The sequence below is a fragment of the Lentimicrobium sp. L6 genome (assembly GCF_013166655.1).
Classification (GTDB): domain Bacteria; phylum Bacteroidota; class Bacteroidia; order Bacteroidales; family UBA12170; genus UBA12170.
The window spans coordinates 1-57,671 of sequence record NZ_JABKCA010000002.1; the positions used below are offsets into that span (position 1 = coordinate 1).

Below are 57,671 nucleotides of genomic sequence, written 5' to 3' on the forward strand. Positions count from 1 at the left end.
AGTATAACGATATTGGCATAGGGTAGTACTTCATTGGTGTTTTTATCAATGATGGTTCCTCGAATCACATGGCTTTCGTCATTTTGTCCTTGAGAAAACAGGGATATGAGAAGAAAGAAGCTTAGTATAATGGTATTTGTTTTCATAAGTCTATGACTGTTCAGCTATTGAATAAGTTACATTCGTTGCTTATTTTTATGTAAAATTAATTGAAAACAACTATACATGGATGTTTTTAAATATTGTTAAGATTTGGGCAAGCAAAAAAATAGCCGCAGAATCCCACGGCTATTTCTCTTAGATTATTAAGTAGTTTATATAGTGCTTGAACTTACGTGTTTGATTCATAAAGTTTAAATTCGAGCCTACCTGACGGCTAGGCAGGGCTTGCGAAGTCCTAGACTTGGGAGTTTACTTTTGTAAATGACCAATTTTAGGACAAGCCTAACGAAGAAGTCGGACTTTATGGGCAAACACTATTTGCTTCTCTTCTTACTAGGAGTAGCCTTATGTTCCCTATTCATTTCAAATATATCGGTACTAATGGAATAATCTCCAATGAGATGACGGCAGAAATAATCTGCTTTGCGCCAGAAGAAATAATCACCATGTCCACCAAAACCATGTCGCTGACCAGTCATAATAAACAGGTCGAAACGTTTATTGGCTTTTATTAAGGCATTGGCCATTCTCAAAGTATTTCCAGGATGTACATTATTATCAATATCACCAGTAACCAGCATTAAGTGACCTTTTAAATTCTTTGCTAAATCACTATTTTTCTCAATTTGATATACAAAAGTGGTATCACCATCATCTGATACTTTTTCTTCAACTCCATGATGACGCTCACTCCACCAACGGTTGTAGATATTGTTTTCATGATTACCTGCAGAAGAAACAGCAACTTTATAAAAATCAGGATACTGTAATAAAGCTGCTGTCGACATAAAACCACCACCTGAATGACCAGAGATACCCACTTTATCGATGTCGATAAAATCAAAGCGATCAGCTAGTTGTTCCACTACATATTTCTTGTCTGCTAAACCATAGTCACGTAAGTCTCCGTAACCATAAGTGTGATACCACTGTGATCTATTTGGAGAGCCTCCTCTATTTCCTAATGAAATAACAACGAAACCCAATTGAGCCATTCTGTCATTTCTATCCATACGAGGAGAGAATTTGAAACTCATGGCTTCGGTTTGAGGCCCAGGGTACACATATTCTAAAATTGGATAAGTCTTAGTAGAATCCATTTTGAATGGTTTATACATCACTCCATAAATATCAGTAATACCATCGGCAGCTTTAGCTTTAAATGGTTCTGGGAATTTATAACCGGCAGCAAATAATGAAGATAAATCGGCAGTTTCTAATTCCATGACTAGATTTCCTGAGCGGTCTCTAATCTCCGATTTAGGCGTTGTATTCACTCTTGAATAGTTATTGATGAAATAATGATAAGAGTCGCTTAATTTGGAGCTATGATAGTAATTTCCTGTATTGAGTAGTTTAATATCGCCACCTTTTAATGAAACACTATACTGGTGGGTGTAATATGGGTTTTCATTGGCTTCTTTACCTTGAGCAGTAAAGAATAAAGTATTTGTTTTTTCATCTACTTTAGCAGAATATTCGTCTGTTTTCCATGGTCCAGAAGTCAATTGACGAACCAAAGTTCCATCAATATCATAAAGATAGAAATGCCCCCATCCTGTACGTTCCGACCAATGGATAAATTGCTTCTCATTATTGAAAAGGATTGGAGTTCTAGTATCCAGATAAGTATTCATACTTTCTTCAAGAATAACAGAAACTTCACCTGAATTTAAATCAGCAACACAAAATTCAAATTTCTTTAAATCACGACTGCTCCTGGTAAAGTAAAGTTTATCAGAGGATTCTGAAATCCATTGTGAAGCCAAGTGATCAGCTAGCTTTTCTTTATTGGTGAAAGATTTGCTGGAAACATTAACCCATTGGTTTTTGAATTTATTAGTTTGAATTTTTATATGTTCTTTGGTTTCTGCATCAAAAACCAAGAGTTCCACTTCTGTGGTGTCTTTTTCGCCTGGCATTTGGTATTTATAGGTTTCCAATTTGGGGCGTGGATTCTTCAATACATCAATCACCCATAATTCATTTAAGTGACGATCGTCGGAACGAATTAATGAGAACTTTTTAGAATCTTGGGACCAAGTTACCCAAGCACTTCTTCTTTTCTTCATTTCTTCTTTAATCTCTTTCTCTGTATCGTTATTCTGAGCAGTGTATCCACCACCATAGCCATAGTTCTTCACTCCATCATTTGTGATTTGGTACTCAACAATAGTAGAGTCTTTATGATCCTCATCATCTTTTTGTTTGTCTTCCTCTTCTTTTGCTTTCAAGTAGTTGGCATAATCCATCCAATACAAATTATAATCTCTAGCAAAAATGATAATGCTATCGTTTGGTGAAATATTAGCCCAGTCTGGATCTTTTATTTCTTTTTTCCAGTCTTCTATTTCTTTAAGCTCACCAGTTTCGATGTTATATTCTAGGTGAAAGACTTTTTTCTTGGGTTTGTCTTTTTTAGCTTTCTTTTTCTTATCAATCTCTCCGTCTTTTTCCTTTTCGTCGTCTCTTTTATCTTCCTCTTCTATTTCTATCACTTTTTCTTCTTCTTTTTTGACTGATGTAGAATCAGTAACATCCTCTTTCTTTTTTTCTTCAAACTGGGTGCTAGTTACATCAAAACGAAAGGTTTTATCTCCTTTTTCGAAGTCAGGTTTAATATCTGGAAGATGTTGTAAATCATAAGGATCCTTAGTAATTAATGTTAACTGAGTAGCCATGTGGTGATTATCGAAAAGTGGTTTTTTGCTTTTCTTTTCCAAATCAACTAAATAATAGAAAGTACCTTCAGTGGTTTTGTAGGTATACCAAAACTTATCTCCTGATTCTAACCATTTGGGTCTGACATCGAGACTAAAAACCATGTTTTTGATTTTTGTGGGACTAAAGCGCTCAGCCATTCTGTAATCTGCTTTGTCGATGGGTGTCTTTTGAGCAAAACTTTGAAAAATAAATGTACTCAATAGCATTGTCAATACAATACTTTTGTAGAATTGTAAGTTCATGTTTGATAATTTAATTTGTAATATCTTATTGGTGGCTTCGCAAAAATCTCGATGTAAATCTATCAAAAAAAGAGAAAGGATGAAGAAATATTTTGAATAATATTTTTTCAAGGTCACAAAAAAACCTATCAGCTACAAAACGGATAGGTTTGATTTATTTATTCTTGTGGAGGCTATTGTATAAGCAATCTTTGTGCTTGATATTCGCCATTTGAATTACTCACTTTTACCACATAGACACCACTTAAGTATCTTGAGATATTTAATTTTAGGTCTTTTTGGTTTTCAATGAGTTGAATAGACTGAATGAGTTCGCCAGACATATTATATACTTCTAAATAATCTGCTTTATTTTCCAAAAGAGAAATATTAACCCAAGTTTTAGCAGGGTTTGGGCTGAGTGTGAATTCAGGAAGTTTATTTATGGATTCGATGCCTGTACAGATATCTACTGTGAGTACCATAGCATCTGTTGCTGTAGTACTACCCTCTGCGGCAATACTTAAGTTAACTTCGCCATTGGCTATATCATTTGTTCCAGGTGTATATATGGTTTCGGAGCTGTTTGTATTACTAAAGCTTCCATCTCCATCGCTTGTCCAGCTCAGTGTTGAATAATTGGCAGCAAAAGCATTTAGTTTTGCAGTTTCATTGGTGCAAATAATTTGGTCGGGACCCGCATTTACCATGGTGGTTAAAACTGGAGGGATTTCTATATAGTCTACCCATGCTTTATCTAACCCGCCAATAGCACCTCCATCTTTTGTATATTTCCATTCTAATTCATGATTACCTTCATCAAGTTGGAATACTACTTGAGTCCAGCCAGTTTCTCCACTCCAGCTTCCTAGTGTTGCACCATCAACTAAAAAGTGAAGAAAATCATACCCTGACTCACTACTAACTTTTGTATAGAAGCTCACGATACCTGAAGCTCTGTCTTCTATTTCCAATGTCATTATTGAACTTTGGTTGTTACCGATTGCTCCTGAAACAACTGAGTAGTTATTATCCCAAGAGTTGTTTCCATCGATAGTCCAAGGATTTGATGACATACTAAATTCTTCGCCAATCTCTCCACTTTCAAAACTGATGGCTTGAGCAGGTAATAAAACGAAGTTGATTATATAATGGTCTTCATTAATATCTTGTTCTATAAAGAATGGAGCATAACCTTCCCTAGAAACTCTAATTCTATTGTTGCTGAAACTCACATCATTTATATTATAAACACCATTTGCATCAGTATAAGTTGCCGGAATTGGAGAGTTTAAAATGCTAATTTCAGCGCCTTCAATATTTTCACCTGTTACACCATCAATCACGCTGCCATATATAGGGCCACTTTCAGCTCGCTCTAAATAAACATCTTGAATAGTGATTTCATTTGCTGTGATTTCTAATGCAGAGAAGGTCTGTGGAATATATCCATAAGCAGAAAAAGTTACATTAAATTCGCCTTCTAGCAACAAACGGTAGTAGGCACCAAATTCAGTATTGCTCATATATGGTTCTCTGTAATCTCCTTGATCATCAAGTCCTTCTATAAATACCTCAGCAACTACTGCTTCATTAGTTTCTGCATCGTATACATGGCCTCTTAATGTTTGGTGGTTTGCTCTGTTTAAAACTAGCAGAGCAGATTCAATATTGTCTTCCACAATTTGTGGAACCTGACTTGCTGGTGGAATAAACTCTTGACCTAGTTCTACGGTAAAACAGAATATTCCATGCTTTCCATAGGCCCAATCGTCTGTAATTCCTGCAGCTGGGTATAGCTCATTGGATTGTTCTGGAATATAATGACCTGAACCCACTATGTTAGGAATGGTCTCGGCCATATTTATTGCCAATTCTTCCATGGCATAATGGTCGGGAGCTTGGGTAGTAGCAGAGTAAGCATAAGGAAATAGGACTAATTCGCTATAACTGTGGAATGAAATACCAGTAGTAAAGTGATGACTGGCCAATAGTTCCTTCATTGTATATGCTTCTGGTTCAGAAAATGCACCAGGGCCATGAAAAAGATCGCTTGAAGGAGTGCCAGAAGCACCAGAACCACCAAATTCCCACCCATAGTTTCTATTTAGATCTACACCGTCAGGGCCCTCACTCATGCTGGTGAATATTTCATCGTTATTATTATCCGCTGCATTTTTTCTCCACCATGTATTTATTTGGTCTAGTACTACTTCGTGACCATCAGGATTTACTATTGGTACGATATAGATTTCAGATGCATTTACCATATTGGTAATATCACTGTCAGTCCCATAATTATCTAATAAGTGATTGACAATTCCCATCACCACTTCGGTGGAAATTGGTTCGCGAGCATGGTGCGCACCCATATAGTAAACCGCTGGCTCATCTTCGTTTTCATTCACATTGTCAGATATTTTCAACATCCAAATATCATGTTGATAATCTTCGTAATTCGTCATCCCACTATTAAAATATTCTTTTCCATGACTGTCTCCAATGTCAGTTAATGTGCATATTTCAGGATAGTCAATTGCTAGTTGTTGTAATTCGGCTAATACTTCATCATAAGTTCTGTAACCATCGATACCTTTTTGCTGACTCAAATGAGCTTTATTTTTTTTAGCTGTTTGTGTGATTCTTAGTTGGAAATCCTCATCAATCAATTCCTGATACTTTTCTTGACTAATTAAAGCATCAAGATATGCACCTTCTTTATAGGCAGTAATTTCTAATTTCTTTTGTTTGAATGTTTTTAATTCGTTTTGTCCTGCATTATCAAGCCTAACCACCATCTGGTCTTGCGCTTGAATTTGAATAGTTATAATTAAACTAATAAATAGAAGAAATATGTTTTTCATTTGATGTAAATTATATTATGATTATAAGACCAATAACATGGTTATGAGTTGCCAAATATATTCATAATTTTTCCTTTTACCACATTAGAATGCTTTTTTTGTACTTTCGCCAAATGAATCATGTAAGACCCAAAAAGCAACTCGGACAGCATTTTTTAAATGACAAGAGTATTGCTGCAGATATTGTGAATGCCTTGAGGGAAGATACTCAGAATCTTTTAGAAATTGGACCAGGAACTGGAGTCTTAACAGATTTTCTCTTGGAGAAACCCATTGGTAATTTTCAAATCATTGAAATTGACAGGGAATCAGTAGCTTATTTATTGGAAGTGCATCCTGATTTAAAAAGCCAATTGATTTTAGGAGACTTTCTTCGATTAAATTTAGAGGAGGTTTTTCCCGAGAAATATAGCATAGTTGGTAATTTTCCCTATAATATCAGTACTCAGATTTTGTTTAAAGTGTGGGACGATCGGCATAAGGTGGAAGAAGTAGTTGGGATGTTTCAGAAAGAAGTAGCTGAACGAGTAGCTGCTGGTCCAGGTTCAAAAACTTATGGTATTCTAAGTGTATTGTTACAAGCTTTCTACCATATTGAATATCTTTTTACTGTGGAACCTGAGGTTTTTAATCCCCCTCCGAAGGTAAAGTCTGGAGTTATAAGGTTGCGTAGAAATGGTGTGAAAGAATTAGATTGCAATGAGAAGATCTTTAAGACAGTGATTAAAACAGCATTTGGTCAAAGGAGAAAAACCATTTCAAACTCTCTTAAAACCATGGGTTTTAAAGATCACCTTGAAGAACTTGGACATTTAGCCATCAAAAGACCAGAACAATTAGGAGTAGCCGAATTTATTGAAATCACAAAAGTGCTTTCTTAAGAGTTTAGAATAGTTTTGGTTTTGTGCGAATAGCCAAAAAGGCATTGAAAAGTAAAATGTTATAGCCATTTCGAAAAGCTCAATGGCTATAAAGCCAGATATTTTTTTATAGTGCTAAAAGTTAAAAGCAGCAGTGGGTAGCTATTAAAAAGCAAAATGGATGCCACCCATAAATCCAATACTTTGCACAGGATATTCATACCAAATATGATATTGGTCAGAGAAGATATTCGTAACCTTCAAGAAGAAGCCCAAGTCTTTGCTTAAATGATAATCGGCCATTAAGCTGAAATCCATCCAGGGTTCAACTGTTTTTTCTCCCTGATAAAGATTATACATTTTCGATTGTCCCAATAGTAAACCTGTTACTTTCAAGTTTTCTAGAACATAATATCCTACTTTCAATTTATAAGTAAAGGATGGCTTTTGCCATGCTCTAGTAGCGGTATCCATGGTGAAAGATTGGTATTTTCCCATGAGTTCTACATTCCATCTTTCAGTTTTAAAGAGGAATTCCATTCCGGCACCTAATTGCTGGCCTCCATCATAAATCACTGTGAAAGTATTGTTATAGGGTGAAGTTACATCTGTCACATACATAGGCATATTCTCAAATGCGGATGTTTCTACGAATGCATGATAGTCGAGAAAGCTTAAATAGTGACCTTTTAGACCAACTTTTACTTGGTATTTATTCTCAGTATACATCAATGGAATCACAGGGCTTATAAAGTTGTTTTCTGTACTTAATCCAAATACGCTATTATTATAGATTCCACCATTAACATGGGCGTATAGTAGGAGTTGGTCACCCAATAAACCGACTTCTAATTTTATACGTGGAGCTATTCGAACATTGGTATTGCTATCTAAACCCATGCTTAATTTGGCTCCCAATTCTAAAGTTAAGTTTTCGTGCTTAATCTGGTAATAAGGAGCTATGTCGTATAAACCATGGAAATAGCTTTCGGAGCTATCAATAGAAGGGGTGAGGCCTGAAAAGTTAAACTTAGTGCTGTAAGTTTGAGTATTGAAAGCAACTCCAATATGCTGCTGATCCACATTAATCCAGTCTACTGGATGCTCGTAATAGGCATCAATATCAATTAGATGTTCAGAGGTTTTAAATATATCCCAGAAATATTTATATCCCAATTGAATTTTCCAATCTCGGAATTTAGTATCAAAATTCCCCAAGATATCCCCATTGAAACCAATATGGGAAAAAACTTGATTAATATCGTTTTTTAAAGCTTCAGCACTTGAGCTAGGAAAGCTAAGAATAGGATAATCTTCTAATCTGAAGCCATATTGATGGATTTGATTTCTTTTATAATCAACAGAAAGACTTGTGGTTTGCTTTCTTCTTACACTTTTAGTCCATACCTTTGCAGTAGTTAAAGAACTTCCTGAATAGGCAAATTTATCAATTCCACCATTGGTAGAATAGTGACGAACATGAACACCCACCTGAGAAGTTTTGCTCATTTCGCTATTCACAAATAGTTCACCGTAAATGCTATTATATAAACCATAACCTGCTTTGGCAAAGTTTTGTGCATATTTCGGATTTTTTCTGTCTACAAATTTTGCAGCAGTCAATTTCTCCAGAGAATAATTGGTCTCGAATAGTTGAGGCGTTGTTAGATAGTCAATTTTGAGTTTTTGTGCCCTATTGGTATCTGCTTGAGGTTGAAAATTGAGTTTTTGTGCCTTACTGATGCTTGGATTAAATGGTGCAATAACCATTACTTCCTCATCGGTATCCATTTCTTCAACCTGCGCTACACTCAATAGTGGAAACCAAACTAGGAAGGCTAAAATGAACTTAAAGCCTATTTTAATACTGTTGATATATTGATGATGATTTACTTTCATAATTATGAATCTTAAAAATTAAGGCTATTGTTGTTCTGGATCTAATGTTACGCTGTCAGTTTCTGCTGGCGTATTTAGTTCTCGTTCTTCTATGGCTTCTAATTCTTCCACCACTTTCTTTTTCTTTAGGGCCATATTAACAAGTACAGAATCCTCTTGATTATCTATAATACTTTGCAGTGTTTGCAAGGCTTGGAATGTATTGTCATATTTTACATAGATATCTGCCAATAAGATAAAACCCTTAGTAATCCATTCGTCATATGAGCCATATTCGTTGATAAGCTCAAAAACTATTTTCTCTGAGTCTTTATAATTGGTTAATTTATACTGAATGAGCGCTTGGTAATATTTAGCCTCTGCAGCACTTTCTCCTTGCATGAGGTTAGATACTATGGTGTATTCTCTATTAGCCAAACTTAAATCTCCAGTTTTTAGAGCTGCATGTGCCATATATGAATGGGCCTTTTTCATGGTAGGTTCAGAAACTACTTTCGATGTTAAAATGGTTTTACCAATGACCAATATGCTATCGTTTTGCCCCATTTGCTGAAAGCATTCTAATTGTCCATCGAGACTTTCTGAGAGATATATCTCGCTAGAAGCAATATTAAACAGTTGTTGATAGTTTCTAAGAGCCATTACATAGTTTTTGTTGTATCTATATATTCGTGCCGATTTAAGAAGAGAGGATTCTCTAAAGGCGGCTTTTGAGTTAGTCAATACAAACTGATAGTCGAGTAGGGCTAGATCGTATTCACTGGTTTTAAGCAAGCATTCGCCTCTATAAAAGTGAGCGTTAATACTAAAAGCACCTTGTGGATATTTCTCTAAATAATGATTAAAACCAGGTACTGCTTCTCGGCAATTCCCGTTCATATATACATTTTCTGTGGCCATATAGGTGATACTATCTTGCTCATTATTACTAATATTTACGAACGGAATATTCTTTACATAAACAAAGAAATCATCAGCTGCATTCGATTCTACGTATATATTTCGGATACTTACTAGTGCTTCCTTTGATTCTTTAGTACCAGAATAATTTTGAACTACTTGCTTCAATACTTGTAAAGCCTCTTGCTTTTTGTCCATGTTATAATAGGTTAACCCAATTTTTAAAAGGGCTTGTCTTTTAAAAGGGCTGTTAGGATAATCTTTCACCAAGTTATTGAAGCTATTGATGGCTTTTTGACTTTGTTCGAAGATCAGATAGGTTGTCCCTAGTTCATATAAGGCATCATCCCCTAAATCTGATTTCGGATATTGGGAATAGAAGTAATTTAACTCCTCCGTCTTTTGTTGAAGGTTACCATCAGCACCATGGGCTAATGCTCTTTGGTAGAGGGCATAGTCGGCGTTGGATTGTTTTAAATCGAAAGCTGATCCATAATAGGTAATGGCATTTCTATAATCTTTAAGAAGATAGTAACAGTCTCCACTTCTTAAATAGGCATCCGCTATTAATTTCTCAGGTGATTTTCTGTCATTGATTACTTTTGAATACCATTCTATAGCATTTGAATAATCATCTAATCTATAATAAGAAAAAGCAATATTATAATTAAGTTTATTGGCTTCATTAATTTGATGGATCTTATAATCGCTTGCAAGTTCTTTCCATGCTTTAATGGCTTTATAATAGCTTTTCATTTGATATTGACAATCGGCAGCCCAGAATTTTGCTTGCAGACTCATCTTTTTGTCGGATGGATACTTGCGCGATTTTTCAAAAAGGTCAAAAGCATCCGTATATCTGGATTCTTGATAGAGTTCTGTAGCTCTATTGAAGGCAATTCTTTGATAGGCTTTATTGAGGTTTTCACTTCTATTGGGGATGCTTTCAATAGCGGATAAGGCTCCTTTATAATTCTTAGAGGAGAGAAATAAATTGACCAAATAGCCATATGCTTCGTTTTTCCGAGGTGAATTGGGATAGTTTTTGATGTAAGTGTCTATAGCTGTAATGGCTCGATTATAAGGGTCGTTGCTCAGTTCAAAAGATATCTTAGCAAAGTTAAACATGGCATCTTCTTGTATGGTCTTATCAAAATCCATTTGATAGGCCGCATAAAAAGTTTTTCCAGCAAACTCTTTTTGATTGGTTTTTAGATAGCAATTGCCAAGATTATATAAGGCATTTTGTGAAATAGCTGCGTTTTTGTTCCCTACTTTCTCGAAGTACTTAATGGCTTTTTCATAATTATCAACTTTCATATAGGCAAAAGCCAACTGGTAATAATCCGATTTTTCATATCCAGAATTGCTATTAGACTTGTAGAACTCTAAATACTCTATGGCTTTATCATACTTTTCTTGTTTGAAATAGGCATCGCCCACTAATTTGGCAATTTCATTTTTCCTTGGACCTCTGGCCTCCTCAAAAAGGGCAGGAGCTGTTTCTAAAAGTTTATCATAATTTTCTTCTTGGTAGAATATTTGGCAAATGTAATAAGGGACAATAGATTTAAAAGTTGAATTATCCCGAAGACTTTCAAATCCTTTTAATGCTGAAGGGAAATTCTTCTCATCATAGTTGATATGTGCATAATAGTAGGTGGCAGAATGTGCATAAGAAGATTTGCTGTCTTTTACTTTATAGAAATTAGTCTTGGCTTTTTTGGGCTTGTCGTTCATGAAGTAGCTATAAGCCAATTTGAAGAAATAGGTGTTTCTATCCTCTGGTTCCAGATTTGCTGGGCGTACTTGTTCGTATTCAACTACCGAGTTTTTGAATTTCTTATGCTTAAAATAGTAGTCTCCTCTTTCTTTTTTCAAAGTTTCGAGTTTACTATAATGGGGATAGTCATTTTCAAATTTCTCTACTAATCCTGGTCCTTCTCTTAGATCTAGTTTTAGGGAAATTAATGCATTATAATATTCTAAATCTGATAATTGACTTAGGTTTGCCCTTCCCTTTTTTAAATCATGAATGAGGGTTTGAGCCGCTAAAAGCCTATTATTTTCTGTTAAATCGCTTAGTAGAAGTTGTTGAGACTGGAACTCCTTATTGGCCTGAGAGCTTTGTGCCGCCAAGTAGTTGGCAGAGAAAAGGGATAATGATAAACTTAATATGCTATAGAATAATCTTTTTCGCATGGTCATAATATTTGATATTGCTAAATTACCAACAAATGAAAACTGGCTAAAGCTAAGCTTTGATAGATGATAACATCGTATTGTTGATAAACGGAAAGATTATGAAAATCGTATAACAAAAAAAAGAGCCACTCTTTTGGAGTAGCTCTTTTAGAATATTTGTTTTGTAATTATTTCACTAAAAATCTAATTACTTTGCTTTCGTTGTTTTGATTTAATTCTAAGAAATAAATTCCTTGGTTTAAATCTTCTATGTTAATATTTTCATTAAAAAGTCCTGTTTTTACATCAACAGATTGATTGGAAACAGTTTTTCCTAAAATATCAGAAATTACAATATCAAGATTACCACTTTGTTTAGCAATAAAAGATAAAGCCATAGATGTAGTAGCAGGATTTGGGAATAAGCTTACTTCAGAGATGTTAGTTAATTCTTCAACTCCTACATTAATAATATTAAACATAAAAGTTTCAGCATACTCAGAATCATCATTCTCTCTTGTCGCTTTAACCGACCAATAATAGCTAGTATTTCTATCTAAAACTGGAAGAGGATAGCTACCTGTGTTATTGTCAACTGTATACATCATTCCATCTGATAAATCAGCATTTTCACTTAAAACAATTTCATAACCAGCAGCACCTTCTATAGTTTCCCACTCTAGCTTAGGGCGAAGTGTATTTACTTCCTGATTGTTTTCAGGACTTGTTAATTCTGGTGAAGCTATCATGGTGAATTTATAAACTTCAGACCATGGAGATGTACTAGTAGGAGTAGTTGCTTTCACTCTCCACCAATATTCATGGCCAAATTTTAAAAAGTCAGGTTCTGCTTCATCATTTAGAGTAATAATAGTAACAGGTTCTGTAAATACTTCATCAGTACTAACTTCTAATGTATATTCAAAATCATCACCTTCATCACCTAATTTGTCCCATTTTAGAGTTAGGTCAAACTCTTCGTCAGTGGTATTGTTACTGGGTTTGTCTAGTTCAACAGTAGGTACTGTTTCGAACTCTCTAATTTCAGACCATGGGCTAAATCCATCTGCATGCATAGCTCTAACTCTCCAATAATGTACTTTCCCAAAAAGGAGATAGTCGGTAATTTGTTCGAAAACAACACCTTCAGCATTGATCATGCTGTGGTATGGGCTGTCAAAAGTATTTACAGTGTCAATGTCGATATCAAATCCACCAACACCTACAATGGTCTCACCATTACTTCTGTTTTTCCATTTTAGTTCCGCTAAAATGTCAATACCATCTTTACCATCATTTGGCTTAGAAAGTTCAACTTCTGTAAAAACAGAGAATGTAAAGGTATCACTCCATTCAGAAGTACCATTGTTATCCGTGGCTTTTACTCTCCAAAAGTATTCTTGACCAAATAGTAAGTTACTATTATAATAAGCAGAGATCTCATTCTGGTTTTCATCAACAACTAAGTTTGTAAAACTAGCATCAGTTGCTAATTGTACATGATAGGTGATTTCTCCAACTCCTGAAACGGCTACCCAATCCAAAACTGCATCTGGCATAGCTGTTTCAAATTCATTTTCGGGTGATGTAAGTTGCGGTACGGTCACTTTTTGAGCAAATCCTAGCTGTACCACTAATAACATGATAAATATTCCGTAAAATTTCTTCATCATTATATCTTTTATTTATTAATAACTATTTAGAAATAACCAATTTAGTTTGATATTGCTTCTGACCATCTGTTAATCTAACAATATATGAACCGTTTTGAAGGTTATAAAGATCAAGCTCTAAATTTGAATGATCTGCTTGATTGTTGAATTGTTGATTCATAATTAGTTTACCACTAAGGTCAAATATATCTACACTTACTGATGAACTATTTATTGCATGATAAGCAATATTAATTAGGTTCTGTGCAGGATTTGGATAGAGCTCAATACTTCCTTCCTTAGCAATAGGAGCGTTAAACTCTTCAAAACCAACAAAGTCTTTACTCACATATACTCCACCGCCAAATGTACCTACATACATGGCTCCATAATTATTGGCTCCTGCATAGAATAAATAATTATCTCCTACTGGGAATTTAGCAGAAGGCCAATTAACATTTTGTTGTCTGATGGCAAATACAGGAACATTACCAAATGCAGCATCTTCATAGATCCATTCAACAGGATTTGCATCAAAATTCGATGTGATGAACATTCCATTTTCAGTACCAATAAAAACAAGACCATCAGCATTTACTTCAAAAGAAGAGGCATAAGCTGGCATTTTTGGAAGGTTTCCTTGAATACTTGAAAACTCAGGTGCATCACTCATGCCGTTTGTAGAAGCAAAAACATAATCCGTGTTGCCATAGTTTCCTAGAGTGAAAACAATGTTCTCAGCATCTTTAGGATCAACTGAAACAGAAGTAACCGCTTGGCTTGTAGATAACGCAATTTCTTGTGTTGCTATAATACAGCCAGGTCTGTTAATGTCGGCTTGTTCTTCTGAATGAGCTCTAGAGATGTTTGAAAGTCTATATAACTTACCTTCTAAAGTACCAACCCAAACATAATTAGCATCTGCCGAATATGCCATACAAGTTGGTAGGCCTTCAATCTCGCTAATTTTCCACCAAGTAGGAATTGCTGTATAGTCAAGCATTCCTGTGGTCATATAAACAGCATCTTGTGTTGCTATGAAAGCTTTTGTAGAAACGATATCTCGAACAAGAGCAGTCCCTGCTGAATCAACATTTTGGTCTAAAATAGCTTTGAATGGAAACTCATAAGAATTACTTTGTACATAAACTTCTTCACCAGCTTGGTAAGCTCTTGTACGAGCTACAAATTCTGCTGTATCTGTAGAATAAGGGTCATTTGTTGTTTCCCACATTAAAAATGGAGTCATAAACTCTTCACCTATTTCAATGTCATTTATAATAGTTGGGTCTTGATTTATACCGTCGTCCTCTGATCTCCAGAAATTACCATTTTCATCAGAACAAACTACAAATTCAGGGTTGATAAAACTGATATGGTTATAACCACCTGTTTCAGCACTAGCAGAACCAAATTTGCCCACTAGCATTTCAATTGCTTGCTTAGAGCCATTGTCTTCAATTCTATGAACACCATTAAATTGAGAACCTGCTAATACAGCCCCCCCTTTAGATGCGTTTACTGTAAAATATTCAGAAGTGTTATAGCCACGGTTAATAATTTCTGTACTACCAAAACCATTTGTTGTGAGGCTCATTCCTCCATCACTACCAATAATGGCATTTCCATTTCTTGAGGCATCAAATACAATGGTATTTATACCAAAATGAACATAGTTTGAAGTAAAACCATTAGGGTAAGGGGGGAAATTACCATTTGTTATTTGAGTCCAGTTATAATAACCAGTAGATTGTGATTCATATCCTTGATAAACATCGTAGGCTCCAAGGTACACTTTCTTTTCGTCCGTAGGAGAAACCGCAATGGCATTATTTCTTAATCCTTGACCATAATAGATATCACCAATTGAAGAGCCTCCAGGATAAACTACTCTCCAAGTCAAACCTTTATCAGTAGTTACATAAACATTATGTAATGAGCCTTCTGTAGTTACGTAACTTGCATAAATATAATCAGCATTCGTTGTTGAGATATCAAATTTAATATTTCCAAATGAACCTGAAGGTAGCATTCCTTCTTCTTCTCCAGAAATTAATGTGAAACCTATTGCACTTCCTGTAGAAATATATGCATTTCCTGCTACAGCTGTTATAACAGAACCATTCTTTACTATAACATCGCAGCTCTTTCCTGAAAGTTCAGTATCACCTGCTTTTGCCATAGTCCATTCAGCTCCATTAAAATACTTTAAACCAGTATTGGTTGCTGCAAATAAATTTCCAGAACCATCAACGGCTAATTTCTGGATAAATGCCCAATCACCTTCAGGGTTAGAGCCATCAGGTGCTGTACCTGGCATTAACTCAAACGTAGTTCCGTTGGTTGATTTGTATATCCCTTTTCCAATAGTACTACCTTCTGAAAGCTTATCTGCTGCAGGCTCAAGGCTTACTCCAGTACCTACATAAATAGTTCCATTATCTGCTTGGCAGATAGAAGAAACATTCAATACATCATCTAACTGAACCATGGACCAAGTAGCGCCATAATTTGTAGATGTCCATAAACCACCAGAAGTACTACCGGCGAAAAATGTGTTACCACTTGCGTCAGTGTTATCGATGATCACTGCTTTTGTTGGTCCACCATAGTTGAGTGGTCCCATTGAAGTCCATTGGTAAGTGGATGCTTGCGATTTAAAATGACTCATTAATTGAGATGATTCTCTCGCTGAAATCACATCAGTAATGGAAATGGTTCCAGTGTGCTGATTCGTCTTGATTTTGGAGAAGTACTCACCAGATGTCATTTTTGAATTCTTGTTGATAGGATTATTGTCATTTCCATCAACAGAAAAGGCCATCAAAACTGATGTTAAACCTGCAAGAAAAACTACAAAGGTAAATCGTAAAAATCTATTTTTCATACCCGCTTGTTTTTATTTTGAATTAATTTCGTAATATTTCTAAAATAGTGGCACAAGGTACATTAAATTTGATTGATTACAAATTTTCGAAACCAATTTGTTTTAACATATTTTAAGGTTTTATTGATGTTTTACATCTAATTATGTTAAAATAATTTAACGAGCATGATTCATCATAAATAATTTGCGTTTGATATTGGTCTAAGATATTTAATATCAGGTATATGTACGGTAAAAGATAAGGGTTTTATTACTAAGTGTTTTTCTGAGGTAAGCATTTCGAAATTAGGGGAAACTTTTAAGTGGAAATGGCTAATATCAATCAAAAAGAGGCGGATTTTCACTAAAATTCTCATCCCTTTTTTGGATTTCGGTTCGGATTTGGCTTCCAAAATGTCTTGTGAGCTCAAAAATCATGTCAGAAATGACCCAAAATCGCTATATAATTTCCATGTTTTCGCTCTCGATCCAACCAATGCTTCCATTCTGAATTTTGATTTTCTTCCACTCACCTACCTGATCAAGTATGCTCACTTTTGTTCCTTCATGAATAACAAATAAATCGACACTGCTTTTGGCGGGAGAACTTTTTACAGTGATGCTAGGAGTGAAGATAATGGCTTCATCATGCTGTTTAAAAGATGAGTACTTCTGATAAGTCAGAAAAAAAGTAAATACAGATAAGCTTAAAAATACAAATGCAGTCCAAAAACCTAATTTCTTGATAATGATTTTGTTGGAGAGGAAATATATGGTTAGTAGCAATGCGAAAAATGAAAATAGGATCAATCCTATTTTTGCCCATACATCTATGGGGAAATGATTGTATAGGCTTTGATACCAATTAATGAAAAATAATCTAGGTATTTCTTCAATTCTATCTGGAATCATTGAATTACATAGTTGAAGATTAAAAATAATGTTTTCATCGCTGGGTTTCAGCTTTAAAGCTTTTTCGTAATACAATATGGCACTTGGTATTTCCTGCAATTTAAAATAGGTATTGCCTAAGTTGTAATATAGTTCTGGAGATTGATATCCGCTGTCGATTATGGATTGATAAACTACTGCTGCTGTATCGTATTTTGCTTCAGCATATAAGTCTTGGGCAGTAATAATTTTGTTTGAGAAATCTTGTGCAAAAGACCCCAAAGAAAATAAGACCGCAAGACAAGTAATGATTATTTTTGCTTTCATGTTTCTTATTATTTTAATTGGTCTTCAATTTTACTGATGATATTTAATCCTTGTTGATAGACTTTTTCCATCATACTATCTTTATCACCTGGTGCAAAGCGTGCAAATTCACTATTATTTAATGTATCAATAAATTCTCGAATCACATTTTCATTAACTCCTTTTTCTAACAATTTATCATTTACAGTATCGCTGGATAATTCCGATAGTGGAATGTTGAATTTGTCACTCACATAGCCCCATAAAGCTTGGCCTATTTCATTATAGAAGTCTGCTTCTTGGTGTGCCTTTAAAAACTCATGAGATTTTTTCAATCGTTTTTTGGCCACTTTTGTAGCGTTTTTGTTTTTCATTAAACTGGTATTTCCTCTTCTTTTTCTTTCTCGCTGCCATACCATGATGATAAATAGCATGATAATAATAGGGCTGATAAGAAGAATATAGAATGAATAAGAGCCAAAGAAAAAATGCTCATATGGTTCCAATTCGAATGGCATTAGGAATATGTATCTAATATCCTTTCCAATATAACGAATGTCTTCTTTTGAGCTTCCTCCGTAAGTTACATTTTGCTGATTGGTATTATTAGATTTATTCACCTTTATTTCATAAGAATCACTACTTAATTTTTTATATTGTTTTTTAACGGGGTCGAAATAGGAGAACTCAACAGTAGGAATTTCATAGGTTCCAGCACTTCTTGGTATTACGGTGTATTCATAAGTTTTGTAACCATTAATACCTTCTTTGTTTTTTCTGGTTTTTGTAGAAATCTTAGGATCGTAAACCTCGAAATCTGCAGGAAAACTGACATTTAAATCAGGAAGTAAATCCACATTGCCTTGGCCACTAATGGTATACTTCAAGGTGATGGCTTCATTGGCCATTAGTTCTCTATGATCGATATTAGAACCTAAGGAATATTGGCCTACAGCTCCTGTAAAATTTACGGGCTTGTTGGCATTTGGGAGGTCTTTTATTTCTAAATTCAACTGATTAGAAAAAAGTGTCTTTTCAATATTTCTGTAATTATTACTAAAAAAGGGATCATTAAAGAAGCTATCGAAGAAAGGATCGTTGGATGAAGTTCTTTTATTACTCGTTTGAACTTGCACTACACAAGACAAGGACATGGGTTCAATTTCTAACTTGCCTGTTTTTTGAGGAAATAATGCTGTCCTTTTTAAATCCGCAACAATATATTCTTCTCCATTAATGATTTCATTTCTTTGATTTAGTTTTCCATTATTTTCCAATAGCTCTACATTCCAGAAACCATTGAAAGACGAAAGTTTATCTATGCTTAAATTTGAAACTGGGACTTTGGTGTAAATTCTATAAGAAACTATGATTTGTTCGCCAAGATATGCTGATTTTTTATTGCTGAACGCCTTTATATACACATCGTCAGCTTTTAGACTTCCTTTGTTTTCATTAGATGAGCTTTGTGTCTTAGTAGATTGGTTAGGACTTTGTCCTGCTTTAACAACATTGATAGTTTTAGTTGTGGATTGATAGGATTTTCCATTAACCTTAATTTCTGCAGCGGGAATTTCAACTTTACCCTCTTGTGTTGCAGCTAGTATATAAGTATAACTGACATTTATATTCTGAGAAACCTTTCCGTTGATGATCTGAATACTGCTATTCTGTCCTCGGCTGGGTCCACTAAGTATTTGTAGCCCTGATAAAGCTGGAGGTGTAAACTGATCCACATCAGCGTTAATCTGATAAGTGAGTCGAAATCGTTCTCCAAGTCGCACTTGAGCTGGTGCGGAAACCTTAAAGTCCACTTCTGCTGCTTGCATTTGTATGCCATACAAGCCAAGCATGAGGATGAAAAATATGATGATTCGCTTCATGTTATTTTAAGTATTCTCTAAATTAGTTGGCAAAAGTAATCATTACCTATATATTTCCTATATCAATACGCAAAGTTTCAGTGTCTAAGCCGTTTTACCAATCTTTTTCCGACTTAATAACTTTGGCATTCTTTTTCTTTTCTTTTTTCAGTTTCTCTAAAGTTTTCTTTTCATTATTCTTTAAAGCTTCCAACATTCGTTCTGCATCTTTTTTACTAATCTTTTGCGCTTGTTGTTCGTTTTGGTTGCCTTGTTGATTTTGTTGATCTTGCTGCTGTTGGTCTTGGTTCTGTTGATCTTGTTGTTGCTGATCTTGGTTTTGCTCCTGTTGGTCTTTGTTTTGTTCCTGTTGATCTTGATTCTGATCTTGCTTGTCCTTATCCTGATCTTGCTTGTCGTCTTTATTTTGATCTTGATTTTGTTGCTCTTGTTGAGCTTGCTTTTGGCGAGCATATTCCAAATTATAACGAGCTTCTTCGTTTTCAGGATTAAATTTTAAAGCTTGCTTATAGGCCGCAATACTTTCGTTCAGCTTTCCTCCTTTTAAAAAGGAGTTTCCAAGATTATAGGCCGTATTGGATTTTTCAAAATTAGATATTTTCTCAACACTGCTGTTAGCAAAGACTTCTGCCGCTTTTTCGTAGTTTTCTTGTTCATATAAAGCATCACCTAAGTTGAACTGTGCCGATTGTTTCTGAGGATTCTTATCCAAAGCTTTACGGTAGTTAATCTCAGCTTCGTTGAAGTTCCCATTTTGGAACTCTTTATTTCCTTGGCGAACCAATTTCTTGTCTGATTGTGCTAGACTCGTCATTGGTATGATGAATCCAAGCAGGATAAAAAACAAGACAATATTTCTGTTTGTATTATTCATTTTTGCTTGTTTTTGTTTCGAAAATATTAAATCTGCCAGCCCATTTGCTACGTTTGTCGGTGATAAATAAATCCATCACTAAGAAAAATAAAGCTAAGGCTAAGAATATTTGAAAACGATCTTCATAATCGGAGAAGATTTTGGCCTCGTATTTTTGCTTTTCCATTTTATTGATGCGATCAAATACATCTTTTAAACCTGCAGTGGTGTTATTGGCTCGGACATATATTCCTTTTCCAGCGGCAGCTACTTTTTGAAGCGTGATTTCATCGAGCTTGGTTACAACGGTTTTTCCGCTTAAGTCCTTTTTGAAACCCGTCTTTTGGCCATTAGAATAAGTCGGAATAGGAGCGCCTTCTGGTAAACCGATACCAATGGTATAAACACTGATGTTATTTTTAACAGCCTCCTCAGCTGCAGCTACTGGATTGTCCTCATGGTCTTCTCCATCAGTAATGACGATAATAGCCTTGTCATGCTTACTCTTTTCAAAAGCCTCCATCGATAAATTGATGGCTTGTCCAATACTAGTCCCTTGTGTTGGGACTACGTCTGTATCTATGGTATTGATAAAGAGTTTGGCTGCGCTATAGTCCGAGGTGATGGGTAATTGAGTATAAGCTCTTCCGGCAAATACTACAATTCCTATTCTGTCTCCCTCGAGCTGGTCAACTAGCTTACTGATGGCCCGTTTGGCTCTTTCTAACCTGTTGGGTTTGATGTCTTCCGCCAACATACTATTGGATACATCCAAGGCAATCATCAAATCCACTCCTTGTCTCTCTACCTTATCTAGCTTACTTCCTATTTGTGGATTGGCTAAACCAATAATGATAAATGTATATATTACGGAGTAGACACCAAATTTCCACCACAGTTTCTGCTTAGGTTGTTCCGGCATTAGTTTTTTTACTAATGATAATTCACCCAGTTTTTTCATTCTGGCTTTCCTCTGCAAAATCATATAATAGAAAAGCACGAAGAAAACGGGCAAGGCTGCTAGCCAATACAAATAGTTTATGTCTTCAAATTTTATCATTTATAATTTCTTAAGGCAATGTTTTTAACCAAGTATACTTTAATATAAGGAGTAGAAGAAATAATAAAGCGGCCGCTATAGCCCAAATATGAAATTCTTCTCCTTTTTTACTAAATACCGTTACGTCTATTTTTGACTTCTCCAATTCATCGATGGCTTGATAGATTTCTTGTAGCTTTTTATTGCTTGTCGCTCTAAAATATCTACCATCAGTTAATGCCGCTACTTGTTTCAGTAATGGTTCATCTATTTTTACTTCCATTTGTTGCATCTGAGTTCCAAAAGGAGTTTGAACAGGGTAGGGAGCAGTTCCCATAGTTCCCACACCTATGGTATAAACTCTAATGCCATACATTTTTGCAATTTCAGCAGCCGAAGAAGCATCCAAAGCTCCCATATTGCTCACTCCATCAGTTAGTAATATGATGACTTTACTAATGGCCTTACTATCTTTTAAACGAGAAATGGCTGTGGCAAGTCCGTCGCCAATGGCTGTACCATCCTCTATCATTCCACTTTTAACATTTGTGAATAAACTACCAAGGACGGTATGGTCAGTAGTTAAAGGGCATTGTGTAAAAGCTTCTCCACTAAATATCACCAATCCCATTCTGTCGTTGGGTCTTCCTTTGGAGAAGTCAATGGCTACTTTTTTAGAAGCTTCCAAACGGTTGGGCTTGAGGTCTTGTGCTAACATACTGCTGGAAACATCCAATGCCATCATGATGTCGATACCTTCTACGGAGACATCCTCTCTTTTGCTGCTGGTTTGAGGTCTGGCAATCGCAATAACGAGTAAGCCAAGTACTAGCATTTTTAGTGCAAAGGGAAGATGAATAAGTCTTTGGCGTAAGCTGATTGGAGCGCCTTTTAGGTTCTCCAAACTAGAAATTCTCATTTTGGCAAAATTACCTTTATGCTTCCACCAATACCATGCGGTAAGAGCAGGAATGAGTAAAAGGAGCCAGAAATATCCCGGATTTGCGAAATCAATATTATTGAACATCTTTTACCTCCTTGTTTTCTGTTGGCTTCATTTCTTGTACCGCTTTTATAATCAATTGTTTCGTCTCGTTTACAAAGTCTGTACAATTATTCAAGCTGGTATCATTTTCAATAGCCGAAGCTCCAGATTTAGCAAACTTTACCAAATCCGATAATTCTAAAGAAGCTTGCAGCTTTTGAAGGGCTTCAGTATTGATATTCTCTTTTTTAAGCGAGTCCATGATTTCGAAACTCACCATTTCTGCTGCTTGAATACCAAATCTACCTTCAATATAAACTCTAATAATATCAATAAGCTCGGTATGGTATTCCTTTAGCTGATCTTGTTGCCAAAGTTTTTTCAGCCTGAGTTTTTCTAGGTCGAGAATGGCTTGTTCATGTGGTGGAAGACTTGGTTTCTCTTTCTTTTGGAATAGAGGTTTGTTCTTTTTCTTCCTCTTAATGAAGTAGAAAATGGCAAAAATAACCAATCCAAAAGCAAAGGCTGAAGCTATCCATGGTAAAAACTCAGCGATGGTGTATGGCTCTGCCATGGGTCTAACAATAGGCTTAATATCTTTGGTGGTATCTACTTCAACAGTAAATACATTCAAAAGAAGGGGTTCGCTTTGTAGGACTTGAAAAGTAGTATCTCCCTTCTCCATTAATCCAAATGGGAGCGGAGGGATAATATGATAGCCTGTGTCAAAAGAGGTGATGACGAGCTGTTGTTGTAATAATTGCTGACCATCTTCTGTAAATATTGTATCAATATTAGTTCTAGAGACAATCTCTAAAAGGGAGGTAATGGTGTCATTAAATACAGGGAAGAGACCGAGTTTGTTGGCGGGTAATTGATATTTTAAATCAAGCTTCACCTGTTCACCAATTAAAATAGCATTAGTATCAGAACTCACCGATACATTTTGAGCAAAACTATTCCAGCTCAATGCCAATAATAATATGATTAGTTTCCAATTGTTTTTCATTAGGCTCGTGCTTCTCGTTTTTTAAACATGGCCACCAAAGGCTTAACATAATCAGTTCCAGTGCTAATTTCTGCCAAATCGACTCCCGATTTTTTGAAAGTTTCTTTGGTTAGGATTTCATTCTTTCGGGCAGAATCAGCATAGAATCTTCGGATGGCAGCACTAGCGGTATCTATCCATTTGGTTTCTCCTGTTTCGGAATCTTCCACTTGAATTAAACCCACATTAGGAATTTCATTTTCTCTTTGGTCGAAAATCCGAACCGCCATTAAATCATGCTTATTGCTGGCAATTTTTAAAGCGTCCTTAAAGTTGGGGCTTTTGAAATCGGATAGCACAAAAGCAGTACAACGTTTTTTAATGGCATTGGTTAAGAATTTCAAAGCTTCAGAAACATCCGTTCCTTTACTCTCCGCTTTGAAATCCACCAATTCTCTAATGATTCTTAAAATATGTGTACTTCCTTTTTTAGGTGGAATGAATTTTTCAATCTTATCGCTAAAGAAAATAACACCTACTTTATCATTATTTTTAATGGCTGAGAAAGCAAGAACAGCAGATATTTCTGTAAGTACATCTTGTTTAAAAGATTCTACAGTACCAAACTGATGAGAAGCCGAAACATCAATCAATAACATTACTGTCATTTCTCGCTCCTCCTCAAATATTTTGATGAAAGGGTGGTTGAAACGCGCAGTTACATTCCAATCGATATTACGCACATCATCGCCATATTGATATTCTCGAACCTCGCTAAAAGCCATTCCCCTTCCTTTAAAAGAAGAGTGATATTGGCCAGCAAAGATTTGATTACTCAATCCTCTGGTTTTGATTTCTATCTTTCGAACCTTCTTAAATATCTCTTTTGCAGTCAAGTTTCGCTTTTTTAATTATTAAATGAAAGGTTAATCCTCATTCAAACATCCTCAATCTGAAATCATAAATCCTCAATTAATACTCCTTAAGGTACTTCAACAGTATTCAAGATTTCGTTGATGATGTCGACAGAAGTAATATTTTCAGCTTCCGCTTCGTAAGTTAAACCAATTCTATGGCGCAATACATCATGAGCTACTGCTCTAATGTCTTCTGGAACCACATAACCTCTTCTTTTGATGAAGGCATAGGCTTTTGCAGCAAGGGCTAAGCTAATACTTGCACGCGGAGAACCACCAAAGGCAATCATGGGCTCTAGTTTTTCCATGCGGAATTTGGCAGGATAACGAGAGGCAAATACGATATCGGTGATATACTTTTCAATCTTTTCATCCAAGTACACTTCTCTTACAACTTCTCTAGCTTTGATAATATCCTCAGGTTTAACCACTGCATTTACCGTTTCGAAAGTGTTGGAAATATTCTGACGAAGAATTTGCATTTCTTCTTCTTGCTTAGGATAGTTAATCACTACTTTCAGCATAAATCTATCCACTTGAGCTTCAGGTAAAGGATATGTTCCTTCTTGTTCAATAGGATTTTGTGTGGCCATTACTAAGAATGGCAAGGGAAGAGGAAAAGTCTCAGAGCCTATTGTAACTTGACGTTCCTGCATGGCTTCTAATAACGCCGATTGAACTTTTGCCGGACTACGATTGATTTCATCTGCCAAAACGAAGTTGGCGAAGATGGGTCCTTTTTTAATTTGAAACTCTTCTTTCTTCTGGCTATAAATCATAGTACCCAAAAGGTCGGCAGGTAAAAGGTCAGGGGTGAACTGAATACGGGCAAATTTCCCATCCACAGCTTTTGATAGAGTAGTAATGGCTAAAGTTTTAGCTAAACCAGGAACTCCTTCTAATAAAATGTGACCATTGGAGAGCAAACCGATCATTAAACTTTCGGTCATGTGCTTTTGCCCAACAATTACTTTATTCATTTCGAGGCTTAGAACATCGATAAATGAACTTTCTAACCTAATTCTTTCATTCAATTCTCTAATATCTGTTTGCATCATTTTGCATTCGTTTTAATTAAGATGTGCAAATATACTCAGCCCATCGGATTGTTGAAAAAATCCGCGGTTAAAATTTGTTAAGCAGTGTTTATGAAAAGTTAAGAAGGAGGTGAATTTGTGATTTATTGGTTTTATTTCTTAGAAAAAATCATGCACTTTACTGTTTCAGATTCTGCAAATATTGTGGTTGGAAGGTAGGAGCCTGAAGCTAGAAGTAAATGTATTTCGGACTTCTAAACCAGAGTAGTTTTTTAATATTTCAAAAGGATTGATTCGTATTTAGATAAAGAATAGTGTTTTTTTTTTGAGCTTTTATCAAGCGCGTTTTCTAGCCCAAATAAATATACTTAAAATGAAACCTAGAAAAACGGAAACTAATAAAACACTAAAACTAATCTGAAGCCCAAAATGCTCTGCTAAAAATCCAAGAACAACAGGCCCAGTTAAAAAGCCTACATAGCCTACGCCAGCCATAAAAGCGATACCGCTGGCGGGATTTACTCCTTCAATATTTGCAGAGAGACGGTATACTTCGGGTACAATGATGGAGAAGCCTAATCCAACGGTGAAGAATCCAACAATACTAACTAGGGGATGGCCTAATAAAACCAATGAAAAACCTATTAAAGCTAGAACGTATCCAGCAAGAATAATTTGCCATGCTCCAAATTTTGAACTCAGATAGTCACCGCTAAAACGTCCGATGGTCATGGCCAATGAAAATCCTGCATAACCAAGCCCTAGGTAATTCATATTGGTCTTGGCGATGTCTTTTAAATATAAGCCGCTCCAGTCGGCAATGGCGCCTTCCGATACCATTCCTATAATGGCAATGGCTCCAATAAGCCACAGCGTTTTGTTTTTGATGGCGCTTCTTGTTGGGGCACTTTCGGTCTCCTGTGTTTTATTAACGATGTGAAAGTATTTCTTTTTGAAGAGAATTTGAAGGAGTATGACACTAGCTAAAGCCAGAAGAATATGTAAAAGTGGATTATTGAGCAGGACAATAATAATGGTCCCAAAGCCAGCAGATATCATTGCACCTAGGCTGAAGAATCCATGGCAAGTGGACATGATATTTATTTGTCTTTCTCTTTCAACGGTGGCAACTAAGGAGTTGATGGCAACTTGCATGATACCAGAACTGATTCCAAATAGATACATGGTAAAACAAAGCCAATAAAAGGATGGGGAGATAAATAAGGTGCTGATAAAAATAGCAACCATTAAAATGCTTATTAAAGACGATTTACCTTCCCCAATTGATGTCACAATCTTTTTTCCAAATGGAAGAGAGGATACCGAACCAAATGCAGCAAAGAACAAGGCGATTCCCAACTGTCCTTCATTCATATTTAGCTTTTCGATGATGCTTGGGATATAGATAACCCATGTACCAAACATAATACTGAGAGATAGGTATAATTGCGCAAAAGGAAATATCTCTAGCTTTTCTTTAATATTAAATTTGAGCTTCATGGTTTGGTTCTAAATATGCTGCAAATATGCTGTTTTTCCTTGGCTTAGAAAAATGCCAATTCAAGACTTCAAGCTTATTCCATCTTAAAACAAAAACTTCCAGGGTTCACGCCAGCTTTAAAAGAATCCAACAGATGACCTTGAGGATGGTATCTATAAATAATTCCGTTTTGTTGATAATCTATGGCATCTGCAATATAAACTTGTGAAGAGGTGGGGTGGATGGACAAGCCATAAAAGCCTCCATAAACTCCAGTATAACTACTTTCTACAAAAGGGACTTCTGGAAACTGAGGCTCCTCTGTGGTCATTCTAAATACATGGCGATTGATGAAGTAAAGCGTGTCTTGGCTTCCATTAATACATAATTCGGAAGGGTTGTCTTCTAAATCAAATCGAAAAAGCTTTTCGATTTCTAAGCTTTGAGCATCAATTTTTACTAGAGCTGGCCTTTCGTGTGCATAAGGACTTTCGGCATATCCACCATCGCATAAAACCCAGATTTTATTATTCTTGTCCATCACCATGCTACTGGGTTGAGCCGGAACTTCTATGGAATCTATAACTTGATCAGTATTGCTATCGATAACTAAAATTTGATTATCAAAAGACCAACAATTCGTAAAAACCAAATTCTCATATTGAATCATTTGTTCGGTACTGTGTTGGTAGTAATTAGGATTATTGTTGTTCACATCAATGCTGCCAGTTTTCTTATAAGTACTAGGATTAACAATAGTGATGGCTTTGGCATGTAAATCTGTAATGTAAGCTTTTTGGTCGTTGAGAAAGTGAATATAACGAGGAGAGTTTAAACCAGTAATGCTAGCTGTAAACTCTAAAGTATTAGCATCCGCAACATATACCTTACCGCTATTGTTGACTACGATAAAGGCTTGTCCGTTATGAATTTCCATAGATTGAACTACATCTCCTAAAGGAGCTGAGTTTCTAGCATAAAAAATGTGATTATAAATCCGTTTTTTCTCAATATCATAAAAACTCAAAGAGGCATTTCCATACATGAAATTTCCTTCGTTTGTAATAAATACTCCAGATGTATTATTTAATTTGAAATAAATGGTTTCTACTGGTTCCTTTTGACATGAGGTTGTAAGAAGGTAAATAGATAAAAATAAAAAGAGGTTTATAATTGAATCAATTTTCATCTTTTTTACCCCGGCCCCAAGGGGAGAAAGCTGAAAATTGCTGAGGTTTTTTAAACTGATTAAAGAGTATGATGTTAAACTTAATAATTGAAAAATAATATTTTTAAAACCAGATGCTTTTTCGCTCCCCTTGGGGTTGGGGCAATCGAAAAAGAAGCTTCTCGCTGAATCATTTTTAATTGGTTTTGCCCCGACCCAGATGGGAGCCCAATTAAAAATAGATTGCCTATTAAGAAAGGAATGAATAGGTCCATCTTCACCAATGAGAATAGGATTACTTATATCAGATGCTTTTTTGCTCCCCGTGGGGTTAGGGAAAACAAAAAAGAATTTTGAAATGTTACTTATTCTAAACTTCATACTATTTCCTCCATCCAATTTGTAAATTTACTGAATAATATCTTCCGGGCATTGCACGCCATAATACAGTCATATAGTCTCTGTCAAAGATGTTCTCAACTCTAATACCAAATCTGGCTTTGAGCTTTTTCCAATTAAATCCTTTTTCAAAGCTAAGATTTGTTAAAGAATAAGCTAAAAGAGGTTTTTCAAAATCTGATAATTCGTTAGAGCTGGTGGTATACCTTTTTCCAATGATGGAATTGTCAATGTTTAGTTCCCAAGATTTGTAATTCACTCCTATCATTAAATTAGCGGTATGACGAGGAATATAGATTAATTGTTTTCCTCTGCTTTCATCAACAGATTCTACAGCATTTTCATTGGTGGTTATGGTAAGGGCGTAATTGGCAATGGTTTTTAGTTTCCAATTTCTATAGAAATCCATATTGTATTTTAAAGTGCATTCGACTCCTCGGGCAAAAACTTTCTTAATATTATCTGCTTCCCAATAAATGGCACCGGTGGAAGAGGGATGCCAAACTATCCAATTTTCAATTATAGAAGCATAGATATTGATGTTTGATTCTAAATTCCAATTGTTTTTGGCTTGTTTAAAACCTAAACCCAGTTCTGCGGTATACCCGTCTTCGGGAAGTAGGTCTGGGTTTCCGCCAGGAATCCAGTATAAGTCGTTAAGGTTAGGTTTGTGGTAATTTCGACTGGCATTAAATTTTATGCTCCAAATATCTTTTTGGTCCAATTGATATTCAATACCCAATGATGGAATGAGAAAAACGAAAGTATCATCATAATATTCGCTTCGGAGGAGGGCATAAGCTGATGTTCTTTCGTTGATTTGAAGATTGAGCTGTGCCAGATAACTCAACTCTACTCGTTCTTCCTTATATCCCGTTTTTTTGGTAGAATCATAAATATCTACTTGGTGAAAATTTGCATCCAAAGAGGTTTTAAAGTGTAGAGACTCCTCTTCTTTATATTGATATTCCAAGTGGTTAAAACTAGATTTTTCTTTACTTATTGAATTGAAATTATTATCTAATTCTGTTGATTTTCGAAAATAATGCAATTTTGTATAGTTGATACCACTTGTGAATTCCCATCTTGAATCTCCTATGTAGTATTTCCAAGCTCCAATAGCTCTTAGTTGCTCATCTTCTCGATATTCTATTCTGTTGAATATTTGATAATCCACACTGTCAGGTGTTTGAATCTCTTCGATGTTATAGCCTTCGTAAGACATGAGCTGAGGAAGATTTCTGAAATTATGATGGCCCCAGATTTTTAAAGAGAGCAAATGATTTTTCTTCAATTTCCCATAAAACTCTTGTAGGAAACCATATTTCTCATAATCCGCATTTTTCTGGACATCGTCTCTGTATGGAAGTACTCCATAGTTGTAGAATGGAAAGTCGTTCTCTGATTGGTCGTGAAAAACTCTAGTTTTCGATTGAAACTTAGAGTTCCCCAAGGCCAATTCTGCAAATTCTTTAAAAGTAGAAAAGCTCTCTATATGTTGAATGTATTTTACTGAAATTCGATTACTCCAATCTGCTTTGTTTTCAAGACTAATACTTCCTCCTAAGGCACCACTTCCAGCACTTAAAGAGCTTCCGCCATGAAGCAATTCTACTCTATCGATAAAATAAACAGGAAACTGAGAGAAATCTACATCGCCCCGCATGGGTGAGTTGAGACTCATTCCATTCCAATTGACTTGAGTATGAGAAGCTGCCGTTCCGCGAAAAGAAGCGGTGGCGGAGGAGCCTCTTCCATAAGATTTTATGAATACTGGAGTGCTGGCCGTCATGAGGCTCGATAGAGATTTTGAGCTCAAGCTTTGTAAAGCCATGGTGTCTATCCTCGATTTGCTCATGGCTACTTCTTCAATGGGTTTTTGAGCTTTAACTTCTACTGTTTTTAATTGAAAAGTATCCTTGGTGATTTGAGCATTGATATTTTGACTCCAAAAAAGAGAGACAGAAAGAAAAGCAAAAATTTTAAAGAATAGTCTTCTATTATAAGCTGTGATATTTATTATTTTCAAAGCAGAGGTATTGGTATAATCTAATCTTTCAATGGGGTGGATTTCAACAATAATAAATGAGAATAATTCTGTGCAAATATAAATAATCTTCTTTGTGAAACTCTGTATAATAGCTTTGCCACGAAGAAACACAAAGGATTTCGCAAAGTGCCACCAAGAATGAAGAAGTGTTTGCCCAGCCATTATCTTTTGATGATGGTTTTGGAGAAGGAATTACCTTTGCTATAAACTTGAATTAAATAGACTCCGCTCTTAAGTTCTCCCAGATTTACTCGTTTTGCCTCTTTTACCTCTTTTACCAATTGACCTTGATGATTATAGATTTTCAGAAGATCAATATCATTGTTTTCTGAGGATTCTATATGGATAAGATCCTCAAAAGGATTGGGGTAAATAGTAAAATGGAGTGGATTGAGTTCTTCAATTCCAGTGGCATCGGAAATAATGATTTGTGCTTTATGTGCTCCTATGGAAATTAGGTGTTGACCAAGGATGTTGATGCTAAACTCAGCTTCTCCATCAGAATTAGTTGAGACTTGTTGACCGTCATTGACCAAGCTTTCTTCATTTAATGATAGCAATGCATTTGCAATGGGCTTTCTTTCCAATAATTCTACAATTCCTGATTCATAGAATTGACACCGCTCTTCCATGAAATGAGTTGTAATGAGTTCGTCAGGTTTTGAGGTGTAGGTGCTTAGTGTTATTTGATTGATGGTCCATTCCTCTCTGGAATCTGGCACATGATAGATTAGAATTTCATCTTCATCTTGTATTTCGATTTGATGCATATTCCTAGCAAAATGATCATCATTTAGTTTTATAATCCATGTTCTGGATTTACTATCGTCGCTATGGTTTCCACCGTAGCCATAGTAGTAATTTAAACTTGAATGTTCTTCTTCTGGAACTTTCCATAAGTAAAGAGCGCCATCTACTATTTCGTCGTCCTTAAATTTAAAATCCTCTCCAAGTCCAGTGCTTTCAAAAATAGAAGCTATGGCATGGGCTAGACTTATATTTTCTACACTACCGATTCCGTAATCTTGAGCTGCATTATCTACATAAGGGTTAAGGTCAAAATGGTCAATATTAACTGCTTGCCGAGAAAGTATATTATGGTCATCGGTTTGGATAGTGATATATACCTTCTTACTGTGGCTTTCTGCTAATATTTGTATGGCTAATGAATCAATAATTTGAGGAAAACCTTCAGCCTGAGCATAGATATAGGTATTACCCTCCTCTAATCCTTTGATATAGGTTTCATTGTTTCTTTCAAAGATTTCTAATAATTCGGGATTTTTAGCATGCCATAGTGTTTCTAATCCTAAAATAGCTTCGTTATTTTGATCTTTAATGATAGCATTTATTTCAATTTGACTTTGTGAATGAATGCTCTGTGATTCTAATATGATTTCGATGGAGGAGGGCTCCGAAACGAGAATCTCGAAACTATTCGAAATATACTCCTGATTTTGAACTTTTGCAGTGATAATGGTAAGGCCAGCTTGATGAGTCTGAATGAGTCCATTGGCATCTACTGTGGCGATATTGGTATTTGAGGAGTTCCAAATGATATTTTGACTTGCTGCCGGAATACCAGAAATAAAATGAATGGCTTCTGCTTGTAAGCTCCTGTTTATTGTTATTGTTTTTGGCATATCCGACAAGGCTAATAAATTGATCTCCCCAGTGATAGCGCTATTAGGGCTGACGTCTATAATACCGGAAATCTCAGTGGAAGCTTCCCCCAATCCTCCCATGGAAGTATTCATGGCATTGGTGATTTTAATAAAATCTATATGGTCAAGCGCTACTCTGTTTCCATTTTCATCTCTGGCCCAACTGATATCCATGGCATCGCCACCTGAATTTTCTAAGTCGCTGGTATAAGGATTATCAGGAATGTCATAGGGTTGGCTGCCTCTGGTTCTGTTATCTGCAAAGCCAAAGTATCTTTCGTAAGATTTTATCATGGATGGAGTGGAGAGGTCAATATCACCTTCAACTTTCATGCCTTGTAGAGTGTAAAGTTCTTGGTTTATACTAGGGAATAAGATCGGAGATGGGTAATAGCTTTGTTGGTGGAAACTGTTTTTATAAACGTATCCAGAATCTTGATTGCTGTCCACCCAAAGTACATCGGTAGCTGAGTTTTCATTGGGATTGAAATAAGTGACAGCATAATCCATTTGACTTTGGTTCAAATAATAGTCGCTCCCTGCCAAAAGATACCATTGGTCATCAGCCAGTCCATTATTATTCTCATCTTTCATGACTTCTACCATTGCTGCTTCGCTCCAATCAGGCAAAGCATTGGTGAATATGGTAAAATCAATTCCAAATGGATTGTTGGGATGGTTTTCTACACTTTCTTCCATTTTTACAATAATATGACCGCCAAATGCGCCCAAAGAAACCAATCCGCTTGTTCCTCCAATAATGCTTTGTGCAGCATACGGAGAGCCAAATGCACCATCGTTAGTAAATTGTCCTGGAGCAGGTTTGTAATCAATAATTTCCGACACATACTGTGCCTGACCCAGCAAGTTAAAGCTGAATAGGAGGATTAGAGTTGCAAATTTAATAATTGACTGGCTCATTTTATTGTTTATTTATTTCGCAAAAACAGTAGAAACTGAAAAAGATGAGGGCAGGCTTTGAAGGAAGCAATCGGCTAGTGTAGGAAACCAGCAGATGATTAGCTTTTTCACCGAAAGCACTCAAATCTTTATCTGTTGGCAGGTCTTCTGACTTACTCCATTCTGTGGAAGCCTTCCCGGTTGCGAACCAGTGGCATATTTTCCACGAAATATATGGAGCTTACAGCAGCGGGAACTGTTCAGGATTTACACCTGATTCCCTATTAATCCGATAATACCATTTTAACGATATGGAATTTCATAAAGTCAAATTGGTATAAGCTGGAACCAATTTCGCTGCAAAAGTAGAAATATTAGTTGAGGTGGAATGTTAAATTCTGAAAAATGATAAAATAGTAAGTACAGATGAACAGGTTGTTGATTAATAGTTATTTGTATTTCTGATCTATCATGAATTTAGCATCAAGATATAACATAGAATCTACTGTGATTCCTCTAGATTTTGCTTTTTCTTGGATTTTTTCAAACCATTTTTTATCAGATTGAATCTGTTTCATCATGGCTCTAATGTCTTTCTCCAAGTTTATGTAATTTTGACTTGCATGTTCAAAAGATTCGATAAAACCAAAGGGGAATCTGTCAAGGTTCGCTTCAGTGGTGAAAAGCAGCAGGATGTCAGCTTTTCTTATTGCTTCGGAATAATTGATATTCTTTACTTCATCTGTCATCTGTAGTTTGTCGATAAAAATCTGTTGATTATAATACCAAAACTCACCATGACTAAATGCCTTTTGATGAATACCTAAACGATATAATTGCCAGAAAAAACTATCTGCAATACTTATTACTTTAGGCTTATAAGCCGATTCATCTTTAAAGCTTATTTGGGGATAGGTCATTAATGGAATAGGAACAGGTAGGCCTAAGTTTAAAGCTTTTTCAATGTCGCTATCTTGTTTGTCAGCAATAAAAGACTTGCTAATATCGTCAATTTGAACATCAACTAAGTTCTTATTCAAAACCAATTCCATTTTTCTGAGGATTGAATCAACTATCAGAGGCATGCTTCCTTGACTCCAATGAATTCCTGTTTTTGGATAAAGAACTATTTCAGAGCCATCTTTCATATTTAAGAAAGCAGCATTAAAATCGATAAATGGAATATTGGACTTAGTTAAGATAGAAGTATAAACTTCATAATTTGTGATGCTTCTTTCTTTGTTCATGGAATCAGGAATGAATTCAGGATAAAAGAAACCCTTTCCTGGTGCAATTACTATTATTAATTGGGTTTGATGCTTCTTTAATTCTTCTTGAATAGCTAATAGTTTATTAATTCTAGAATTAATTTTCTTTTCACCTATAAAATTAGTTCCAAAATAGGAGTCGATATATTGTTGTTCATATAGATAGTCGTTCTTTCCAATGATTACGTTTTGAGCACTTACTTTATTGAATAAACTATATTGCAGTTGATTATAAAGCCTTACAAACGAACTCCTAAAGCCAAAATGGTCATTAAAGAAGGTATCATATTTATTTTGGAATTCCCCAGAAAACCAATCTTGAATTATAAACACTGGTTTTTGCTTGAGGGTATAGCTTCCTTCTAGAGGCTTAACAAAAACCTTTTGAGTATAATACTGCAAAAGAGGAAGCGTTAAAGCTAAAATGATGATGATAATTCCTATATTTTTCGTCTTGTTTTTCATTAGAACCTAAAATATATAAATGGATTAAAATCACTGCTGGTGATGGCGCTAAGGCAGATGGCTAAGCTTAATATGGCTAGAATTATAGAAATGAAATACCTCGATGTACTGTATTGCTCAGAAAAGAATACTTTATTCTCCCATTTTTTGCCTGTTTTTAAGAGTGTAATAAACGAAAATAAGACTGCAATTACTAATATGAACCAAAATTCTGATGAGGTTTTTGTGGGGACTGAAAAGTCGAATTTAAATAAACTTCTTAAGAAATATTTTATTTGATTAAAGCTCTCAGATCTAAATATAACCCAACCAATGATGGTTATAAAAAAAGTGAGAATGATACTTGGATATTTACCTACCTTTTTACTGAACTTAAGTAGGAATAGCTTATCAAGAATTAAGAAGAAGCCATGGAAAGCCCCCCAGATCACAAAATTCCATGCTGCACCATGCCAGAGACCAGAGATTAAAAATACCAGCCAAAGATTAAAATAGAGTCTTTTTTTTGAGGATACTCTACTTCCCCCCAATGGAATATATAGATAATCGCGCATCCAACTTCCTAGGGTGATGTGCCATCTACGCCAAAATTCAGTTATGCTTTGTGAGGTATAGGGATTATTAAAGTTTTCAGGAAATTTGAAGCCCATGATTCTACCAAGTCCAATGGCCATATCGGAATACCCAGAAAAGTCAAAATAGATTTGGAAGGTATAGGCTATTATTCCTATCCAGGCAGCTGAGCTTGTTAATTCTCCATCTGCCAAAGCAAAAGCTTGGTCGGCTTGTGCTCCTAATACATTAGCTATTAAAACTTTTTTCGCTAGCCCAATACAAAATCTAAAAAATCCCAATAACTTGTTGTCTAAGGTCTCTAAATGCTGGCGATTCTCTATCTGATCCGCAATTTGATTGAACCTCACAATAGGTCCTGCAATCATTTGAGGAAATAGCATAATATAAACTAGATATTGGATGGGATTCTTAAGAGGTTTGTGAACACCTCTAAAGACATCGATAGAATAAGTTAGTGTTTGAAAAGTATAGAAAGAAATGCCTATGGGTAAGGCCACTTGTGTCCATTGGAGGTTCTCGAAACCCATAGAATGGAGGACGAAGTCCAAATTCTCCACAAAGAAGTTGGCATATTTAAAATAGAGTAGGAGGCCAACATTTATAGAAATGGATAATGCCAATAAGTATTTTCGATGTATTGAGTTAGGGGAGTGGTACATGTTATTGATGATATAATAATCAAGAATAACAGAACCTATAACTACAAATACAAAAACGGGTGCCCCCCAAGCATAAAAGAAAATGCTAGCAAATAGGATGACCCAGTTTTTATAATTGTTGTTTTTGAAGAGGTGATATAACAACAAAAAAACAGGTAGAAAGTATAAAAGGAATAGGCTGCTACTAAATACCATTTGATCGATTTCAAATTTGATGGCACAAAGCTAAAAAAAATGAAGGTTGAACTATGAAAAGAAAAAAGTGTTTGTGAATTTAAATATCTTCATCATATTAATAGATTAGTGATAAAGAAAAACAGGTAATCCATCCTCACAAATGATATCACTTGGCTCAGGAGGAATGGTGCAATCAGATATAATCCCCCATTTTATATTATACAGATCTTGTTGATGGGTATAGAATTTGACTTTGCTTAGAAAAGCGTTTTCATCAATTTTCTGATGATAAGCCATAAAACCAACTGGGCCACCACAAGCCTTTTGACCATAAGCTACAAGCTTCCAGTCTTCGGAGTTGGTGCAAGAAACAGAGGCAGAAATACTAGAAATTTCTATAAATAAATCGGAAAGAAATTTCAGATCTTCTGCTTGTGAGCTAGTGTCTTTAATTTCTCCTCTTACAATTTCTTCTTCATCATTGTTTTTGTCGCATGCCATCAATATTCCCATTGCTAAAGCAAAGACGATAATTAACCTTTTCATTCATTTTGTTTTTGATAAAGCTAAAATACTGAAAAATAGGATGGTTTTTTAAATAATTTTGAAATATTTGTTAATTGGTCATGTTTTAATTGGTTTCCTATCTTTACCTTTTGAAAATTTAATCTTATGAAAATCCTTAAACGTTTATTATTAGTCATAGTTATTATTCTAATTTTGTTATTTGGAGCCCTCTGGTTTTATCTGGATTATCAAAGCCCTAAGTATAGCGGAGAAATAGTATTGCAAGAACTGGAAGAAAAAGCAGAAGTGGTATTTGATGAATATGGAATCCCACATATCTATGCCCAAAATCAGAGAGATGCTTATTTCACCTTGGGATATGTTCAGGTGCAGGAGCGACTGTTTCAAATGGAGCTTTATAGGAGATTGGTTCAAGGAAGAGCCTCTGAAATATTTGGCTCCTCTTTAATTTCCACAGATAAATACTTTCTCACTTTAGGATTAAATGAATTAGCAAAAGAAGCTGCTGAAAAACATTATTATCAAAATCGAAATGCCGAGTATCATGCGGCCACTTATTCATATTTGGAAGGAATAAATGCTTTTATTGCTGAAGATAGGTTGCCGGTAGAATTTCAATTGATAGGTTTTAAGCCGGAACCTTTTGCCGTTGAAGATATGTATGGCAGTTTGTACTTGACTGCTCTTGGGTTTTCTTTCGCACAGAATGAAGATTTACTTTTGAATTTTATTAATACTGATCTTGGGCCAGAGTATTTAGTTGATTTTTCTGAGGATTTTATCCCAAATTTAGATAAAAAGCAAGCCTATGTGAATCAATTAATGATGGAGCAGCTAGAGCATTCGATGAATGAAATGGGATTGCCACTTTGGGAAGGAAGTAATGCATGGGTATTATCAGGTCGTAAAACAAAATCTGGAAAAGCCATATTGTCCAATGATACTCATGTAGGGTTCAGTCAGCCAGCTATATGGTATGAAGCCTATCTTGAATATCCGGGTTATGAGTTTTATGGACATTTCTTGCCAACTGTTCCTTTTGGTATTATTGGCCATAACGATCATTTGGCTTGGGGTTTGACTATTTTCCCATTTGATAATATGGATTATGTGCAATTAGAATCCATTGGAAATCCAGCTAGCTATATTTATTTTCAAGATACAGTGGATTTCGAATTTGTTGATTATGAGATAGTGGTGAAAGATGGTGAAAACGAAAGGTTTACACTTAAATCCTCGAAACTGGGCCCAGTTATCAATCACATAGAACCTCTGATTGATTCCCTTTATACTTCAGATATTACACTCAATTGGTCTATTTATCATCTGGAGAATACTTCTGTTCAAGCCTTATATAAAATGAATCAGGCTCAAAACATGCATGATTTTAAAGAAGCTATTTCGTTGATAGATATAGTGGGTCTAAATGTGATGTATGCCGATGCAAAGAATAATATTGCATGGTGGGGATGTGGAAAAATACCTAGAAGAGATAGTTTGAGTCAGAGTTTTAAGTTTCTAAATTCTGCCGATGGAAAAGATAAGCAAATGGGTTTTTTGAGTTTTGATGAGAACCCTAAGGTGGAGAATCCCATGTCAGGATTTATAGCTACGGCTAATAATAATCCAGTTTTGAGTGGGGGTAGTTTTGTGCCCGGTAATTATTTGCCATCAGATAGAATTGATTTGATTACTAATGCCTTAATAGAAAAAGATGATTGGGATTTAGACGCTTGTCGAGCCCTCCAGCTTGATCATCAATCTATGGTGAAAAGAGATTTAGCCTATTTTATCAGTACTCAGTTAATCGATTTGCCAAAACAAGGGTTATACAGAGAAGTTGCCGATAAACTATCAAAATGGGATGGGAATTATAATCTGCATGGTGTAGAACCTGCTATTTTTTCTCGACTTTATTTCAATATTGCCCAGCAAGCTATGGCTGATGAATTAGGCCCCGCCCTTTTCAGTAAAGCTTGTAAAACATACTTATTGAAGAAGACTTTACCCTCGCTGATTAAGAATGGAACTTCACCATGGTGGCTGAAAAAAGGTTCTGAGGAGTCTAGTACTAGAGCTCAGGTGTTAACAATCGCATTTATGATGACTGTAGACGAGTTGAATAGTGAATTGGGTCCAAAAGTGAAAGATTGGAAGTGGAGCAAAGTGCATACGCTTACTCATGAACATCCCATGGGATCGAGAAAGCCATTAGATAAAAGTTATAATGTTGGTCCATACCCAGTGGCCGGCGGAAATCAAGTTCTCAATAAAATGGAATATGCACTTACAGGTGATGTTATTCATCAGGTAACTTCTGGTCCAGCACTTCGGATACTGATTGATTTTGAAAATGTAGGTGGAGGCTTGAATATTTCTCCGACGGGACAATCTGGAAATTTCAGAAGTCCTCATTATAAAGATCAAGCTGAGATGTTTGTTAATGGGGAGTATAGAGGAATGTTGATGGATAGAAAGGCAATTATAGCAGGGGAACACCAAGTATTAAACTTGTTGCCCCGTTAAATCAATCCTAATTCTCGCAAACGTTCAGTTAAGAACTCCCCAGCTGTAATATCATCAAATTGTTTTGGATTTTCTTGGTCAACACAAGCTGCTAAGCAATCTAGTTTCATATCGCTAACCGGGTGCATAAAGAAAGGAACAGAATATCGCGAACTTCCCCAAGATTCTTTTAGTGGGTTGGTGACCTGATGAACTGTTGATTTTAATTTGTTATTGGTATGACGAGAAAGCATATCACCCACGTTTATCATCAGCTCATCGGGCTGAGCAATGGCGTCTATCCAATCTCCATGATGATTTTGAACTTGTAAGCCTTTTCCCTGAGCGCCCATGAGGAGGGTGATTAAATTAATATCGGTGTGGGCTGCAGCTCTTACCGCTTCTTTTGGTTCTTCAGTAATAGGAGGATAATGAATGGGGCGCAAAATACTGTTGCCTTCTTTTATGTATTTATCGAAATAGAATTCTTCTAAACCAACAAATAAAGCCAAAGCTCTTAAAACATAGATGCCTGTTTTCTCCAACTTCTCGTACACCTCTTGTCCTACTTTATTAAACTCAGGTAACTCTTCCACCATAACATTCTTTGGGTAGATCTCTTTGTATTTAGAATCCTCAGAAATATTTTGTCCAAAATGCCAGAATTCTTTTAAATCACCTTCTGTTCTTCCTTTTGCCGATTCCTTTCCAAAACCCGTATATCCTCTTTGTCCGCCAATGCCTTCTATTTCATATTTTACTTTGGTTTTTAAAGGAAGTCCAAAAAAGCTTTCACACTCCTGATACAGTTGATTTACTAATATCTCTTCTAGGAAATGGCCTTTTAAAGCCACAAATCCTATTTCCTGATAAGCTTTTCCAATGGCTTGTACAAAGTCGTTTTTGCGTTTCGCATCATCAGAAGTAAAGTCATTTAGATTTACAGAAGGGATAATATTGGCCATTTTATTTGTTTTAAATTTAGGAAAGCTAAAGATATAAAATTCTTGTAAATCCTGATAGCGCTGTGCTAGTGTAGTTTATATTTCATAATGAAAAACATATAACTAGCTTATGTTGAATGGTTCTAAGCTGCTTAAAACTTTCTTTTTACTCCTTTCCATTCAAAATATTATGTAATTTTGCACCCCTTAAAAAAAGAGGAGTTTTAATTCTATAAATCAGCCCATGAGCATGATAAGTTTCCTTAGAAAATACAGTTTAAAAAGTTTGAGTACCAAGCAGGTAACCTATATTATTAGTATTGTGATTGGGTTTTTTGTAGGGTTAGCAGCGGTGATTATTAAAAAAGCTGTGCATCTAACACAATGGCTCTTGACCCATAGTTTTAGTGCAGACATGGAACATTACCTGTTTTTTATATATCCCACAATAGGTATTTTTCTGGCTGTATTGTATATGAACTTTATCATTAAGAAAAAAGTGGGACATGGTATTCCAGCTGTGCTTTATGCCATATCAAAACAAAATGGAATTATCCCTAAACATAATATGTTCTCCTCCATCTTCACGGCGAGTTTTACCGTAGGTTTTGGTGGTTCAGTAGGGTTGGAGGGACCAACGGTATATACTGGAGCAGCCATAGGAAGTTATTTTGGCCAGATTTTAAAAACCAATTATCGTCAAACAATATTCTATTTAGGTTTTGCCAGTGCTGCGGCCATGGCGGCAATCTTCAAAGCGCCAGTTGCAGGAATTGTATTTGCCTTAGAGGTGATCATGCTTGATCTTACTATGGCGGCATTGCTTCCTCTTTTATTGTCTTCTGTTACTGCGGTAATGGTTAGTTATATGTTTATGGGTCAGGGTGCTGTTTATCATATTGAACAAGTAGATCCTTTTCTTTTGAAAGATGTGATTTGGTTTATCCTTCTAGGCGTTTTTACAGGTTTAGTAAGTACCTATTTTACCAAGGCTTATATTAAAATAGAATCTATTTTTTCTTCCATGAAGAAATGGTATACCAAGCTTTTAGTAGGAGGAACTGTTTTAGGGGGCTTAATATTTTTGTTCCCATCTTTATATGGAGAAGGTTATGATGCCATTAACACCGCATTGCATGGCGAAACTTCTAATCTATTTGCCAACTCGGTTTTCTTCGATTTTAGAGATGATGTTTGGGTGGTATTTGCCATGATGGCTATTATCTTAATCACTAAGGTGATTGCTACTTCTGTTACTTTTGGCGCAGGAGGTATTGGAGGTATTTTTGCACCTTCTTTATTCTTAGGAACCTATGCTGGCTTACTATTCTCAAAGACAGTTAATTATTTTGGTTTCGAAAATTTATCTGAAAAGAATTTTGCCTTGGTGGGTATGGCTGGTATTATTTCGGGAAATCTACATGCTCCTTTAACCGCTATCTTCCTTATTGCTGAGTTAACGACTGGGTATACGCTATTTGTTCCCTTAATGCTCACTTCTGCTTCTTCCTACGCAACGACCAAATTATTTGTTACCAATTCAGTATATACCCATCAGTTGGCTAAACGAGGGGAATTAGTAACCCACGATAAAGATAAGGCGGTTATGCAAATGCTTTCGGTGAAGGATTTAATAGAAAAAGATTTCAAAACTATTGAGCCTTCAGCTACTCTAGGCGAATTAATTGATGTGGTAGCTGATTCTAAACGCCATGTTTATCCAGTCGTAGATGAAACCAATGAGTTCCATGGAGCTATAACCCTCGATGAGATCAAACATATCATGTTTAAGCCAGAATTATACGATAAATATACTGTAGAGGATTTAATGTTTGTTCCTGTATCCAAGGTCGATCCAGAGGAAAGTATGGAGGAGGTTGCTAAAAAATTCAATAAATCGGGTTATTATAATATGCCTGTCATTAAGAATGGTAAGTACTGGGGTTTTGTAAGTCGTGCCAATGTGTTCTCCGCCTATAGAAAATTATTAAAAGATTTTTCTGACGATTAATTATTTATTTCTACTTTTGAGGGGTAAATCAAAACCTTAAAAATGAAAAAGCTATTTATTACCCTCCTCGTTTTATTGTCGGTTTCTTCTTTTGCTCAGAATCATTTTATAGGAGTTCAATTTGGAATGAATTCTTCAATGACCTTTGGTAAAGAATTATTTACAAATGTAAATCTATCTACCTCATTTACTACAGGCTTGACCTATAATTATCGATTTAAAAATAATTTTCTTTTTGGATCAGGTTTAACCTACGAAAGAAAAGGATATCAAGATGATTCTTTTTTATGTGATTATATGGGGAATAATCAAGATGATATGGGAAGATGGTTTGGAAGTTCAACTATTGAAGTTCAATATACTTGTATTGGGGTGCCGCTTAAAGCGGGTTATCAGATTGGGAAATGTTGGACGGCTTAATTTTATTTGGGTCTGGTTCCATCATATTTATTGGATGGAAAATTAATGGAACCTTTTATCAATAATGATGAGACTCTTGAAGAAAGGGTATTTGATTTTACAGAGAGGGTCGACCGTTTTAAGTTATTGGTGATGATAGAGCTAGGTTCAGATTATCAATTAAATAATTGCTGGGCCTTATGTTTAAATGTAAATTATATGACTGGGTTTGATCGTGTAATTTATACGGGTTTTAATAAGCCTGATCCTTATGATCATCGTCTTAATATTTCCCTAGGAGTAAAATATGCTATAAAGTCAGAATAACATTTATCTTTTGTGCTTACCAAACTATTCAAAACAAATTCGTTTTCTTTTTGTGGCCCTTTGTGCCATCCTTTGTGTTTTTTGTGGTATAACTATCCTATATGTCAGAAAAATGGAAAGAGCTATTTGGCTTATGATGAAATCTTTTGGTAAATGAGAACTGATATTAACTTCATTAATAAAAATACTTTTGAAGTAGCTCGAGTCTCTTAATTCTAGCTTCTTCAAAAATTGTAAATGCGAACATTTTCTTATTAACTTTGCAGCCTATTTCTAAGCAAAATCTTTTGTTTTAGAATGCAAACCTTGCACTATTATTCAATTATAGAAGAAAAGGGTGTGAGCTAAAATAACACATTGAAAAACAATATTTTAATGGAAAACCAGACCAAGTTAAGTGTAAATATAAATAAAGTTGCCACCCTCAGAAATGCCAGAGGTGGTGATATGCCCAATGTTTTAAAAGTAGCTTTAGATTGCGAACGATTTGGAGCCCAAGGAATCACGGTACATCCTCGTCCCGATGAGCGTCATATTCGCTATGCCGATGTATTTGAACTTAAGCCTCAATTAACAACCGAGTTTAATATTGAAGGCTATCCCAACGAGAGCTTTATGAAATTGGTATTAGATTCAAAACCTGCTCAGGTAACTCTCGTTCCCGATCCTCCTGGAGTATTAACTAGCAATGCCGGTTGGGATACCATTAAGCATGAAAGTTATTTAAAGGAAGTAGTGGCAGAATTTCAAGCTAATAATATCAGAACTTCTATTTTTATAGAAACTGATGCCAAACTGATTGAAAATGCTGCCAAAATTGGAACCGACAGAGTGGAACTTTATACCGAAAGTTATGCTACTGATTATCCCAAAGGAAAAGAAGCAGCCATTAGAGCTTTTGTGGAAGCTGGTAAAATAGCTCAAAAAGTGGGCTTAGGTTTAAATGCAGGTCATGATTTGAGTTTAGAGAATTTGAGATATTTTGCAGAAAATGTTCCTGGATTGCTAGAAGTAAGTATTGGTCATGCTTTAATAAGCGATGCGCTTTATTTTGGTTTGGAAAATACCATTCAGATGTATCTCAACCAACTCAGGAATATCAAATAATAGTAAAACAAACTCTAAGTACTTCAAGTACTTTAGGCATTTTATTACTTTTTTATGCAACTATTTTACAGAAAATTTGGCCAAGGAAAGCCACTCATTATACTGCACGGATTGTTTGGTATATCAGACAACTGGGTCAGCTTTGGCAAGAAAATAGCTGAATTGGGTTATGAGGTTTATATACCAGATCAAAGAAACCATGGACAATCTCCCCATAGTTCTGCTTTTAATTATTTAGCTCTTGTTGACGATTTGTTCGAGTTTGTGGATGAACATGAATTAGAGGATGCCATTATTTTAGGTCACAGCATGGGAGGAAAAGTAGCCATGCGATATGCATTGGAGAATCCTCACTTTTTGTCTAAGTTGATTGTAGTGGATATTAGTTTACGAGCCTACGAGGCACGACCTCATCATAAAAACATCATCCGCGCCATGAAGAAAGTCGATTTCTCAATGGTGACCTCGAGGAAGCAAGTTGAAGAGATTTTGGCGGAAAATATTTCAGATACAAAAATCAGGTTATTTGTGATGAAAAATCTTCACCGAATCAGTCAAACCAAATTTGAATGGCGATTGAACCTAGATGGGATTTGTGATAATCTGGATCAGATGTTTGATGGGATTGATATTCCAGAGCCATTTACTAAGCCCAGTTTATTTATTCGTGGAGGGGCTTCCGATTATATAATAGATGAAGATATAGCACCTATTAACGAAGCTTTTCCAGATAATCAGCTTCATACCATTGATGGCGCAACGCATTGGGTGCATGCGGAGGCACCAGACTTGTTCTTTCATTATGTGTCAGAATTTCTTCAAAAAGACCAGTAAAATCTGTATTTACTAATTTATCAAAACCTTTTCGTAAAATTATAGTATAAGAATCAAAACTATTGTGATGGATTTGTCGATTTATTTTGACCCAATTAATATTGAGGATTTTAAGTTTATACGGAGGAGCAGCCGCAAATCTTTCGGTGATATGATACTGAAGAATATGGAAGGCTCTTATTTTCCTGATTTGGAGGAGGTTCAGATAGCACTAATTGGTGTGCCAGAAGAACGAGCCCAAGTGGGGAATCCTGGTTGTGGTTCAGGTACGGATATCATTAGAGATTATTTTTACGATTTATTTCCTGGGAATTATCAAGCCAGAATTGCTGATTTGGGAAATCTAAAGCTAGGCCATAGCATCCAAGATACTTATTATGCCTTAACAGCCGTTTGTTCTGAGCTTTTGAGCAATCAGATTGTTCCTGTCATTATTGGAGGAAGTCAAGATTTAACTTATGCTAATTATAGAGCTTATGAAGATTTAGGTCAGATTATAAATATTGCTGCCATCGATAATCAGTTCGATTTAGGCGAAAACGATGAGGAGCTTAATTCTCGTTCCTATCTTTCTAAAATCATACTCCATCAACCCAATTTCTTGTTCAACTATACTAATTTAGGTTATCAAACTTACTTTGTTGATCAAGACGCTATTCGTTTAATGGATAACCTCTTCTTCGATACTTATCGTTTAGGTAATGTTCGTTCGGATATGAAAGAAGTAGAGCCCATGGTGAGAAATGCCGATATGATTAGTATTGATATTTCGGCCATCAGACAAACCGATGCTCCGGGTAATATGAATACCACTCCAAATGGCTTTTTGGGCGAAGAAATGTGTATGATTACTCGTTATGCCGGATTAAGTGATAAGTTGAGCTCTATTGGCTTTTATGAGTATAATCCGGATATGGATTTTAATGGACAAACCGCTCATCTCATTGCTCAAATGATTTGGTATTTTGTAGATGGCTTTTATAGTAGAATGCAAGACTATCCCATTGATAAGAAGAGCTTAGATTATAAAAAGTTCATGGTGAAATTAACCAATCAACAGGACGAACTAGTTTTCTTCAAGAGTAATAAAACCGATCGTTGGTGGATGGAAGTAGATTGCACGGCTACCGTAAAAGCAAAATATGAGCGTCATTATTTAGTGCCTTGTAGTTATCAAGACTACGAGAAAGCATTATCCGACGACATCCCCGAAAGATGGCTACAGGCTTATCAGAAGTTGATGTAATCTAAAAATTAAACCAATTCTTTTAGTTCCGATTTTGAAAATAAATCTGGGAGAAATCCGCTTAATTCGGAATGTAATTCCTTTAATTTCATGTTGATGTATTTATTTTTCGGCACTTCTTTGGAAGACTGAATGATAATATCTTTGAGCTGTGTCTCGCTAATCTTTCCTTCCATATATTTCGCTAAACTTACATACCAGAGTATGGTAGGGACATATCGAGCTTTGCCCAAATATTCTTTTTCCTTAAAAGCTAAATTATATCTCTTTTCTAATTGGATGACTTGTTGATATTTTTCTTGTTTGAGGAGAGACATAAAATAAGGACAAAAGAAAATATGCCACCTGACTTTAAATATTTCTTTTTTATAGGCTCCAAGAAAAGTTTCCCCATAGCTTTCTGCGCATGAATACTTATAACATTTGTTCAGAACTCTTAAATATACTGATACAAAGCCAATTCGGGTATACATGCTATTGGTTCTTTTTAATTGAGGAATGCTCTCCTGCATTAAGTTTAAAGCCTCGGTGTTTTTATTGTTAATGATGAGGATATTGCACAGCTTGATTAAGTAAAATAGAAAGTCTGAGTTTTTTTGTCTGACACTTAGGTAGGCGTATTTCTCTGCCAGATCCATTTCTCTTAGCATGGAATGCATCATGGCTCTGTTGGAATAATAATTGGCTAATATTCGTTTTGAATAAAATTTACTGGTTTGAATTTCCTTATCAAGCTCGTCATAAATCCCTCTGAGTTTGTCAAATTGTCGATAATTATAATGGATGTAAGTGATTCGGATAAATGCTTTGTAACGAGTAAAACCATCAACTATTTTATTCTGAAAAGTACTCAATAAAAATTCTTCCCATTGTTTAGAATCACCAAGTGAAGTGGTATGTTGATTGATGATATCTACAGCAGATATATTCATTTCTCTGTTTAGTTCTAATGCTTCTAGGTGTGCTGTCTCGTATTTTTGAAGGTATTCTTGTACTGATTTGTAATAGAATATCCGAGTACGAATCAGTAAAAAATCCCTATAGGAATTGAGCATTTCGTAAAAACGGATGAAATTGAAAGAAGAGGGGTTGATGGTCTTGGTATACTTCAATAGATTTTTTTCATCTTCAGGAAGTAAGTTGTCCATGTTGATTTTCATCTCCATCTCCATAATCCACTCAAAAAAAACATCCACATCTACACTGCTTAGCTTTTCGCTAATCCATTTCATTAAATTGGAATACCTCCTCTTGTCAATATTTAGAGGGAAATCTTTGGTACTATTGGGATGACTTACATTGTATCTGATAAATTCTAAAATCCTTAAAACATCCTGATTCTCAAATTTCTGAATGGAATCAATATAAGCCAGTTCGTGTGGATATAGAAGGTTTGCGAATGTTGAGAATTTATTTAGTTGCATGATTTTTAATCCCTTTTATGGTCTTTCAAAATTAAAGTAATTTGCTGAGATATCATCTTTTCAATTTGAAAAAACCGCTTCCTCATATGAGAAAGCGGTTGAAGTTTGAGAAATATAAATAGACTAATTGATAAATAATTTCATTTCCTCAATGACAATTTCTGGCTTTTCAAACATTAGGAAATGGCCACATTTGGGTATCATAATCAATTTACTATCGGAAATGTGTTCATGACCATATTTAGCTATTTTGCTTGTAGTGCCTGGGTTAAGGTATCTGTTGGGTATGAGATTGTCATTCTCTCCAAAAAATATTAATGTAGGTATTTCTAGCTGGTCTAATTTGTCAATAATCGGTTCGTTTATCATTCCGGCAACCGATTTACTGACGGCATAACAATATCCTCCAAAATCAGAAGCTTCTCTCATGGCCATTCTATCAGTCATCATAAATTCTGCATCTTTTGGCATATTATAAAAATTGAAAGCCAAATTGGTTTCTATTCCTTCGTAAGTTGTATTGTGAACTAAAATCGGAGTCATAATATCTTCAAACCATTCTTTTTGACCAGGAGTAAAGCGTTCAAATCCTGCAGGTGCAAATAAAATCAGATTATTCAGCTGTTCTGGCCAGCTTAAGCCATAAACTACGCTGATTTGTCCGCCCATGGAATGTCCTGCTAGCGAGAATTTATCTATTCCAAGCTTCCCTGTTATTTCATGAATGATGTCGGCATAGAAGCTCATCATACCACTATGTGGAGCTTTGCTTGATTTTCCATAACCAGGTAAGTCAATAGCGATACAGCGGTATTTTTTGCTGAGTTCGGGAATGAGTTTGTCATAAGCAGGAATATAAGAACCTAAACCATGAATAAAAATAATGGTTTCGGTGCCACTGCCTTCGTCAGTATAGGCCACTTCAATTTCATTGTCGAGCTGAATCGTTTTTACAGGAACTCTATAATTTAAGTCTTGAAAGCTCTTCAGTTTTGGGATGTTTTTATAGGGAGCGCAAGCTGTCATACTAATAATGGCGAATAATAGGATGCTATATTTTATCATTTTCATATCTCTAAATTTAAAATAATAACCATTTATAAACGATAAATACGGTCCAGGGATTTGGAGGTCGAACATCGTAACTACCGTTAATATCGGAGCTGTAGTTGCTGTCATTGCTGTCGAAGAATTCTCCGAGCCACATATCGGCTCCGTGAAGTTCAACGCTCATAAATGCGCCTAGTTTGTATTTGATAGCTGCATTAAGCTCAGTTCCAATATTGCTTCCGCCATTTTGAGGAACTACATTACTAAATCCTTGTGCCATTCCTATTTTTATATTCAATTTGTGAGGAATGATGTCGTGATGTGCATTTAAAGTAAAGGCATTTAAACCATATCCCATATTTGATAAATCTGAGACTACAGGAGTGAATCTGTTTACTACGTTAATATGTGGAAACAATAGATATGCCCCAGAACTGATGAATATGGAAGCAGGTAATCCCCATGTATTTCCAGTAATAACACCAGTATATTTTCCATCGCTAATTCCATTTGGATCTCCAGAGGAGTATACGTAGTCTACAGATACATAATCGTTTAGTGTTTGTCCGTAGCGGTAAGCGCCTCTTGCATTTAAGGCAAAGCCACTGACGTCTACTCCATCTTCCCAACCTTCTTGGTTTACGTTAACATGCCCAAGATTATAGCTGAAAAAACCGGAAAGCTGATATCTATCCATGATAAAATCTGGATTTCTACTAAAGAAAGTACCTAGCCAATAAATATCAGCGGTATAATCATTGGTACCAAAATTAAATAGATAAGCTCCATTATAGGCAGTTAATACACTGGTTAGTCCTTGTCCAAAAACAGAGACTCCTCCGGTATTTTTTCCTCGGTCGAGAATGCCATAAACAGAAGCTCCAACATTCCAGTATTTAGGAAGTTTTCTACGATAGAAGAATTCTAAAAGAGTCACGTCATCGCTTAATTCAGTACTGTTTTCATATAATTTGTAATAACCGAGTTTAAGCTTAGATAAATCTGTATTTCTTCTCACTGAAATACCAACTGCATCCGAACCCCAATAGGCTAATCGATATCCGGTATAGGTCATTTTGTCGAAAAAGGTCCTGTAAGGATTGAATGGGGTGTCATAGAGCCTTTGTAAACCCACATTGATGGCCCATCCCTTTGCAGGAATAAATTCTATTTCTACATTTTGAGTTTGTATGTTTACTTGGTCCCCAGAAAGGGCGCCTCCTTTGTTTCCACCAACGCCATAGGCTTGATCTCCCCAAGTCCAATCAATTTCAAAAGAAGCTCTGAGGAGGGCTTTACCTTTAAATAATTTGGGTTCATAGATAAAAAAGGGTATTAATCGTTGTTCCCCATAATAAGAGGTCTTGCTAGAAGAAGTAGTTGAAGAGTTTTGACCAAATAATCGACCCACTAATTGACCATTAAATAAGCTGCTCTCCGGATACATGTTCGTAGAAACTCCTTGTGTAATGAAAAAGGCATAGAAGGTCAGTTCTTTGTTTAATCCAGCTTCATAGGGAAGGTCTTGTTCAAAAAGGGTAGAGGAGGAGGAGGTATTTTGTAATTGATTCTCTGTATAATTAGCTACCTGACTAAAGCCGTAAAAGCTTGTAAATAGCACTCCTATTATCAACAGTATTTTCCGTTTCATTTCTAAGGATTTAGATGATAAAGGACCGCTTCTATATATTAAAAGAGCGGTCCTTTTGATTAAATACTATAAGAATTAATATCTGACATACTTTTGGATGTTGGTTTCTCCAAATGCACCACCATTAGTGCTTCCAAATCCTTGAGCTGCGGTAGGAGGAATGTTTTGTGTTCCTGATGTTTGAACCACCTCATACCACAATTTCTCTGGGTCTTGCTTTACTTGGAAAATACCTGATACATCAGCAGCATAAGGCTCAACTTGTGTAATAATGATATCCCAAATATCCTCAACTTCTGATCTTTCAATAGTAAAGGTACCATTGAAAATAATGTCAGGAGTAGTGCTGGTATTACCATTGCTGTATTGATGAACTAAGTAAGTGAAATCGTCATTAAATTCAGCATAAATAGAATCCACTAAGAAATAAGTCACCAAAAGAGGAGCAACATTTTCACCTGTGGAATACCATTTTCCAATAATACCTAATTCAGCGGCTAGGTCGGCGCTTTTTGAGGCCCCAGATGCTAAAGATTCTCCTTTATCATCATAAACAGAGGTTTTTGTAGCTACAGTTACCTTGGTGTTTTCAGGAATAATAGAGGTATAATCTAAGGTAATATTTACAGACGCACTTCCCGCTGTATGTGCTATGGCGTATGTAAAATCCACACCAGGAATAGTGACTTCGATATTGGCATCGGTTAAATCACCAGATGCGCTAGAAGTTGCATAAACGCCTTCTGAAAAGGTAAGAGTAACTAAATTTCCGGCAGCATTAAGGCCGTTCATTGTTGGTGCAGGGTTTTCAGTATCTTTTGTACAAGATGCAAAAGATATAACCAATAATGCGAGTAAAGAAACTAATAGATTGTTTTTCATTTTATTGTAAGTTTTATAATTGATTTATTGATAATTTTCAAAATTAATTAATTGTGAATTTAACTGGGCTTAATCGTAATAATTGTTAGCCTAGGATTATTTTACTAAATATGGTTATAAATATTTTAAATATCATGTAATCAGGTGGTTAAATTGAAATAAAATAGCCCTGACAAATTAAGTAATTTTACCCCAGCTAATCACATTCGCAGCCCAAGCATATCCTATCCCGGCCGATATCATGGATATTATACTTCCTTCTTTAACCTGTCCTGATTGTAAAGCCAGGTGTAATGATAAAATTTGATCTATTTGTCCAAGATGACCATAGTTTTCAAGATATATGCTGTTCTTTTCTTTTAAACCAAGTTCATCGAGGATATAGCTGTGCATAGATCGTTTGAAGTGAAGTACAGCAAGGTAATCTAACTGGTTTTGTTCTATTCCTGATTTCATAAACGCTTTCTCAATACATTCTAGCCAGTTTTTCATGGAGACTTCATTGAGTCTTGTTTTCATGTGTTCTACATCAAAAACTTGAAGTGATTGATAAGCCTTGTCTACATTTTCTTTGGTGATGGGATGGCAAGTTCCTCCATACAGAACTCCAACATCTCGTGCGAGACTGCCATCGGTAATGATGTGAGAACTATGCAATAGGTTTTTATTCATTCCCTTATGTAAAATGATAGCTCCGCCTCCGGCGCCAAGGTTAAACATCATCGATAAGCTGGTGTCTGTATAATCTACAAAATCACCATTTCGGTATCCTCCAGCAATAAGTACCGTATTGATGTCTGGATCTGAGTTCATCATGTCTTTCGCCACTTTCATGGCAGAAACGGTGCTGCAGCATCTTTGCTGTAAATCGAAGGCCCAAGCTTTCTCTGCGCCAATTTTTTCTTGAATATAGATGGCTGTAGTTGTGAGTGGATATTCTTTCCACTCTTCGCCAATGCTAATGATGAGGTCGATATCCAAAGGGTCGACTCCAGTGTTCTTTAAAGCATCAAATGTGGCCCAAACTCCCATTTCTTGAGTTCCATCATTCTCACCTGGGATGGGTTTTTCAATAATGCCTAATTTCTCAATAATGGCCTCCTCCGTCCAAGTGCCTTGGGTAGCATCAGCAATTTCCTTGGCAGTCATTTTATTTTCTGGAAGATAAATTCCAGTTCCAAGTATCCCTATATTATTTGTTGTATTCATATGCAATGTGAATTTAAAACCCGGTTTTAATAAGTGAAAAGATTGCTACCTACCGCAAGTCCAGCTCCTGAAGCGATGAACATAACTTTGTCGCCTCTTTTAATATTCCCATCCTTTATGGCATGATGAAAAGCAATAGGAATACAGGCAGAGCCCGTATAGGCGTATTTATCCATAATGCAAGTGGTTTTTGAGTAGGGGAGATTTAACTCATCCATCACTTTTAAGATGACAGATTTATTAATTTGCGTGAAAATAAAATGGTCAACCTCCTCTAATTCTGTTTTTGATTTTTCTAAGAGCTTTTTAGCAACCATTGGCCATAGCCTCACATTTCTATTGCTTGGCATGGGTTTTAAACTCATCAATCCAAACTCATTGTTTTTTAATTTCTCGAGAGTTATGGGGTTTTTGGCCGCGCCAGAATAAATACCAATGAAATCCCATTGTGTTCCATCGCTCAATAGTTGGCTATTGATATAATCTGAGGAGTCTTGGCTTTGATTTTCTATGATAATAGCACCTGCACCATCAGAGAATATGGGATAAGAAAAAACGTCATCTTCACGAATAAAAGCTGGCATGTTATAGACGCCTATCACTAAGGCATATTTGATACTAGGATCTGTTTTTAATATTCTTACCGCATTATCATAGGCAATAGTAAAGCTGGCACAAGAAGCGGAAACATCAAAAGTGCTGGTCCATTTCTCTGCTCCTTGAATTCTGCCCTGAACTAGAATGGAAGTCGCAGGAGTTATGAATTCTGGAGTGTCTGTACCTACAATGATAAGGCCGATATCTTCTGCTTTTATTCCACTGTTTTTAATGGCATCTAATCCTGCTTTGGTCGCAAAATCTGCAGTGCTTTCCTCTATGCCTCTTAATTTAGCAATATGTCTATGTTTGATGCCTAGCTTATGTTCCATCTTTTCTTCATCAAATGTGATGGAGGTGAGCTCCATAAGCTCTTTATTGGAGATGGCTTCTCCAGGAACATACATTCCAGTGCCTATTATTTTTGTTTTATTCATGGTTTTGTGTTTAAATAAATCCGACTTTTTCAGCATCGCTTCTCAATTGCGCTCTAAAATCAGGATGTGCGATTTTGATCAATTCCTCTGTTCTTTCTTTTATAGATTTGCCCCGGAGGCTGGCGATACCAAATTCTGTAACAATATAGTCTGTATTGCTACGATGTAAGGTAACAGCAGTTCCGGCAGGTAATACAGTGACGATGGTGGAGACGCTTCCTCCTTTTGCTGTGGAGCGACAGGCGATGATGGATTTGCCTTTCCCGTCTGTGCCTTCCACAGCTCCAACGGCAGTGTCTGCTTGTCCACCAGTTCCTGAATATTGGCTAGTACCTATAGATTCACTAGCTACCTGTCCCATTAAATCGACCATGATACAGGTGTTAATAGAGACCATTTTCGAATTGAGTTTGATGAGTGCAGGATCGTTGGCGAATTTCCCTCTGATAAATTCAACAGAGGGATTATTGTCAAGCCATTCATATAGTTTAGGTGAGCCCATGGCAAAAGTGCAAACGAATTTGTCTTTATAATAGGATTTCTTTTTATTGGTGATGACTCCAGCTTCATATAATTCCATCATGCTGTCTACCAGCATTTCGGTATGTACTCCTAAATCCTTCTTCCCTTTTAAGGAAAGAGCAGCTGCATTTGGAATGTCGCCAATTCCTAATTGTATGGTAGAGCCATCCTCCACTAACGATGCAATATGGTTGCCAATCTCCATAGCTGTTTCATCAGGTTCTGGGGAGGGTAAGGAAGGGGCTGCTTGAGTATTTTCTACAAAATAGTTCACATCACTAATGTGAATATGTGTGTCGCCTAAGGTTCTAGGGAGTTCTTCATTAACTTCCAGCACAACGATATCAGCGGATTCCAGAATGTCTTTTTCGTAGGTGATTCCTAAGGATAGGGAAACAAAACCATTTTTATCAGGAGGTGTACATGTTCCAATAAATAGATGAGGGCGTCTATTGAAGAGTCTGTCGAGCCCAGCTCGGTGAAGCATATTGGGAACATAAGTTACTGTTCCTGTTTTTTCTTTTAAGGCTTTTCTGGAGCCAGGGGCATGAAACCAGCTGCAAAGTTCAAAATGCCCTTTCATCTCTGGATTCATATAGAACTCATAGGCTTTCAAGGTCAATACAGAATAAACCTTTACATTTTCCACTCTTTCTTTTGCCAAGTGAAATTGCTCCATGCAGCCTTGTGGTTCGCTGGCACACTGAGCAACTATGATATCAGAATCGGATTTTATTAGATTGGCGACCTCTTTGGTGGAGATCAACTTGTTGTTATATATTTTTTGATAGTCTTTCATATCTGTGCTGATTTATTTGAGAATTTATTTTGATAAGCCATGATGATAAGCCCAGAACTTACTGAAATAATAATGGCTGTAGAAGAAGCAATAGCTGGATTTCTGATGCTTCCTTCTAAGTATTTGGTATACCATCCGAAATCTATTTGATATTTACTCACTAGTATAGGGAGTAAATAATATACTGTAAAATGAGTGGCGAAAGCGATTATTGAGGCAAAAAGAGCAGGCTTTATATTGTTTTTTTTGGAGAAAATCCCATATAAAATAGGAAAAAAGGCTACTGAGAAATAAGCATAAACCCCATTCTGAGCTAAAATGGCCACGCTTAATTTAGGATGAAGAATTTGGTCGTAAGTAATAAAAAATGCAGTGAATCCTAAGGCTATTATTACGAGACGATTAATCGTGATCATGGCTTTGTCCGACTTAATATGTTTTCCAAAAAGCACTTCGATAATATCATTAGTGATACTTGTAGAAACGGATTGTATCAAACCTTCTAGTGTTGACATTCCTGCAGAAATGAGCCCCAGAATAACTATTAATCCAATGATAACGGAGAAGAGTCCGTTTGAGAAAACCTGAAGTACATAAGCAGGTATAATGCCGTCTGTTTTAAGTGCTTGTCCTTCTATGGTCATGTCTGGGAAAGTGAGACGAGCATACAGTCCAACAATAATAACAGCGTAGAAAATAGTTTGAGCTATTACAGCAGTAGTGAGGAATTTATTGACATCTTTTTCCTCTTTTAGAAGCAGTGATTTGGTGATGATATGGGGTTGACAGACCACTGCGATTCCAACAATGATTTGAGCGAAAATAATCTCATAATAATCACGAAATAAAATACTTCCGGGGTTTGGACTTGTGGCTAAGCTAGGATCTATTGTTGATATTTTTTGAAAGAAGGCATCAATTCCTCCTCTGAAATGTTCGTAACCAGAACCAAGGAGGATAAAAGCCACTACAATCATGATAATAGCTTGAATGGTGTTGGTATAAACCATGGAATTTGCCCCTCCGAACATCATATAGCCAAATACAAAAACAATTAAGCCTATTAAAATATATACTTCCTCAATATTCAAGGATTTGGACAGGACTTTTGTAATCGCAACCAGTATTAATACAATAAAGGTGAGTAAAAAAGTAGACAAGAAGGCCATCATCAAAGCGTAGTTTTTGCTTTTATATCTGATTCCTATCCATTGTGCTAGGGTGAGTGCGTTTACTGATTGTCCATATTTTCTAAATGCTTTGGAGAGTATGACCAAAGACACCATGGATGCAATGGGGAAAAATATACCAAATGAAAGCACTCCACTAAAGCCATAAATAGCAATAAGTCCAGGATTAATGACAAAGGTGGCTGCGCTGGTAATACTGGCGGCCAATGAAAGGCCTACAGCAATAGGAGAAAAAGTGACGTTTCCCACCGCGTAATCTGAAATATTCTTGATGGATAGGGCTCCTTTGATAACGAAGTATAAGACCATAATGGCATATATCGAAATCAAAATCCATGTTCCTGTAACTTGAAGAGAGGTTGCCATTTATAGTTTTTAAATTTTTATTGACTTGTGGATAATTACCTTTTAAAATTACTTTTTATCTTTTTATTCTGAAACTTGAATTCTAGATTTTATAAACAGATGAGCGGTCCAAAAAAAGAGGAAAATTCATTGATAAAATCACTCCTTTTGAACAGCTCATTGTAGGGCTTAAACAGTCATGCCTCCATCTACGCTAATCACAGTTCCGTTTACGTAGGAGGAGTCTTCGGATGCCAAGAAAAGATAAGCTTTTGCAATTTCTTCAGGAGCTCCTAGCCTTTGTAATGGTACTTTAGCTTTCATAGCATCAAGAACATTTTCTGGCATTTTCATCACCATTTCTGTGGCAATAAAACCAGGAGCTACAGCATTTACATTGATGCCTTTTCTTCCTAATTCTCGAGCCCATGTTTTAGTCATTCCTATCAATCCAGCCTTTGTGGCTACATAATTGGTTTGCCCAAAATTTCCATATAAGGCCACTACTGATGAGGTGTTGATGATACGGCCTGATTTAACAGCGAGCATATGAGGGATAACGCATTTTGTGCAATTGAAAACGCCAGTAAGGTTTACATCAATTACTTGATCCCATTGCTCTCTGGTCATTTTGAGGAGGGTAGAGTCGCGAGTAATCCCAGCATTATTGATTAGGATGTCAATTTTTTGATATTTTGAAATCACCTCTTTCACACTGTTTTCTACTTCTTCGAAATTGGCGGTATTAACCTTCATAAAGAAAGCCTGGCCTCCTTTTGTTGTGATTTCCTCAATGGTTTCTTTTGCTTTGTCTTCGTTTAAATCCCAAACGATGACCGTGGCGCCTTCTGCTGCAAATATTTCAGCTCCAGCTTTTCCAATTCCACCTGCTGCACCTGTGATGATGGCGACTTTATTTTCTAATTTTTTCATATAATTATATTTTTTTTATTCCCTTGACTATTACAATAAACTTTGGAATACTAATTCATGTTTTCAATGATAAGGGCTGTGCCTTGGCCTCCTCCAATGCATAAGGTAGCTAAACCTTTTTTTGCGTGACTTCTTCTCATTTCATAAAGAAGGGTAGTTAGTATTCTTGCACCAGAAGCTCCTATGGGATGACCTAATGAGATGGCACCACCATTCACATTGATTTTATTGACATCACATTTTAAATCTCGTGCTACAGCAATTGACTGTGCTGCGAAAGCTTCATTGGCTTCAATGAGATCTATTTCATTGATGTCCATGTTTATTTTTTTCAAAGCTTTCATAGTTGCAGGAACTGGCCCGTAGCCCATAATGGTAGGATCGAGAGCAGCACTGGCATAGGAAAGGATTTTTGCCATGGGTTTTAATCCTAGTTCTTTGGCTTTGTCTGCTGACATGATAATTAACATAGAAGCACCATCATTTATACCTGAAGATGTTGCAGCGGTTACCGTCCCGTCTTTTTTAAATGCGGGTCGTAGCTTTGCAAGCTTTTCTAGTTTAACTCCAGCTTTTGGAAATTCATCCGTATCAATGATGATTGGATCTCCTTTTCGTTGTGGAATTTCGATGGGGATGATTTCGTCTTTAAATTTCCCATCAATTTGTGCCTTTTCAGTCTTGTTTTGACTAG

Annotated in this window: 40 protein-coding genes and 1 riboswitch (1 of these 41 running past the window's edge); of the genes, 8 read left to right on the top strand and 32 right to left on the bottom strand. The window is 35.9% G+C overall.

Annotation, left to right across the window (positions count from 1 at the left end):
- Window positions 1-476 precede the first annotated feature (476 nt).
- Window positions 477-3,128 (bottom strand): DPP IV N-terminal domain-containing protein, encoded by a 2,652-nt coding sequence (locus HNS38_RS00680; protein ID WP_253916205.1) that lies wholly within the window; start codon window positions 3,126-3,128, stop codon window positions 477-479.
- A 173-nt stretch (window positions 3,129-3,301) separates the two neighbouring features.
- On the bottom strand, window positions 3,302-5,971 hold the full coding sequence (locus HNS38_RS00685) for a M14 family zinc carboxypeptidase (RefSeq protein WP_172276374.1): 2,670 nt from the start codon (window positions 5,969-5,971) through the stop codon (window positions 3,302-3,304).
- Between the two features lie 113 nt (window positions 5,972-6,084).
- On the opposite strand from HNS38_RS00685, the gene rsmA reads away from it, so the two are divergent.
- Entirely contained in the window at window positions 6,085-6,852 is a 768-nt protein-coding gene (rsmA, locus tag HNS38_RS00690; RefSeq protein WP_172276372.1) for a 16S rRNA (adenine(1518)-N(6)/adenine(1519)-N(6))-dimethyltransferase RsmA, read from the top strand.
- Window positions 6,853-6,996: 144 nt separating this feature from the next.
- Here rsmA and HNS38_RS00695 read toward each other — a convergent pair whose 3' ends face one another.
- The 19 genes from HNS38_RS00695 to HNS38_RS00785 all read right to left on the bottom strand — a co-directional run bounded on the left by HNS38_RS00695 (window position 6,997) and on the right by HNS38_RS00785 (window position 36,583).
- Window positions 6,997-8,730 (bottom strand): hypothetical protein, encoded by a 1,734-nt coding sequence (locus HNS38_RS00695; protein WP_172276370.1) that lies wholly within the window; start codon window positions 8,728-8,730, stop codon window positions 6,997-6,999.
- Window positions 8,731-8,754: 24 nt separating this feature from the next.
- On the bottom strand, window positions 8,755-11,832 hold the full coding sequence (locus tag HNS38_RS00700; protein ID WP_172276368.1) for a tetratricopeptide repeat protein: 3,078 nt from the start codon (window positions 11,830-11,832) through the stop codon (window positions 8,755-8,757).
- Window positions 11,833-12,002: 170 nt separating this feature from the next.
- Window positions 12,003-13,484, bottom strand: coding sequence for a T9SS type A sorting domain-containing protein (locus HNS38_RS00705; protein ID WP_172345826.1), 1,482 nt, complete (start codon window positions 13,482-13,484; stop codon window positions 12,003-12,005).
- Window positions 13,485-13,509: 25 nt separating this feature from the next.
- Complete coding sequence (locus HNS38_RS00710) at window positions 13,510-16,353, bottom strand: T9SS type A sorting domain-containing protein (protein WP_172276364.1); 2,844 nt, start codon at window positions 16,351-16,353, stop codon at window positions 13,510-13,512.
- A gap of 438 nt (window positions 16,354-16,791) precedes the next feature.
- Window positions 16,792-17,550, bottom strand: a complete 759-nt coding sequence (locus HNS38_RS00715; RefSeq protein WP_172276362.1) for a tetratricopeptide repeat protein — start codon at window positions 17,548-17,550, stop codon at window positions 16,792-16,794.
- An 8-nt stretch (window positions 17,551-17,558) separates the two neighbouring features.
- On the bottom strand, window positions 17,559-19,412 hold the full coding sequence (locus HNS38_RS00720; RefSeq protein ID WP_172276360.1) for a BatD family protein: 1,854 nt from the start codon (window positions 19,410-19,412) through the stop codon (window positions 17,559-17,561).
- 94 nt (window positions 19,413-19,506) lie between these two features.
- Window positions 19,507-20,286, bottom strand: coding sequence for a tetratricopeptide repeat protein (locus HNS38_RS00725; protein ID WP_253916203.1), 780 nt, complete (start codon window positions 20,284-20,286; stop codon window positions 19,507-19,509).
- Window positions 20,279-21,325 (bottom strand): VWA domain-containing protein, encoded by a 1,047-nt coding sequence (locus tag HNS38_RS00730; protein WP_172276358.1) that lies wholly within the window; start codon window positions 21,323-21,325, stop codon window positions 20,279-20,281. The genes HNS38_RS00725 and HNS38_RS00730 overlap by 8 nt, the downstream gene beginning before the upstream one ends.
- A 10-nt stretch (window positions 21,326-21,335) precedes the next feature.
- Window positions 21,336-22,319, bottom strand: coding sequence for a VWA domain-containing protein (locus HNS38_RS00735; protein ID WP_172276687.1), 984 nt, complete (start codon window positions 22,317-22,319; stop codon window positions 21,336-21,338).
- A gap of 1 nt (window position 22,320) precedes the next feature.
- The gene (locus HNS38_RS00740; protein WP_172276356.1) at window positions 22,321-23,298 is read right to left on the bottom strand and encodes a hypothetical protein; all 978 of its coding nucleotides are present in this window, start codon (window positions 23,296-23,298) and stop codon (window positions 22,321-22,323) included.
- Window positions 23,298-24,173 (bottom strand): DUF58 domain-containing protein, encoded by an 876-nt coding sequence (locus tag HNS38_RS00745; RefSeq protein ID WP_172276354.1) that lies wholly within the window; start codon window positions 24,171-24,173, stop codon window positions 23,298-23,300. The genes HNS38_RS00740 and HNS38_RS00745 overlap by 1 nt, the downstream gene beginning before the upstream one ends.
- A gap of 86 nt (window positions 24,174-24,259) precedes the next feature.
- Window positions 24,260-25,252 (bottom strand): MoxR family ATPase, encoded by a 993-nt coding sequence (locus tag HNS38_RS00750; RefSeq protein WP_172276352.1) that lies wholly within the window; start codon window positions 25,250-25,252, stop codon window positions 24,260-24,262.
- Window positions 25,253-25,567: 315 nt separating this feature from the next.
- Entirely contained in the window at window positions 25,568-26,731 is a 1,164-nt protein-coding gene (locus tag HNS38_RS00755; RefSeq protein ID WP_172276350.1) for an MFS transporter, read from the bottom strand.
- A gap of 74 nt (window positions 26,732-26,805) precedes the next feature.
- On the bottom strand, window positions 26,806-27,900 hold the full coding sequence (locus HNS38_RS00760; RefSeq protein WP_253916200.1) for a YncE family protein: 1,095 nt from the start codon (window positions 27,898-27,900) through the stop codon (window positions 26,806-26,808).
- Window positions 27,901-28,261: 361 nt separating this feature from the next.
- Entirely contained in the window at window positions 28,262-30,490 is a 2,229-nt protein-coding gene (locus HNS38_RS00765) for a TonB-dependent siderophore receptor (RefSeq protein ID WP_172276348.1), read from the bottom strand.
- Window positions 30,490-32,913, bottom strand: a complete 2,424-nt coding sequence (locus tag HNS38_RS00770) for a T9SS type A sorting domain-containing protein (protein ID WP_172345827.1) — start codon at window positions 32,911-32,913, stop codon at window positions 30,490-30,492. Before HNS38_RS00770 ends, HNS38_RS00765 begins: the two co-directional genes overlap by 1 nt.
- A gap of 119 nt (window positions 32,914-33,032) precedes the next feature.
- Window positions 33,033-33,210: riboswitch (cobalamin riboswitch) on the bottom strand.
- A gap of 131 nt (window positions 33,211-33,341) precedes the next feature.
- On the bottom strand, window positions 33,342-34,625 hold the full coding sequence (locus tag HNS38_RS00775; RefSeq protein ID WP_172345828.1) for a hypothetical protein: 1,284 nt from the start codon (window positions 34,623-34,625) through the stop codon (window positions 33,342-33,344).
- Entirely contained in the window at window positions 34,625-36,055 is a 1,431-nt protein-coding gene (locus tag HNS38_RS00780; protein WP_172276342.1) for an MBOAT family protein, read from the bottom strand. The genes HNS38_RS00775 and HNS38_RS00780 overlap by 1 nt, the downstream gene beginning before the upstream one ends.
- A gap of 105 nt (window positions 36,056-36,160) precedes the next feature.
- Entirely contained in the window at window positions 36,161-36,583 is a 423-nt protein-coding gene (locus tag HNS38_RS00785; protein WP_172276340.1) for a hypothetical protein, read from the bottom strand.
- Window positions 36,584-36,709: 126 nt separating this feature from the next.
- On the opposite strand from HNS38_RS00785, the gene HNS38_RS00790 reads away from it, so the two are divergent.
- Window positions 36,710-39,091, top strand: coding sequence for a penicillin acylase family protein (locus HNS38_RS00790; protein ID WP_172345829.1), 2,382 nt, complete (start codon window positions 36,710-36,712; stop codon window positions 39,089-39,091).
- On the opposite strand, the gene HNS38_RS00795 is transcribed toward HNS38_RS00790, so the two are convergent.
- Window positions 39,088-40,035: an isopenicillin N synthase family oxygenase gene (locus HNS38_RS00795; protein WP_172277584.1), complete on the bottom strand. Its 948-nt coding sequence runs from the start codon at window positions 40,033-40,035 to the stop codon at window positions 39,088-39,090. The two genes, HNS38_RS00790 and HNS38_RS00795, sit on opposite strands and share 4 nt — an antisense overlap.
- Window positions 40,036-40,258: 223 nt before the next feature.
- Here HNS38_RS00795 and HNS38_RS00800 point away from each other — a divergent pair, with 223 nt between their 5' ends.
- The 6 genes from HNS38_RS00800 (at window position 40,259) to HNS38_RS00825 (ending at window position 45,938) form a co-directional block, all read left to right on the top strand.
- Window positions 40,259-42,025: a chloride channel protein gene (locus HNS38_RS00800; RefSeq protein WP_172277587.1), complete on the top strand. Its 1,767-nt coding sequence runs from the start codon at window positions 40,259-40,261 to the stop codon at window positions 42,023-42,025.
- A 42-nt stretch (window positions 42,026-42,067) separates the two neighbouring features.
- Window positions 42,068-42,445, top strand: a complete 378-nt coding sequence (locus tag HNS38_RS00805) for an outer membrane beta-barrel protein (RefSeq protein WP_172345830.1) — start codon at window positions 42,068-42,070, stop codon at window positions 42,443-42,445.
- Between the two features lie 45 nt (window positions 42,446-42,490).
- A complete protein-coding gene (locus tag HNS38_RS00810; protein WP_172345831.1) occupies window positions 42,491-42,751 on the top strand; it encodes a hypothetical protein in 261 nt (86 codons plus the stop codon).
- 375 nt (window positions 42,752-43,126) lie between these two features.
- Entirely contained in the window at window positions 43,127-43,858 is a 732-nt protein-coding gene (locus HNS38_RS00815) for a pyridoxine 5'-phosphate synthase (RefSeq protein ID WP_172345832.1), read from the top strand.
- 54 nt (window positions 43,859-43,912) lie between these two features.
- Window positions 43,913-44,692 (top strand): alpha/beta fold hydrolase, encoded by a 780-nt coding sequence (locus HNS38_RS00820; protein ID WP_172345833.1) that lies wholly within the window; start codon window positions 43,913-43,915, stop codon window positions 44,690-44,692.
- A 151-nt stretch (window positions 44,693-44,843) separates the two neighbouring features.
- Window positions 44,844-45,938: a formimidoylglutamase gene (locus HNS38_RS00825; RefSeq protein WP_216663604.1), complete on the top strand. Its 1,095-nt coding sequence runs from the start codon at window positions 44,844-44,846 to the stop codon at window positions 45,936-45,938.
- A gap of 8 nt (window positions 45,939-45,946) precedes the next feature.
- Here the strand turns inward: HNS38_RS00825 and HNS38_RS00830 are convergent, their stop codons facing one another.
- The 10 genes from HNS38_RS00830 to HNS38_RS00875 all read right to left on the bottom strand — a co-directional run.
- Window positions 45,947-47,362 carry a hypothetical protein gene (locus tag HNS38_RS00830; RefSeq protein WP_172277603.1) on the bottom strand — a complete coding sequence of 472 codons (1,416 nt, stop codon included), beginning with the start codon at window positions 47,360-47,362 and terminating at the stop codon, window positions 45,947-45,949.
- Window positions 47,363-47,485: 123 nt separating this feature from the next.
- A complete protein-coding gene (locus HNS38_RS00835; protein WP_172345835.1) occupies window positions 47,486-48,433 on the bottom strand; it encodes an alpha/beta fold hydrolase in 948 nt (315 codons plus the stop codon).
- A gap of 10 nt (window positions 48,434-48,443) precedes the next feature.
- Complete coding sequence (locus tag HNS38_RS00840) at window positions 48,444-50,063, bottom strand: hypothetical protein (RefSeq protein WP_172345836.1); 1,620 nt, start codon at window positions 50,061-50,063, stop codon at window positions 48,444-48,446.
- A gap of 75 nt (window positions 50,064-50,138) precedes the next feature.
- Window positions 50,139-50,945 (bottom strand): hypothetical protein, encoded by an 807-nt coding sequence (locus HNS38_RS00845; RefSeq protein ID WP_172277611.1) that lies wholly within the window; start codon window positions 50,943-50,945, stop codon window positions 50,139-50,141.
- A 177-nt stretch (window positions 50,946-51,122) separates the two neighbouring features.
- Window positions 51,123-52,154: a 3-oxoacyl-ACP synthase gene (locus HNS38_RS00850; protein WP_172345837.1), complete on the bottom strand. Its 1,032-nt coding sequence runs from the start codon at window positions 52,152-52,154 to the stop codon at window positions 51,123-51,125.
- Window positions 52,155-52,180: 26 nt separating this feature from the next.
- Entirely contained in the window at window positions 52,181-53,188 is a 1,008-nt protein-coding gene (locus HNS38_RS00855; RefSeq protein ID WP_172277615.1) for a 3-oxoacyl-ACP synthase III family protein, read from the bottom strand.
- 10 nt (window positions 53,189-53,198) lie between these two features.
- Window positions 53,199-54,509, bottom strand: coding sequence for an acetyl-CoA hydrolase/transferase family protein (locus HNS38_RS00860; RefSeq protein ID WP_172277617.1), 1,311 nt, complete (start codon window positions 54,507-54,509; stop codon window positions 53,199-53,201).
- Complete coding sequence (locus tag HNS38_RS00865; RefSeq protein ID WP_172277619.1) at window positions 54,506-56,065, bottom strand: sodium:solute symporter; 1,560 nt, start codon at window positions 56,063-56,065, stop codon at window positions 54,506-54,508. The genes HNS38_RS00860 and HNS38_RS00865 overlap by 4 nt, the downstream gene beginning before the upstream one ends.
- 168 nt (window positions 56,066-56,233) lie before the next feature.
- A complete protein-coding gene (fabG, locus tag HNS38_RS00870; protein ID WP_172277621.1) occupies window positions 56,234-56,977 on the bottom strand; it encodes a 3-oxoacyl-[acyl-carrier-protein] reductase in 744 nt (247 codons plus the stop codon).
- A 50-nt stretch (window positions 56,978-57,027) separates the two neighbouring features.
- Window positions 57,028-57,671 carry the 3' portion of an acetyl-CoA C-acetyltransferase gene (locus tag HNS38_RS00875; protein ID WP_172277623.1) on the bottom strand. It continues 541 nt past the right edge of the window, so 644 of the gene's 1,185 nt are visible here — the last part of the coding sequence; its start codon lies beyond the right edge, outside the window; it ends in the stop codon at window positions 57,028-57,030.

Excerpts from the sequence above, each read along its gene's own strand:
- HNS38_RS00800 (WP_172277587.1), top strand. The coding sequence starts at position 40,259 with ATGAGCATGATAAGTTTCCTTAGAAAATACAGTTTAAAAAGTTTGAGT.
- HNS38_RS00685 (WP_172276374.1), bottom strand. The coding sequence starts at position 5,971 with ATGAAAAACATATTTCTTCTATTTATTAGTTTAATTATAACTATTCAA.
- HNS38_RS00845 (WP_172277611.1), bottom strand. The coding sequence starts at position 50,945 with ATGAAAAACAATCTATTAGTTTCTTTACTCGCATTATTGGTTATATCT.
- HNS38_RS00705 (WP_172345826.1), bottom strand. The coding sequence starts at position 13,484 with ATGAAGAAATTTTACGGAATATTTATCATGTTATTAGTGGTACAGCTA.
- HNS38_RS00820 (WP_172345833.1), top strand. The coding sequence starts at position 43,913 with ATGCAACTATTTTACAGAAAATTTGGCCAAGGAAAGCCACTCATTATA.
- HNS38_RS00830 (WP_172277603.1), bottom strand. The coding sequence starts at position 47,362 with ATGCAACTAAATAAATTCTCAACATTCGCAAACCTTCTATATCCACAC.
- rsmA (WP_172276372.1), top strand. The coding sequence starts at position 6,085 with ATGAATCATGTAAGACCCAAAAAGCAACTCGGACAGCATTTTTTAAAT.
- HNS38_RS00730 (WP_172276358.1), bottom strand. The coding sequence starts at position 21,325 with ATGATAAAATTTGAAGACATAAACTATTTGTATTGGCTAGCAGCCTTG.
- HNS38_RS00695 (WP_172276370.1), bottom strand. The coding sequence starts at position 8,730 with ATGAAAGTAAATCATCATCAATATATCAACAGTATTAAAATAGGCTTT.
- HNS38_RS00835 (WP_172345835.1), bottom strand. The coding sequence starts at position 48,433 with ATGAAAATGATAAAATATAGCATCCTATTATTCGCCATTATTAGTATG.
- HNS38_RS00850 (WP_172345837.1), bottom strand. The coding sequence starts at position 52,154 with ATGAATACAACAAATAATATAGGGATACTTGGAACTGGAATTTATCTT.
- HNS38_RS00755 (WP_172276350.1), bottom strand. The coding sequence starts at position 26,731 with ATGAAGCTCAAATTTAATATTAAAGAAAAGCTAGAGATATTTCCTTTT.
- HNS38_RS00680 (WP_253916205.1), bottom strand. The coding sequence starts at position 3,128 with ATGAACTTACAATTCTACAAAAGTATTGTATTGACAATGCTATTGAGT.
- HNS38_RS00795 (WP_172277584.1), bottom strand. The coding sequence starts at position 40,035 with ATGGCCAATATTATCCCTTCTGTAAATCTAAATGACTTTACTTCTGAT.
- HNS38_RS00780 (WP_172276342.1), bottom strand. The coding sequence starts at position 36,055 with ATGGTATTTAGTAGCAGCCTATTCCTTTTATACTTTCTACCTGTTTTT.
- HNS38_RS00725 (WP_253916203.1), bottom strand. The coding sequence starts at position 20,286 with ATGAATAATACAAACAGAAATATTGTCTTGTTTTTTATCCTGCTTGGA.
- HNS38_RS00865 (WP_172277619.1), bottom strand. The coding sequence starts at position 56,065 with ATGGCAACCTCTCTTCAAGTTACAGGAACATGGATTTTGATTTCGATA.
- HNS38_RS00740 (WP_172276356.1), bottom strand. The coding sequence starts at position 23,298 with ATGAAAAACAATTGGAAACTAATCATATTATTATTGGCATTGAGCTGG.
- fabG (WP_172277621.1), bottom strand. The coding sequence starts at position 56,977 with ATGAAAAAATTAGAAAATAAAGTCGCCATCATCACAGGTGCAGCAGGT.
- HNS38_RS00840 (WP_172345836.1), bottom strand. The coding sequence starts at position 50,063 with ATGAAACGGAAAATACTGTTGATAATAGGAGTGCTATTTACAAGCTTT.
- HNS38_RS00750 (WP_172276352.1), bottom strand. The coding sequence starts at position 25,252 with ATGATGCAAACAGATATTAGAGAATTGAATGAAAGAATTAGGTTAGAA.
- HNS38_RS00770 (WP_172345827.1), bottom strand. The coding sequence starts at position 32,913 with ATGAGCCAGTCAATTATTAAATTTGCAACTCTAATCCTCCTATTCAGC.
- HNS38_RS00810 (WP_172345831.1), top strand. The coding sequence starts at position 42,491 with ATGGAACCTTTTATCAATAATGATGAGACTCTTGAAGAAAGGGTATTT.
- HNS38_RS00785 (WP_172276340.1), bottom strand. The coding sequence starts at position 36,583 with ATGAAAAGGTTAATTATCGTCTTTGCTTTAGCAATGGGAATATTGATG.
- HNS38_RS00775 (WP_172345828.1), bottom strand. The coding sequence starts at position 34,625 with ATGAAAAACAAGACGAAAAATATAGGAATTATCATCATCATTTTAGCT.
- HNS38_RS00715 (WP_172276362.1), bottom strand. The coding sequence starts at position 17,550 with ATGAAAGCAAAAATAATCATTACTTGTCTTGCGGTCTTATTTTCTTTG.
- HNS38_RS00760 (WP_253916200.1), bottom strand. The coding sequence starts at position 27,900 with ATGAAAATTGATTCAATTATAAACCTCTTTTTATTTTTATCTATTTAC.
- HNS38_RS00700 (WP_172276368.1), bottom strand. The coding sequence starts at position 11,832 with ATGCGAAAAAGATTATTCTATAGCATATTAAGTTTATCATTATCCCTT.
- HNS38_RS00855 (WP_172277615.1), bottom strand. The coding sequence starts at position 53,188 with ATGAATAAAACAAAAATAATAGGCACTGGAATGTATGTTCCTGGAGAA.
- HNS38_RS00860 (WP_172277617.1), bottom strand. The coding sequence starts at position 54,509 with ATGAAAGACTATCAAAAAATATATAACAACAAGTTGATCTCCACCAAA.
- HNS38_RS00765 (WP_172276348.1), bottom strand. The coding sequence starts at position 30,490 with ATGGCTGGGCAAACACTTCTTCATTCTTGGTGGCACTTTGCGAAATCC.
- HNS38_RS00815 (WP_172345832.1), top strand. The coding sequence starts at position 43,127 with ATGGAAAACCAGACCAAGTTAAGTGTAAATATAAATAAAGTTGCCACC.
- HNS38_RS00710 (WP_172276364.1), bottom strand. The coding sequence starts at position 16,353 with ATGAAAAATAGATTTTTACGATTTACCTTTGTAGTTTTTCTTGCAGGT.
- HNS38_RS00790 (WP_172345829.1), top strand. The coding sequence starts at position 36,710 with ATGAAAATCCTTAAACGTTTATTATTAGTCATAGTTATTATTCTAATT.
- HNS38_RS00825 (WP_216663604.1), top strand. The coding sequence starts at position 44,844 with ATGATACTGAAGAATATGGAAGGCTCTTATTTTCCTGATTTGGAGGAG.
- HNS38_RS00805 (WP_172345830.1), top strand. The coding sequence starts at position 42,068 with ATGAAAAAGCTATTTATTACCCTCCTCGTTTTATTGTCGGTTTCTTCT.
- HNS38_RS00720 (WP_172276360.1), bottom strand. The coding sequence starts at position 19,412 with ATGAAGCGAATCATCATATTTTTCATCCTCATGCTTGGCTTGTATGGC.